Genomic DNA, 55,682 nt, shown 5'->3' with positions numbered 1-55,682 from the left:
ATGCCGAGTCCGATCGCCAGCATGGCTCCGACGGTCACCGCCGTGAGGGTGATCAGTTTCGTCGAGGCGTAGGAGGCATCCGAGTCGGTCTGTGACTGCAGGGCGCCTCCGACGTTGAGCGCGACGAGCTGGTCGACCAGATTGATGAAGGCGAGGCGAAGCTTCTGGCCCTTGTCCTCCATCAGCGCACGTGCTTGCGGTTCCCTGTGTTGCCTGGAGAGGATCAAGACCTGATCCGTAACGTCGAGGTATGCCTTCCAAGACTGGCGGACCTGCGCGTACAGCGTTTTCTCGTGCTCACTGGAGGCCAGCGGTTCGTAGGCGGCGATCAGTTCGTCTGCTTTCGATTTGATCGTATCGATCACCTTATCCTGTTTTTCGCTTTCCGCATCGTCGATCATCAGAATATGTCGATAGACGTTCGTCGCATGGCGCGACCCGTAGATTGCGACCGCCTGAATCGTTCGTACACTGGGCAACCAGTTTGTGTTGACCTCGATCAGGCGGTCGTTGACGGAGGCGATACCCCGAAGACCGACACCGCCCAGGACGAGGATCACCAACAGGAGGGCCGTGAAGGCGGCAACGAGGGCGCTGCGGATTGACAAAGAGCGAAGAGACATAGGCACGTTCCTGCGCGACGGACCATTCCGTGCCCCGCTATGTTTGACAAGGCGGGCTTAATTATCAATTTAGATGAAATCCGTCATCTATGGTTCGGTGTCGTTATTGAAAAACTAAAGTTTAAAAGTTTTTTATAAGATGTTAGATCAAAATAATGGTCGTCCTGCCGGAGCGGATGTAATCCTTCGAAGGACGTATTTATTCGCCGTGTATAAAACGGGTCTCCCTGACGGAAGTCAGGAAATAGAGCTTGAGCTGATGAAAATCGGCCGGCGCCAAGCCCGGTTTCGCCGGGTCGGTTCCCGGAATGTGCCGAAGATTGGCCCTTGCTTACTCCTACCAAACCCGGCCGATCACTTCGGCTCGGCGGATCGGGGCTCCGCTCGGGCACGGCGGCGGCTTGCCGATCCGGGGCCCGCTCGGATCGAGCGGAGCGCGGATCAGAGCCAGCGTTTCCAGCGGAAGAACACGTACGGAAGCACGGCCGCCACGACCATCATGACCACCGCCATCGGGTATCCGAACCCCCAGTCGAGTTCCGGCATCGCCTTGAAGTTCATGCCGTAGATCGACGCGATCAGGGTCGGCGGCATGAAGACCACCGCCATGACCGAGAACAGCTTGATGATGTTGTTCTGCTCGAGGTTCACGAGGCCGAGCGTCGCGTCGAGGAGGAACTGGATCTTCGAGGACAGGAAGGTGGCGTGCTCCTCAAGCGACTGCAGGTCGCGCAGGGTCGAGCGCACGTCCTCGCGCAGCTCGCGGGGCGCCTTGGCGGTGCGGTAGGTCGCCGAGAGCGAGAGCAGGATGCGCTCCATGGAGACGAGGCTCTCGCGCTGCTTCGAGATGAGGTCGCCGTGGCGCCCGAGCGCGCGCAGCGTGTCCTGCAGGGCGGTGTTGCGGGCGCTCGGGTCCTCCTTCTCCTCGAAGATCTTGCCCGAGAGCCGGTCGATGCGCTCGCCCTGGAGCTGGAGCACGTCCGCCGCCCGGTCGATCACTGTCTCGATCAGGCCGGCCAGGATGGTCTCGCCCGAGGGCACGGCGGAGGGGCCGTTGCCCGTGGAGCGGCCGGCCCGCTGGGTGTACATCCGGAAGGCCTGCGGCTCCTCGTAGCGCACCGTGACGAGCCGGTTGCCGCGCAGGATGAAGGTGATGCCGGCCAGCCCCGGCTCCTCGGATTCGCTGACCTTGCTCAGCACCCGGCCGGTCATGTAGCGGGCCCCGTCCTCGACGTAGAGGAGCTCGGAGGGCTCGATGTCCTTCATCTCCTCGCGGGTCGGCACCGAGATGCCCATGAAGACCTCGACCTTGAGGTCCTCCTCCCGGCTCGGCCGCACCATGTCGAGCCAGACGGTGTCGTCGGGGATCGGCTCCTGCAATTCGAGGGAACGGCGCTCGAGCAGGGTCTGCCCGGCGCCGGCGACCGGCTGGTGGATGAAGATCACGCGGGATGTCTCAGGCGAAGGCCCCGGGAGGCGGTGTGCTCGCATCCGGCACGAAGAAGTCCGGCGCAAGAGGGATGCCGGGTGTGACGCGGTATTTTGAAAAGTCCGTGACACCCTGCTCGGCCAGGAAGCTGTCGTCGATGAGGAAGCGGCCGGTGACCTCCCGGGCGGGCAGGCCGAACAGCGCGTGGGCGGCGTCGGCCAGGATCTCAGGGGTGCGGCTCGCCTGCATCAGCGCCTCGCCGCCGAGCAGGTTCTTCACAGCCGCCGTGGCGATGGTGGTGCGCGGCCAGAGGGCGTTGACCGCGATGCCCTGGCGCCGCAGCTCGCCGGCGAGCCCGAGGACGCAGAGCGACATGCCGTACTTGGCGATGGAATAGGCGAGATGTGGGGCGAACCACTTCTCGGACATGTCGAGGGGCGGCGACAGCATCACGATGTGCGGGTTCTGCGCCTTGGCCAGGTGGGGGATCGCGTACTTGCTGACCATGTAGGTGCCGCGCGTGTTGATGCCGTGCATCAAGTCGAAGCGCTTCATCTCGGTCTCGGGCGTCCGGGTCAGCGCGATCGCGCTGGCGTTGTTCACCACGATGTCGATCCCGCCGAAGGTCTCCGCCGTCCGGGCGATCGCCGAGGCCACGCTGTCCTCGTCGCGGACGTCCACCAGGAGCGGCAGCGCCCGGCCGCCCGCCGCCTCGATGGCGGCGGCGGCGGTGTGGATGGTGCCCTCCAGCTTCGGATGCGGCGTGTCGGTCTTGGCCGCGATGGCGATGTTCGCGCCGTCCCGGGCCGCCCGCAGGGCGATGGCGAGGCCGATCCCGCGGGAGGCCCCGGTGATGAACAGGGTCTTGCCCTGTAGCGATCCGCTCATGTCTCAGGTCTCCTCTCTCAGGTTTCTTGTTCACGATTCTTGTGCGTCGATCTGGAACCGGGGTGGCTGCGTACCGTCCGCATCGGTGAACCCGTAGGCGGCGGCGAGATCGCCGACATGGAGGATCTGCCCGGCCCGGCCCGCCACGGCGGGGTCCGCTGCTAGGGCGGCGAGCGCCCGGCCCGCATAGAGCGGGGTCTCCGTCGCCCGGTCGGCATGGCCGATATCGACCGCGCGCTCGGTGCGCACGAAGCCCGGCGAGAGCCCGAGCGCAGTGACGCCGTGCGGCGCCAGTTCCTGGGCGCAGGCATAGGCGAGCCGGTTCGTGGTCGCCTTCGCCAGATCGTAGAAGAGGTCGCCGAGATAGCCCGGCGCGGTGTCGAAGGAGACGAAGGCGAGGAGGCCGGCTCTCGCCGAGACCATCGCGGGGGCGACCGCGCGGGCGAGCAGCAGCGCCGGATACGGGCCGCTGCCGAAGAACTCCGAAAACGGCTCGGCCGAGCGGCGCCAGAACGGCGTGCCCCAGGCGGCGCCGTCCGCGTAGCGCTCGCCGTCATAGCCCTCGTTGCCGCCCCAGACGCTGGAGACGGCGAGATCGATGCGCCCGAACCGGCGCAAGGTCCAGTGGACCAGCCCGTCGACCGCCCGCTCGCTGGTGTGGTCGCAGAGATAGTGGTGGCCCTCGCCCCCGGCGGCATCGACGGCGCGGGCGGCGTCCTCGACGACCTCCGGCCGTCCCTCCGTGCGCGGCCCCGTCTCGCTGGAGCGGGCCGTGACGATGACGGTGGCCCCCGCCTCGCCGAGGCCCCGGGCGAGGCCGCGCCCGACCCCGCGCGAGCCCCCGGCCACGAGGCAGATCTTCCCACGCAGATCGGGTTTCGGAGACGGGACGGCGCCGGCGCTCACGCCGGCTTGGCCCGGCCGAGGAAGCGCGCGAAGGCGGCCTGGGCTTCCGGCGCGCGCAGGCGCTCCTCGAAGGCGACGGCCTCGGCCTCCAGGGCGGCTTCCATCGCGGCCTGATCGCCGCGGATCAGCGCCCGCGTCGCCTGCACCGCCCCACGCGGGAGGCCGGCGAGGCGCGCGGCTTGAGCCTGGGCATGCTCCAACAGCAGGGCGGCCGGCATCACCCCGTTGACGAGCCCGAGGCCGAGCGCCTCGTCGGCGTCGAAGCCCTGGCTCAGGAGCAGCATCTCGGTGGCCTTCAGGAGCCCGACCCGGCGGGGCAGCAGGTAGCTCGACGCCGCCTCCGGCACGAGGCCGAGTTCCACGAAGGGCATGCGGAAGCGGGCGGCCGGGCTGGCATAGACGAGGTCGCAATGCAGGGTCAGGGTCGTGCCGATCCCCACCGCGATCCCGTCCACGGCGGCGATCATCGGCGTGCGGGTGCGGGCGAGCTGGCGGATGAACTGCAGGGCCGGCGCCTCGCGGAACGGCTTGCTCGCGCCCGCCACGAAATCCGCGAGGTCGTTGCCGGCGCTGAACGCGCCCGGCGCCCCGGCGAAGACCACGGCGCCGACCGCCTCCGTCGCGTCGGCCTCCATCAGGGCCGCGCGCATGGCGTCGTACATGTCGCCCGTCAGGGCGTTCTTCTTCTCGGGTCGGTCGATGCGGATGAGGCGGACGCCGTCGTCCGTCTCCGTGATCGCGATGTGCTCGCTCATGGTGCCCTCCTCCGGATGCGTCTCGATTCCCGCGCGACGGGCCCTCAACTCGCCAGGGCGAGGTCCGCATCCTCGGTGAAGTGCCCGCCCGTGACGATGCTCGCCTCGAGCCCCTCCGCCGCGGTGAGCAGGTTGTCGGCGAAGAAGCGCGCGAGCGCGATCCGGCCGGCATGGGCCGGGTCGGTCTCTCCCGCCTTCAGGGCCGCGTTGGCGGCGAGCGCTTGGCGGCCGAGGCAGGCCCCGCCCTGGACGAGTCCGAACAGGCGCAGGTAGGGCGTCGCCCCGGCGAGCGCCGCCTCGGGCCGGTTCGAGACCAGCGCCTTCAACTGGAAGCTCGTTGCCCGGTCCAGGCTCTCGATGCCGGCGCGCAGCCGGGCGCCGATATGGCCGAAGGCCGGGTCGGTATCCTTGAGGAAGCCCTCGGCGGTCCGGCGCAGGCCGGCGATCTGCGCCCGCACCGTGGCGCCGCCGTTGAGCGGCAGCTTGCGGGCGACGAGGTCGATGGCCTGGATGCCGTTGGTGCCCTCGTAGATGCCGAGGATGCGGGCGTCGCGCATGTGCTGGGCGGCGCCGGTCTCCTCGACGAAGCCCATGCCGCCATGGACCTGGACGCCGAGCGAGGTCACCTCGTTGGCGATGTCGGTGGAGAAGGCCTTGGCGACGGGGGTGAGCAGGGAGGCCCGGTCATGGGCCGCCTGGCCCTCCGGGCCCTCCGCCGCGTCGAGGGCGGCGGCGGTGAGGTAGCAGATGCCGCGGGCGGCCTGAGTGAAGGCCTTCATCGTCAGCAGCATGCGCTGTACGTCGGCATGGGCGACGATGGGGCTCGCCTCGGCGGCCCCCGGCGCCTTGCCCTGGCGCCGGTCGTGGGCGTAGCCCAGGGCCTGCTGGTAGGCGCGCTCGGCGATGCCGACGCCCTGCAGGCCGACGTTGAGCCGGGCCGAGTTCATCATCGTGAACATGCAGGCGAGCCCGCGATTCTCCTCGCCGATGAGCCAGCCGACGGCGCCGCCGTCGTCGCCGAAGGCCATCGAGCAGGTCGGCGAGCCGTGGATGCCGAGCTTGTGCTCGATGCCCGAGCAGCGCAGGTCGTTGCGGCTGCCGTCGGGCAGCACCTTCGGCACCAGGAACAGCGAGATGCCGCGGGTGCCGGCGGGCGCGTCCTTCAGGCGGGCCAGCACGAGGTGGACGATGTTGTCGGTGAGGTCGTGCTCGCCGTAGGTGATGTAGATCTTGGCGCCGACGATGCTGTAGCGGCCGTCGCCCAGGGGCTCGGCCCGGCTGCGCAGGAGCGCGAGGTCCGAGCCGGCCTGCGACTCAGTGAGGTTCATGGTCGCGGTCCATTCGCCCGAGACCAGCTTGTCGAGGTAGCCGGTCTTCAGCGCGTCCGAGCCGTGCTGCGCCAGGGCCTCGATGCCGCCCGCCGTGAGGAGCGGGCAGAGGCCGAAGGCGATGCTCGCGGCGTTCCACATCTCGGTGCAGGCGGCGTTGAGGACGAGGGGCAGGCCCTGCCCGCCATGGTCGGGATCGGCGCTGAGCCCGTTCCAGCCGCCGGCGATCCAGGTCCGGTAGGCCTCGCGCCAGCCCGGCGGTGTGGTGATGGCCCCGTCCTTCAGCGGCGTGCCGTGGCGATCGCCCACCCGGTTCAGGGGGGCGATGACCGATTCGGCGACCTTGCCGGCCTCGGCCAGGACCGCTTCCGCATCCTCCACCGCGAGGTCTCCGTGCAGGCCCGCCGCCAGGGCGGCGTCGAGCCCGGCCACGTGGCGCAGGGCGAACAGCATGTCGGCCACCGGTGCGCGATAGGTCATGATGCTTCCTCCCGCGCCTTGGTTGAGTCGACGCGTATCGCCCCGTGTTTGACGCATGGCCCGGCCGGGCGCTAGGCCCAGGCTCTCCCCCCGCGAAGGGGTGCCAGCGCAGATAGTTTAGATATGAACGATCTCGGGTCAATCCCCGACGATGCGAACCCGGACGAGGCCGGTCCGGCCGTGGCGACGCGGCGACTCTTCGGCGATGCCGCGGGAATCGCGGCGGCGGCCTCCCTGCTGCGCGACGGGCAACTCGTGGCCTTCGCCACCGAGACGGTCTACGGCCTCGGCGCCGACGCCACCGATCCGTCCGCCGTGGCCCGGATCTTCGCCGCCAAGGCGCGCCCGCGCTTCAATCCGCTGATCGCGCATCTCGCCGACGCCGACGCGGCCTTCGCCGAGGGCGTATTCGACGCGGCGGCGCGCAGCCTCGCCGAGGCGTTCTGGCCCGGCCCCCTGACCCTGGTGGTGCCGGCCGCGCCGGGCTGCCGGGTCTGCGACCTCGCCCGGGCCGGCCTGCCGAGCGTCGCCCTGCGGGTGCCGGCACCCGAGGCGACCCGGGCGCTGCTGGCGCGCGTCGGCCAGCCCGTCGCCGCCCCGTCGGCCAACCGCTCGGGCCGCGTCAGCCCGACCAGCGCCGAGCACGTGCTCGGCGATCTCGACGGCCGGATCGCCGCCGTCCTCGACGGCGGCGAGACGCCGGTCGGCGTCGAATCCACGGTGGTCGCCTGTCTCGGCGGGCCGCCCCGGCTGCTCCGGCCCGGTGGCCTCACGCGGGAGGCCCTCGAAGCCCGGCTCGGCCGACCCTTCGCGGGCCCGGAGAACGGGGACGCGGCCCAGCCGGTCGGCCCCGGCCTGCTGGCGTCCCACTACGCGCCCCGTGCGCGGGTCCGCCTCGACGCGATATCCGTATCGAGGGAGGAGGCCGTGCTGCTGTTCGGTCCCGATCCCATCCCCGGCGCGGAAGCGGCGCGCGGACACCTGAATCTGAGCCCGAAGGGGGATCTCGGCGAGGCGGCAGCGCGTCTGTTCTCGGCCCTGCGCCGGCTCGATGCCATCGGCGCCCCGGTGATCGCGGTCGCGCCGATCCCGATGCGCGGCCTCGGCGAGGCGATCAACGACCGCCTGCGGCGGGCCGCCGCTCCGCGCTGAAACTTTTTTCGAAAGGCTCGGGAACCAAGCCGGCGGGAGGGTGTTTCCCCTGCACGAAGGCCAGTTCAGCCCCCAATGGCCTTTTCCCTTCCAGGGCTCGGAGCAATCCGAGCCTTTTTTCTTGTCCGCGCGCGATCTAGCGCAGCACCGGGACGTCAGCCGATTGCGGCGATCTCACTCTCATGCCCGTTCACCTCGACCACGTCGCCGACCACCTTCCCGGTCAGGGCACGGGCCATCGGGGAGACGTAGGAAATCGTACCCTGGGCAGGGTCGGCCTCGTCCTCGCCGACGATGCGATAGGTCCGGCGGCTGTCGTCCTCCGCCAGGATCGTCACGGTCGAACCGAACCGGACCACGTCGCTGGGTTCGGCCTCGATTAGTTGCGCGGAGCTGCGCCGGGCGGTCCAATAGGCCAGGTCGCGGTTGACGCGGGCGACGTCCGCCTGCGCGTCCGGCGTCAGGGCCGAGAACTCGTCCTGAAGACGCGCGACCTCGGCCTCGATCCGGGCCAGCCCCTCGGGGGTGACGAAGTTGGGATGGGACGAAATCGGGCGCTCGGGAAGATCCTCGAACACCGCGTCTCCGTCACGCTCACGGACGAATGCTTGGCTCATGACGATGAAAACGCCCGGTTCGCGACGGGCGTTCCATCGCTCAGGCGACCTCGACCACCGTACGGCCGCGGACCTGGCCCTCGAGGATCGCCCGCGCCACCGTGTCGACGCCCGCCAGCGGCACCGTCCGGGTCATCGCCGCGAGCTTGTCGTGGTCGAGTTCCCGGGCGAGGCGACCCCAGGCCGCCCGGCGCTTGGGTTGCGGCGTGGTCACGCTGTTGATGCCGAGCAGCGAGACCCCGCGCAGGATGAAGGGCGCGACCGAGGTCGGCAGGTCCATGCCCTGTGCCAGGCCGCAGGCCGCGACCGCGCCGTCCGCCTTCGTCCCGGCCAGGACGTTGGCGAGGGTGACCGAGCCCACGGCGTCCACCGCCGCCGCCCAGCGCTCCTTGGCCAGCGGCTTGCCGGGCTTGCTCAACTCCGCGCGGTCGAGGATCTCGGCGGCGCCGAGGCCGCGCAGATACTCGGCCTCCGCATCGCGGCCGGTGGACGCGATGACGTGCCAGCCGGCCCGCGCCAGCAGGGCGACCGCCACCGATCCGACGCCGCCGGACGCGCCGGTCACCAGGACCGGACCCTGCGACGGGCCCACCCCGTGGTGGTCGAGGGCCATCAGGCAGAGCATCGCGGTGTATCCGGCGGTGCCGATCGCCATCGCCTGGGCGGGGCTCAGGCCCTCGGGGAGCGGCACCAGCCAATCGCCCTTCACCCGCGCGCGCTGGGCATAGGCCCCGAGATGGGTCTCTCCGACGCCCCAGCCGGTGAGCACCACCGCGTCGCCGGCCTTGTAGTCGGGATGGTCCGAGGTCTCGACGAAACCCGCGAAGTCGATGCCGGGGATCATGGGGAAACGGCGCACCACCGGCGACGTACCGGTCATCGCCAGCCCGTCCTTGTAGTTCACCGTGGAGTGGGTCACCCGGACGGTGACGTCGCCCGCCATCAGGTCGGCATCGTCGAAATCCCTGAAGGCCAGGGATTGTCCCGTCTCCGTCTTCTCGACGACCCAAGCCTTGAACCGACCCATGGCACATCTCCCGCTCACCGGTCTGAGGTGTGGCGCCGGCGGTCCGAATCAAGCGGCCCCGGACGCCAGGAGCGTCCGGGGCCGACGGTCCTGCGGGGCTGCCGGCTCAGTAGCCGTCGTAGATGCTGCCCGAGGAGAAGCCGAGGCCGACGCCGACATCGGCCGAACTGGCGCCGGTGATGCCGAAGGCATCGGGGAGCGAGCCGACGGCGAGGCTGGGGCCGAAGGTGCCCGGGTAGCCGCCCTGGCCGTAATTGGCCGGGACCCAGCCGGAGCGGGCCGGCTGGACGAGGACGCGCCGGCGGACGCTGGCGTATTCCGGCGGGATCGTCTCGGGAATCGTCTGCGCCGGCTGCACGAGAACGCGGCGCCGGCGGACGGCGTATTGCGGCGGCACGTCGACCCAGCAGCCGATCAGCTCGCCGTAGGCGTCGCGGCGGGTCTGCCAGACGCGGCCGCCCGGCGCCACGAGCACCCGCTCCGAGACGGTGTCGTAGACCGGCGGCACCGTGCGGTAGACGGTCTCGGCCGGGCGGACGAGGACCCGCTCGGACACGGCGCCGTAGACCGGGGGCGTGTTGACGTGGCGGTAGCACTCGGCGCCGCCGCAGCCGCCGGCCTGGGCGGAGGAAAGGGTGATGATTGCGCCGGCGATGGCGGCGAGACTGATACGGGCTGCGACCGGCGTGGTCATGACGGGTTCCTCGGCTCGAGACGCTGTACAGGACGGGATGGCGCGCGAAGCCCGCGCGCATCTCGACGTTCCAGAGGCCGCCAAGTTGCCGCTCGATCAAGCTCTATCGAGACTCAAGGTAAAATTAACCCAAGCTTAGGACTACTTAGAAGTTTCAATGCTTACGTAAAAAGCCGCGGAACTGTTCCAAAACTCAGGTTTGTCCGCGCTTGAGCTGGTAGAAGATGTGCCGGCCGATGACGTCCATCTTCTTCAGTCGGCGCGACCAGCCGGGTTTCACGTAGTCCGCATGGTAGTGGGTCGCACCGCCGACCTCGCTCAGATAGGTGCGTCCCTCGATCACCGCGCTCGCGATGCGGGTGGCGTTCTGCCAGGACGGCCCGTCGGTGATGCGCAGCGACTTGCCCTCGCAGGCGAAGGAGAACTGGCAGCCCATGTAGCGGTGCCGGTTCTGGTAGACCACGCCGCAGACATTGCCGGGGTAGAGGCCGCTCTTCACCCGGTTGAGCACGACCTGGGCCACCGCGGCCTGTCCCTCCTCGGATTCACTGCGGGCCTCGAAATACACCGCCTCGGCGAGGCAGCGCTGCTCGCGGTCCATGGCGTCCGGGCCGATCAGGTCGGCGTAGCGGTGTCGCGCCACGTCGGGCGGCGCGGCCGCTCCCGGCGTGGCCCCGTCCGCCTGGGAGCCGCGCGGCGACAGGCCGGGAAAGGCAAGGCTCGCGGCGGCGATCTCGATCGGGGTCGCGTCCGCCGGGGCCGGCGTGGTCGAGGACAGGGCCTCGGCGCGGGGGATCGCGGGCGTCGCCCCGTCCTCCACGACGATCACCGGCCCATCGCCCTCCCCGCCGCGATCCAGGCCGAGCTCGGGGGCCGGCACGAAGCCGGCATCGAGATCGGGATTCCAGGTCGTGGAGCCGGATTCGAGCAGCCCGCTGGTCGGGTCCGCGAGGCTCGTCCTGACGATCAGCGCGTCATCCCGGCCTTCGAGCGCCGGCAGGCCCTCGGCGGTGCCGCGGGTATAGACCCGGTGGGGGGCGTGCGAGCGGGTTTCGGTTCCGGCGAGGCGCGCACCCGGCGAGGCCGTCGCCAGGAGGTGGCCGGTCCCGGCGGCCCGCCCGGCGGCACCGGGCGCCATGTCGGTGCCGGCCGTGGCCGTGAAGGAAACGAGCAGGCCGATGCCGGCCGCCCAGGGGGTCATCGCGGCACTGAGCCAGCGAAGATGCGACGTGCGCCGTAACCGTTTCGTACCCACGCAACAGACCCGCACCAGGATGCCAAACGCTCTGGCCACCAGGCCCGCCGAGGCGCGGGAGCGGCCGTCACGGTCGACTATCGTGCGGTATGGTTGCGGAGCGGTTAAGCGCCGGCGTCAGAGCGCGCCGGGGCGTCCGTGCGTCGCTGCGAGGTTGCCCACGAGGGTCGCGAGGCTCGAGCCCCGGCTCTCCTGCGCGCCGGCGATGCGCTCGGCATCCGCTCCGCTCTGTGTCGCCACGGCGAAGACGAACAGGGCCACCGTGGCCACGCCGCCGATGCCGGCCACCACCCAGAGGTAGGCCTGCTGCATCACCCGCGGCAGCGGGACGGCGACGGGGTTTTCGTTGAGGAACAAAGGAGGTGGGCTGGTGTCGTTCATACCGGCGATCCCACGCGTTGGCTGCCGCCCCTGTGAGCAGGCTCGCCTGCGCGCAACGGTCTGGCACTAGCACTGAACGTGCCCGCGCGTCATCGGTTCGCCGCGTTTTCGACAATTTGTTGAACAGGTCGTTTCACCCCCGTGGGGGGGGGGGCGCGGGGCCGCCCCGGACGGGGGTTCGGTGGGGCGTCCAGGCCTACTTGGCGGCCTTCGCGGCCAGGGCGGCCTGGGCCGCCGCGAGACGGGCGATCGGCACCCGGTAGGGCGAGCACGACACGTAGTCGAGGCCGACCTCCTGGCAGAAGCCGATCGAGGCCGGATCACCGCCGTGCTCGCCGCAGATGCCGAGCTTGATGTCGGGACGGACCGCACGGCCGCGCTCGACGCCGATGCGCACGAGCTCGCCGACGCCTTCCTGATCGATGCTGATGAAGGGATCGGCCGCGAGGATACCCTTCTGGGTGTAGGCGCCGAGGAAGGTCGCGGCATCGTCGCGGGAAATGCCGAGGGCCGTCTGGGTCAGGTCGTTGGTGCCGAAGGAGAAGAACTCCGCGGTCTCGGCGATGTCGCCGGCCCGCAGCGCGGCCCGGGGCAGCTCGATCATCGTGCCTACCTGATAATCAACGATGCTGCCGGTTTCGGCAGCGACTGCCTTCGCCATGGCATCGATGCGCGCCTTGACGATGTCGAACTCCATCTTCGTGAACACGAGCGGCACCATCACCTCCGGGGTGACGGGAGCGCCCGTCTCCTTGGCGGCCTGGACGGCGGCCTCGAAGATGGCCCGGGCCTGCATCTCGGCGATCTCCGGGAAGGCGATGGCGAGGCGGCAGCCGCGGAAGCCGAGCATCGGGTTGAACTCGTGCAGTTCCGTCATGCGGCGGCGCAGCTTGTCCTCCGACACTCCGGTGCTGGTGGCGACGTCGCGCACCTCCTCGTCGGTGTGCGGCAGGAACTCGTGCAGCGGCGGATCGAGCAGGCGGATCGTGACGGGCAGGCCCGACATGATCGTGAACAGCTCGACGAAGTCCTGGCGCTGGTAGGGCAGGATCTTGGCCAGCGCCGCACGGCGGCCCTCCACGTCGTCGGCGAGGATCATCTCGCGCACGGCGACGATGCGGTCGCCCTCGAAGAACATGTGCTCGGTCCGGCACAGGCCGATGCCCTCGGCGCCGAAGTTGCGCGCGGCGCGGGCATCGGTCGGGGTGTCGGCATTGGTGCGGACCTTCATGGTGCGCACCTTGTCGGCCCAGCCCATGAGGGTGGCGAACTCACCCGACAGGGAGGGCTCCAGCATCGCGACCTCGCCGAGGAGGACCTGACCCGTCGAGCCGTCGATGGTGATCTTGTCGCCGGCCTTCAGGGTGGTGCCGGCGACCGAGAGGGTGCCGGCCTTGTAGTCGACGCGGATCGAGCCGACGCCCGACACGCAGGGCTTGCCCATGCCGCGGGCCACCACGGCCGCGTGGCTGGTCATGCCGCCGCGGGTGGTGAGGATGCCCTCGGAGGCGTGCATGCCGTGGATGTCCTCGGGCGAGGTCTCCACGCGCACGAGGATACACTTGCGCTCGGCCTTGCGGGCGGCCTCGGCATCCTCGGAGTTGAAGACGATCTCGCCCGTGGCGGCGCCCGGCGAGGCCGGCAGGCCGGAGGCGATGACCTTGCGCTCGGCCTTCGGGTCGATGGTCGGGTGCAGCAGCTGGTCGAGGGCGGCGGGCTCGACGCGGCCGATCGCCTCCTCCTCGGTGATCAGGCCTTCCGCCGCGAGATCGACGGCGATGCGCAGGGCCGCCTTGGCGGTGCGCTTGCCGTTGCGGGTCTGGAGCATCCAGAGCTTGCCCGACTCGATGGTGAACTCCATGTCCTGCATGTCGCGGTAATGGGTCTCGAGGAGGCCGTAGATCCGCACCAGCTCGGCGTAGGAGTCGGGCATCGCCAGCTCCATCGAGGGGCGGTCGGATTTGGCCTCGATGCGGGCCTTCTCGGTGATGTCCTGCGGGGTGCGGATGCCCGCCACCACGTCTTCCCCTTGCGCGTTGATCAGGAACTCGCCGTAGAGGGCGCGCTCGCCGGTGGACGGGTTGCGGGTGAAGGCGACGCCGGTGGCCGAGGTGTCGCCCATGTTGCCGAACACCATGGCCTGGACGTTGACGGCCGTGCCCCAGCTCTCCGGGATGTTGTTCAACTCACGGTACTTCTTGGCGCGCGGGATCATCCAGGAATCGAACACCGCGCCGATCGCGCCCCAGAGCTGATCCTCCGGCGCCTGCGGGAAGTCCGAGCCGTGCTCGGCCTTCACGATGGCCTTGTACTTGGTGACGAGCTGCTTCCAGTCCTCGGCCCCGAGTTCGGTGTCGAGGCTGACGCCCTTGCCTTCCTTGTAGTGCTCCAGCGCCTCCTCGAAGGCGTGGTGCTCCACGCCGAGGACGACGTTGGAATACATGGTGATGAAGCGGCGGTAGGAATCGTAGGCGAAGCGCGGATCGCCGGCGCCCTGCGCCAGGGCCTCGACGGTAACGTCGTTCAGGCCGAGGTTGAGCACGGTGTCCATCATGCCCGGCATCGAGGCGCGGGCGCCCGAGCGGACCGAGACGAGGAGCGGGTTCTCCGGGTCGCCGAAGCCGCGGCCGGTGAGCGCGCCGACGGCGTCGAGGGCGGCCTTGACCTCGCTCTTCAGCTCCTCCGGATAGCGCTGTCCGTGATCGTAATAGTAGGTGCAGACTTCGGTCGTGATGGTGAAGCCGGGAGGAACCGGAAGGCCGAGATTCGACATTTCCGCGAGGTTCGCGCCCTTCCCGCCCAGGAGGTTGCGCATGGACGACTGGCCCTCGGCCTTGCCGTCACCGAAGGAGTAGACCCACTTGCCCATCTGTATCCGTCCGCTTGCAGGAGTGAACACTGCCCCATGCCTAACACGGCGGGTTGGACCATCTCTTGCTGCAACGCAAGATGAACGGGTCTCCCAAGCGAGGACAGCGTGACGGTTCGGCCCCGCTGTAACGGAGCCGCCGGCGGTCAGCCGAGCGAGCGGAAGACCCCGAGACCGATCAGCCCGACGAGGATCAGGTAGATCGCCACGATGAAGTTCAGCAACCGCGGCACGATGAGGATCAGCACGCCGGCGGCCAGGGCGATGACGGGCTGAAGGCTGGAGATCGTGATGGTCATAGGGCGCGCTCCGGTACGGCTTCAGGACTTGAGTAAGCGGCGAGGCGGCTCAGACGCGGTACTTTCCGTTGCGCTTCACCAGGACCTGCGTGCCGACGGGGACGCGCTCGTAGAGATCGACGATGTCCTCGTTGAGCATGCGCACGCAGCCCGACGACATCTGCTCGCCGATGCTCCAGGGCTCGTTGGTGCCGTGGATGCGGAACAGGATGTCGCGGTTGCCCTGGTAGAGATAGAGGGCGCGGGCGCCGAGGGGATTGTCGACGCCGCCCTTGCGGGTGCGCGGTAGGTCCGGGTTGAGGGAGACCATGGTGGTGGTCGGGCTCCAGTCCGGCCAGACGCCCTTGCGTCCGACCCGAGCCTGGCCCTTCCACGAGAAGCCGAGCTTGCCGACGCCGACGCCGTACTGCACGGCCGTGCCGTCCTCCTGCACCAGGGCGAGCTGGCGGTTGTCGATGTCGACCACGATCGTGCCGGGCTTCTCCGGCCCGGTGTAGCGCACCACCTGCCGGCGATACTTCGGGTCGAGCCGGGTCTTGTCGACCAGCGGCACGTCGTAGGGCTTGTCCGGCATCGTGCCGGTATACCAGGCCGCCTCGTCGTCCTGCGCCAGGTTCACGGGGCCGCGCGACTGGCACGCCGCGAGGGGTGCGATCAGGATCAGGCCGAGGGCTAGGCGGCGGGAAGGCATGGACAGCTCCACGTTTCGACGCGTCGGGGGACGGCTCTGCCCCCTGACTACCGCTCCCGGGCCGCCGACGTTGTGTCATTCCCGCCGCAGTGAGGCTGTCGCGTATCGGCGCAGCGCGCCGGCGCTGCACGATCGGGCCGGCGCAGCGGCGACCGCCGAACCCGTCTTCCCCGCGCGCATTGCATCGGTCGAGCCGGGGTTCCATGATCGGCCCGGGCCGCCATGGGCCTCAGGGTGCGAGCCAAGATGGTCGACACGCAGGTGCTTTCCGAGATCGATGCCGGCGCGGCCCTGGCGGGTCTCGCTCCGGCGGTGCACCTCGACCATTGCGTCATCCACGTCACCGATTGGGAGCGCTCGAACGCCTTCTACCGCGACGTGATGGGGGCCGAGATCATCCCGCGGGGTTCGGCCTTCGCCTACCGATTCGGCGGCGTGCAGCTGAACGTGCATGGACCGGGCGTGAGCGCGACCCCGCTGGCCAAGCATCCCGTGATGCCAGGCAACAGCGACCTCTGCTTCCGCTGGTCCGGCACCATCGAGCAGGCCGCCGACCATCTCGCGTCGCTCGGCGTCCCCGTGGAGCTCGGCCCCGTCGAGCGCAACGGCGCGGCCGGTGCCGGAATCAGCCTCTACTTCCGCGACCCGGACGGCTCGCTGATGGAATTCATCACCTATCCGGAACCCTGAGGGGCGGTCGCCTCCGGGCGCGTCAGCCCTGGCTCTGGGCGAGCTGCTGGTTGGTCTGTTCGAGCCGAAGCGCCAGTTCGCGCATCACCGCGATCGCGATGGGCGGGAACTGCGCCAGCAGTTCGAGGAAGACGGTGCGGTCGATCCGCAGGGCCATGGCCGGGTCCACGGCGGCGACGGTGGCCGAGCGCGGCTGATCGGCGAGGATGCCCATCTCGCCCACGAGGGCGTTCGCGCCAAGGAGGGCCAGCCGGAACGGGCCCTGAGGTCCCTCGATGGAGACTTCCGCCGAGCCTTCGAGGAGCAGGTAGGCGGCGTCGGCCGCATCGCCCCGGGCGAAGAGCTGCTGGCCCGCCTCGAAATGTACCCGCTCGCTGGTGAAGGCCAGGAGCTTGAGGCGCGACGGCTCGACGCCGCGAAACAGCGGCACCTGGCGCAGGGACGAAACCTCGGTCTCGAGGGTCATGGGACGGGCTCCAGCGGCGCGACGTCCCTCCGGGCACGGCACGATCCTCGCGCATCCAATGCGGGTCGCGACGCCTTTGTCCAGACCTCGGGTGTTCGGCGTCCGTCGCCCGGCGCCTCCGATCCGCCCGGCCGAGCGAAGTGAGCCGCCAGATCTAACGGTTAAGCTTAAATTAATCGCCAATCTTGAGGGCAGCGACTGCTCGCTCAGCCATCAGATGAGGAACCATCGATATTGGCAAAGGTTGTCTTGGCAGTGAACGCAAAGCTGAGGAGGCGCTGATGGCATCAGGAAATTCCACCTCGAAGCGAGGTTTCGCATCGATGGACCTCGAACGGCAGCGGGAAATCGCGAGCAAGGGCGGTCGCAGCGTACCGGCGGAGAAGCGCTCCTTCTCCCAGGATCGCGAGCTCGCCTCGAATGCCGGCCGCAAGGGCGGCCAGTCGAGCGGTTCCGGCCGTCCCGGCGAAGAGTAGCATTGTCCAAGGCGCGCGACCCGAGCGGTCGCGCGCCTTTCCCTTTCTGTCGACGCAAACGAAAACGCCCCGTCCAGCTGGATCGGGGCGTTTTCGTCTGTATCGGCCGAAGGCCGTCGGTTCAGGTCATGCACCGGCCCGGAACCATGCGGCGCGCTTCCGGCCCGGCGAGGGAGCTGATGGAGCGCTCGCACCCCTCCTGCAGGGGCTTGCGCATGCGGGGCATCTCCTTGTCGCTCGCGGTCCGCCCTAGCGCCGGCGTGGCCGGCGCCGGCCGGGACGATGCGCTCGGCACGGAGGCCAGATGGACATGTCCGGCCGTGGCCGGAACGACACGACCCCCGGATGGATCCCGTGAGGATATCGCGACGGTGGGCTTCGCCGGGGGCGCCCACTGATCGGCGGCTTCACGTACGGTCGGCTGTATCAGCATCGTCAAGATGGCGGCCGGTCCACTCACGCTGAGAAAGAAGCCAGACCGGGACATTGTCGTAATCTCCGCGCAGAGCTTGACAGGTTGTCACGTCAACGCGGATCGAAAACAACGGTTCCTTAACCCTTCTGAACTGGATATCCAGTCCTTACGGAATTGAATCGCATTCTCTTGATCGATCCTCCCTGAAGGCAGCGCAGGCTCATGGCGTGGCGAAAATGCATCGCCGAAGGGAAAAATTCGGAGAGATGGGTCGTCGGCCGGAACCGTACCGGCTGCCTGCCGTTGATCAAGCACCCGGCCGCCTGGTCCTCCCCCGCATTCCCCTTGTGCATTGGCCGGAACCTTTCGACGGGTCGGATGATTTCCGACCCGTTTTTTTGTGTCCGCGATTCAGCCGGTCGTTCCAGCCGGTTCGGCCACGAAAAAACCCCGGCCTCTCGACCGGGGTTCATCGGCGTCCGGTGATGCGGAGATCCGGCCCCGAGGACGCGCCGGATAGGGTGCGGATCAGGCGGACTTCGCCTCGCGGCGACGGGCGCTCTGCTGGAAGAACAGAGCCTGACTGATCACCGCCGAGACGTTCGCCGGCTGGAACGGCTTGGCGATGAGGAAGGCGGGCTCCGGCCGCTCACCGGTGAGGAAGCGCTCCGGATACGCGGTGATGAAGATCACCGGCACTTCGAAGGTCTTCAGGAGGTCGTTGACCGCATCGAGGCCGGAGCTGCCGTCCGCGAGCTGAATGTCGGCCAGGATCAGGCCCGGGCGAGTGCCGCCGGAAGCGATCTTGATCGCCTCGGTGCGGGTGCGCGCGACGCCGATAACGTTGTGGCCGAGGCCTTCCACCAGCGCCTCGAGGTCCATCGCGATCAGAGGCTCGTCCTCGATGATCAGGATGTCGGTCGCCATGTCGGCCGCGAGTTCGCGTCCGGCTTCGTCCACGAGATCGCGGACCTGACTGACGTCGACGTCGAGAATGATCGCGGCATCCTCTTCCGAGAAGCCTTCGAGACAGGAAAGCAGGAAGGCTTGGCGCGGCAGCGGCGTGATCTGGCCGAGGCGGACCTCCGCCGGAAGATCGTGCTGAACCTGCTCGCTCTGGCCGTTCACCGAGAGCGAATTCCAGATGCGGGTGAAGACGCGGAAGAGATCGGCCTTCACATTCGAGCTGCGACCGAGCGTTTCAGGCTCGTTCACCAGGGTCTCGAGCGTGGCCGCCACGTAGGCGTCGCCAGCAACCTGGCTGCCGGTCAGCGCCCGCGCATAACGGCGCAGGTACGGCAGATGCTGAACGACGAGTTGAGCTGTCGACATTATATCCCCTTGGCTTTGCCGTTCTCTCGGGCGCCTCCGCCACAACGCGGAATGCAGGGCTCCGTTCCGCCGGCCGGGAACCGATTGTTCATAGCAGCGTTGCAGGTGCAGCCATGGCCTATGTGAAGCCGCAAAACAATCGCGGCGATGTCGCTTGTCGACATCCAAGGGGACCGACGTATGGACGATAACGGATCGGGTCCCGGCTCCTCACCCGAGGAGCCCGACCCGAAGGCAGAGAGCTTTGTGTCCGGGCAAGGCCTAAGCGATCATACCCAGAAGCGGATCGGGCACCATCTCCGGGCCATGTACGACACCATCGTGCAGCAGCCGGTGCCGGACCGCTTTCGCGACCTGATCGCGAAGCTCGACGCCTCGACGCCGGGTTCCGACCCCCAAGCCTGAGCATTCCTCGCAGCGATCCGCACACGCTCGAGGCGACGCTGCGGTCTCGCGGGACGACAAGGAAAAAGGGCCGCTCATCGCGAGCGGCCCTTTTCATATCTCAGGTGGTCGGCAGGTGCCGGCCCGTGTCAGAGCGTCGGCGAACGACCACGCATCAGGCCGATGACGGCCGAGATGGCGAACAGAACGATGGCGACGAAGAACACGAGCTTCGCGGCTTCCATCGCCGTGCCGGCGATACCACCGAAGCCAAGCAGCGCCGCGACGAGGGCGACGACCAGGAACGTTACGGCCCATCCGAGCATGTGACTCAACCCTTCATCAAGTACGGTGCAGCATCGGCTGCGACCTCATGACAGCATAACGCCAAGTTAGGACGAGGGTTCCTGTGCCGGCCACAGGATTGCCACGTTTTCCGCAGGCCCCGAAGCCGGGGTTCGACTCTGTTTTTTCGGTGGATTGGGCGCGGGCCGCGATCAGACGGTCTTGCGCCGCGTGGCCCGCCGCCAGGCGAGACCGGCAACGGCCAGCGCGAGGCCGTATTGCGCGAACCCGTTCTCCGACAGGTCGCCAACGGACCCGTAGAGCTGAAGCAGGAGGCGCGTCAGCCCATTCAGCGTGATCAGCGCAGCGCAGAACAGCGCGGAGGCGGCGAGCAGGGCGATGAAATCGGGCATGGCGGAGCGTCCGGTGAACCCGGATTGGACGACGCAAGGCTTGCGCCAGCCTTCTCGAGCGGGCGTTTGGGAAAGCGAGCTCGGGCAGCGGGCCCCCGCTTTCCCCGGCGCGACTCAGGTCGACCCATCGGCCAAAGCCGACACCCGCCCCGATCAGGGGCGGCGCGACGAGGCGGGCTTCGGGTGCGGCGTGCCGGCGGCCGGAGCTGCCGCCGGGGTGGCCGGATGCGCCGCGGGCGCGCGTACCGACTCGACGACAAGCCGCTTGACCGGCCAGCCGTCGGCCCAGCGCTCCATGTCGCTGAAGCGTGGATTGCCCTTCAGCGCGGTGGCATCGACCCCGGCGAAAGCGGCGCTCGCGGCGAGATCGAAGGTCTTCCAGTAGGCCAGGTAATCCAGGCTGTCGGCGCGGGCATTGTTGATCTGGGAGACCAAGGTGGTCTGCTCGCCCGTGAGCGCCATGTCGGGCGACCACTTGAAGGGCGGCGCTGGCTGCTTCGGATCGCGCGGCGGCTCTGGCGGCAGCTTGATCGCCGCGCCGTCATAAGCCGCGTCCACGGCGGCGGGCGAGGTCAGCGTGGCGGCCAGGGCGGGAAAGCCGTGATCGTCCGAGAGGGCGCGCACGAAGAGCTTGCGCTCGCTCGGTACGGCGCTGGCCTCCCGCAGGAGGCGGCGACCCGCGAGGTCGGCGGCACGCGCATCGCGATCGCCGATGACGGTGATGACCAGGGTCTCGGGCGCGATCCGGGCAAGGTCATGCAGGACGATGCCGCGGGCGCGGGCATCGCTGGCGATACCGCCCGGCATGAGGGCGAAGATCAGCCGCGGCGTGGGCAGGCCCTGCTCGGCGGCGTCGGCCGCGATGTTGGCGGCGATGGGAGCGCCCGCCAGATGGCCGATGACCGCGACCCGCTTCAGGTCGGGCTTGGCGTCGGCGTCGCTCGCCAAGTCGGACAGCGTCGACTTGAGAATGCGCTCGGCGATGGCGCTCGCTTCCGACGGGCGCGTCCGATTGAGATCCTGGAAGCGCGGGAAGACGACGAGCGATCCGGACCGGGCGAGATGATCGATCCAGCCGCCATAGGCCTGCGGATTGGAGGCGCCCCAGGCATGTAGGAAGACGACCACCGGGCGACCCTCTGCCGGTGCCGCGCCCGCCTTGTAGAACACGAAGCTGCCGGCCCCGACCTTGCCGAGGCCGCGCTTCACGATGGTCGCCGCGCGGTCGCCGACGCCGCCGGGACCCTCGGCGGGCTGGTTCGGTGGGGCGGCCGCGGCGCCCGGCGGGACCAACGCCAGCAACGCGACGAGGCCCAATGCAGCGGCGCCGAGACTCGAATGGAAACGCATGGACAGTCCGATGGCGCGGCCCGTGAGCTTCGGAGGCCAGTCCTCGCGAAGCACGGATCAGAGATGATCCGGACCATACGGTAATCCGGCGTGCCTGAGTGCGGTATTCCCGCCGCACTGGGGAGCCGGAATGCGGCTCTCAGTGGTTGGATTGATTGCGACGAGCGTCGATCATCGCCGCGAGGCGCATCAGATCACCGGGCTGGTCCGCATCGGTCACCGAAACGTAGATGTCGCGAAGACTGTTTCCGAGGGTCTGCAGCATCCTCTCGTCCGAAAGGCCGGTGAGGGATGACCAGGCTTCATCCGGGCGCTCAGCGCGGACCGTTTGGGCAAAGTTCATCGTCGGCTTTCGGGCCATCGCTTGGCCTCTCGATCATGGGACACCGGTCAACGGGCTCGCGACCCGAAGTTTCCATTGATCTATGATAATTTAATTGCCCCGAACCGGCGAGCCGATGACGTCCGGTCCGGAGGCTCCCCCATCCGCGCGGCCGGCCGCCTCCTCGACCCAGGCCAGGATGTCGGCGGCGCGCCAGGGCTTCGGGATGAAGGTCGCCGAGACGCGCAGGTCGCTCGGCTGGTCGCCGGCATCGCCCGAGGTCAGCAGGACCCGGACGCGCGGCCAGGTCACCCCGATGATGCGGGCCAGCTCGAACCCGCCGATCGGGCCGGGCGTGCGGACGTCGGAGAAGACGACGCTGACTTCGTCGCCCCGGTCGTTCAGGATCGCGAGGGCGCGCTCGGCCGTCTCGGCCTCGATCACCCGGAATCCGGTTTCTTCCAGAAGCTCGGCCGCGAGGAAGCGCTCGTCTGGCTCGTCCTCGACGACGAGGATCACGGGTCGAGAGTCAGACGGGATCACAGCACTCATGGGTCCGGTACGCTCTTCGGGCCAGAACGGCGGGCCAAGTGCAATCTTGCGCCACGGAGGCGCGAAGCTGTCAATGTGGCCGAACCGACCAATAACCCCGAACCGGCGCCGCACCGCCCCGTTGTGCTTTCGGTGTCACGCTTTCACGAGCTTCTTAGCCAACACCGTGGGACTTCAGAAAGGCTAGGGCGCGAGACCAACCATCCTTGGCATCGGCTTCACGGTAGCTCGGCCGATAATCCGCGTGAAATCCATGCGGTGCGTCGGGATAGATGACGAGTTCCACGGACTTGCCGGCGGCCTTCGCCTTGTCGCGCGCCGCTTCCACGTCCCGGACCGGAATGCCCGTATCGGCCCCGCCGTAGAGGCACAGGAGCGGGGCGTTGATCTCTGCCGCCACGTCCAGGCCCGTTCGCGGCTGGATCTCCGTGCGTTCGCCGCCGACCGGTCCGTACCAGGCGACGCCCGCCTTCAGGTCCTTGCGGTGGGCGGCATAGAGCCAGACGCCGCGCCCGCCCCGGCACCAGCCCATCGTGCCGATCCGCGCCGGGTCGCCGGACGCGGACGAGACGGCCCAGCTCGCCGCGGCATCGAGATCGGCGATGCACTGGACGTCCGGCGTCTTCGAGATGATGTCGCGGATGATGACCTTGGCATCGGTCATGGTCGAGAGATCGCCCTGTCGGGCGTAGAGCTCCGGGGCGACGGCGCAGTAGCCGGCCTTGGCGAGGCGGCGGCAGATGTCCTTGATGTAGTCGTGGACGCCGAAGATCTCCTCGATGACGAGGATGACGGGGAACGGCCCCTCCCCCTTCGGCATCGCCCGGTATCCCGGCATCGGCCCGTCCGCGGCCGGAATCTTCACCTCGCCGGCCTCGATGCCCTCGGCATCGGTCCGGATCACCTGCGCCTCGACGGCGCTCGTCGCGAGGGTCAGGCCGGTCATCAGGCTCGTCATCACGAAGCCGCGTCGCGAGAAGGGAGGCGTCAGGAGCCCGTCGAGACCGTCGAGCGGTGCGTCGTCAGGGCGGTGATCCGACGTGTTCGGCATGGCGTTCCCGGGGCGATCCGAAGGGGGCGATCGAGGATCGCACCCCGGAAGCTAGGGCATCGGCCCGCGCCGAACAGCCTCAGAGGGCGACCCGTTGGCGCGCGGACTCGCCTGCCCGCAAGTCGGCCGCCGAGCCGATGCGCCGCGCCGCGAGCCGAGACTCGGCCGCCGGATTGCGCTTCCGGGCCACTCCGGAACCCACCGGCTTCGGCCGGACGAGATCGCCGAGAGCCACGAAGCCCGCATCGCTCCGGCGCGCGCCCGCTCCGGCCACCAGCCCGAAGGCGACCGCGAAGGATTGGGAGAGGCCGGCATCCGGTGCGACGCCGAAGGCCGCCAATGCGGCGAGGAACGCCTCGCGGAAGCTGCGCGGCGTGCACCAGCTCTTCTCCGCCAGGTGCATCGGCCATTCCCAGAGGTCACCCCGCCGCATGGCGATCGCGTTCCGGGCGATGAAGTAGCCGGTCTCGCGATGCTCCAGGCCGTCGAGAGCCACGCGCCAATCCGCGTTCTCGAACAGGACCTGAGCGGTCGGGCACGCGTCGTCCAGAGGCAGGTCGAACATGATGTCCCCTCGTCGCCAGCTCCGAGCGGCCGATTGGCCGTCCCGAAATGGATCAGAACATTGAGGGAACAGTGGTGGCAAACCGAACCAGCGTCAAGCCTTTGTTCTCGGTGTGTTCGAGAAAGCCGCAGCGCTGCTCATGAGGTGCCGCTCAACGGGGCTTCCGCTCGAACAGCGCGTGCTCGACCCGGTCCCCGGCATGGATGCGAAGCCGCGCCGCCGTTCCGGCATTGAGTTCCAGAACGGAGAGAACCGGCTCGTTCGAGGGAATGACCTTGGTCGAGAGCGGCTCGGTGTCGGCGGCGATCTTGGCGATGGTTCCGTCGGCGCGGATGAACAGCATGTCGAGGGGCAGGTAGGTGTTCTTCATCCACATGGCCACGGGAGCCGAGGCCTGGAAGTCGAACAGCATGCCATGGTCGGGCGCCATGCCGCGGCGATACATCAGGCCCCGCGAGCGCTCCGCATCGGTCCGCATCACCTCGACGGCGAAGACGTGGCGCCCCTCGCGTCCGACGATGCTCAGGGGCTCGGTGGGCCCGGAGGCCGCGTCCTGCGCGGCCGCCTGCCGAGAGAGGATCAGGCCCATCAGGGCAAAGGCGAGGAGCGCGCGAAATCCCGCGCGCCAGTCGATCAAACGTCGCGTAACCACCGGACCATCCGTCAATGTGAGGCGGGCAGCGCACCGTCGAGCAGCCGGACTTCGGCGGCCATCTTGCCCTTGGAACCATCGCCGTAGCGGACCAGAACGGTCTCGCCCGGCTTGAGTTCGGCGATCCCGTAGCGGCGAAGCGTCTCCATGTGAACGAAGATGTCCGGCGTCCCGTCGCCGCGGCTCAGGAAGCCGAAGCCGCGCAGGCGGTTGAACCACTTCACCACCGCGGTCTCGAGGCCGCTGGTCGGCGTCACGGTGACGTGGGTGCGCGGCAGCGGCAGTTCGGAGGGGTGGAGCGCGGTGGACTGGTCGAGGGAGATGACCCGGAAGGCCTGCCAGCCGCGGGGCCGCTCCGTCGCCTCCACGACGACGCGCGCGCCCTCGCTGGCGCTCTGATGACCGTCCCGGCGCAGGCAGGTGATGTGCAGGAGGACGTCGGCCGAGCCGTCGTCGGGCACGATGAAGCCGAAGCCCTTGGCCACGTCGAACCACTTGATCCGGCCCGAAACCTCCATGAGGTCGAGTGGCCGTTGCGCCTCGGCGCCCTGGCCTTCGACGGCGCGGTTGTCGTCCTGCTCTCCCGACGAACGACGCCCGAGCGGGCCTGAACCGAAATCGTCAGACATGTAAGCAACCCACACCGAATCACGTCACGCGACCCGCACGAGAGATTAACAAAGTCATGACTCGGCGGAAGCCCGTTTGGCGGTCGGTGCCGGACTTCGATGCCGCATTGTTCGGCAGGGCGGTTCGCGGGCAACAGCCCGGAGCACGCGAGCGTGGTGCAACCTCCCGCGGGCTTGATGAATTTTTATGCCGCAGCAGGTATCGTTCAAAAATTGTTAGGCATTGCAGCGGGAAGCGTCGGCGGCCGGCCGAGAAATGTGCGGCGTCGCGACGACGGGCGAACGATGCTAGGGGCTGCGCGATGATGCGCCCGTCTCCCCCATCCGTCGCGCCCCGGTCCCGATACGCGATCCTCGACGCGGCGCGCGGCGTCGCCCTCGCGGCCATGGCGCTCTACCATGCGACCTGGGATCTCGGTGCCCTGCGGCTTACGCCCGAGAATTATGCGCTGATCCCGCCGGGCCGGCTCGCCGCGCACGGCATCGCGGGCAGCTTCCTGATCCTCGTCGGCATCGGCCTCGTCCTGATGAACGGCGAGGGTTTCGCGGCCCGGCCGTTCCTCCTGCGGCTGGCCCGGATCGCCGGCGCGGCGGGTCTCGTCACCGTCGCCACCCTGATCACCGATCCGTCGAGCTACATCTTCTTCGGAATCCTGCACTGCATCGCCGTCTCGAGCGTGCTGGCCCTGCCCTTCGTGCGGTTCCTGCCGGGCTGGGCCGCCATCCTCGGTGCGGCGCTCGTGGTGGCCGGCCCGCACCTGATCTCGGGCGGCATCCTCGACGCCCCCGCCCTGTCCTTCGTCGGCCTCGGACGCGGTACGCCGCAGACCAACGACTACGTCCCGCTGTTTCCCTGGTTCGGGCTGGTCCTCATCGGCGTCGCGGCGGCTCTCTACGGCCTACCCGCCTTTCACCGCTCGCGCCTCGCGGGCTGGTCGCCCGCCGGGGCGACGCCGCGGGGGCTCGCCTGGGCCGGGCGTCACAGCCTGGCGATCTACCTCATTCACCAGCCGGTCCTGATGGCGTTGCTCACGGGGGTCGTCAACCTCACGGGGCCGCACCCGCAGGCGGGGGTGGCCGAGTTCCGGGCCCTCTACGTGCGCAACTGCGTCGCCACCGGCGGAGAGGCCGAGGCCTGCGGCCGGGCGGCGGCCTGCGTCTCGGATGCCTTCCGCCGGGAGAATCTCTGGGCGGACAAGCCGCGCAGCTTCACCGCCGAGGAGCGCCTGCGGGCCCAGGGGCTGTCGCAGGGCTGCTACGAGGCGGCGGAGGGAACGGCGCCGGCGCCGTGAGCCGGCCTCCGCTCCCGAGCGTCCCTCAGTCCTTGGCGCGCTCCACGTAGGAGCCGTCCTCGGTCATGATCACCACGCGGGTGCCGACGGCGATGTGCGGCGGTACCGCGGTGCGCACGCCGTTGGAGAGGATCGCGGGCTTGTAGGACGAGGAGGCCGTCTGGCCCTTCATCGCCGGCTCGGTCTCGGTGACTTCGAGCACGACGCGCTGCGGGAGCTCGAGGGTCAGCGCCACGCCGTTATGGGTCGAGACCATCACCGCCATGCCTTCCTGCAGGTACGGCGCGGCACTGCCGACGACGTCCTTGGGGATCGCGACCTGATCGTAGTTCTCGGGGTTCATGAAGTGGAAGCCCTCGCCGTCCTCGTAGAGGAAGGTGTGCTCCCGATCCTCGACGAAGGCCCGCTCGACCGATTCGGTGGTGCGGTAGCGCTCAGACACCTTCACGCCATCGGTGATGCGGCGCATGTCGAGCTGAGTCACCGGGGTGCCCTTGCCGGGGTGGATGTTCTCGACCGTCAGGATGACGTAGAGCTTGCCATCCTTGTCGACGACGTTGCCCTTGCGGAGCGTAGAGGCGATCACCTTCACGGGGTCTGGTCCTGCTGTGTTCGTAGGGAAAAACGGACTTGGCGCCCCGACGCGGATCTCTCCGCGGGAGCGACATCTTGGTCCCGCCACTAACCTATCCGCGCCACCGTTGCCAGTCGCACCGCGAGACGGCACTCCCGAGTCGTCGATTTCCGGTCTGAAGCAGGTCGCAAAGCTCGCCGCATGAACACCCCCTCCCCCTGGTGGGCGCCCCATCGCCACGCCGACCGCCGGCCGGCCCTGATGGCGCGCAACCGCATCGTCGCGGCATTCCGCGCGCATTTCGCGGCGGCCGGCTTCGTCGAGGTCGAGGCCGCCGCGCTGCAGGTGTCGCCGGGCAACGAGGCGCATCTCTCCGCCTTCGCCACCGAGGCTCTGGGACCGGACGGATCGCGGCTCCCGCTCTACCTGCACACGTCGCCGGAATTCGCCTGCAAGAAGCTCCTCGCCGCCGGTGAGCCGCGCCTCGTCAGCTTCGCCCGCGTCTACCGCAACCGCGAGCGCGGACCCCTGCATCACCCGGAATTCACCATGCTGGAATGGTACCGGGCCGGGGCCGACTACACCGCGCTGATGCGCGACGGCGCCGATCTCCTGGCGCTCGCCGCCGAGACGGCCGGCGTTTCGGCCCTGCGCTATCGCGGCCGCACGGCCGATCCGTTCGCGGCCTTCGAGCGCGTGACCCTGGCCGAGGCCTTCGCCGAGCGGGCCGGGATCGACCTTCTCGCCACCGTCGACCGCGACGGCGCGACCGATCGCGACGGGCTCGCGGCGGCCGTGGCCGGGGCGGGGCTCAGGGTCGCGGACGACGACACCTGGGCCGACCTGTTCAGCCGGGTGCTGGTGGCGCGGATCGAGCCGCATCTCGGGCTCGGACGCCCCACCATCCTGTACGAGTATCCCGTCAGCGAAGCGGCGCTGGCCCGGCCGAGCCCGCGCGATCCGCGCGTGGCCGAGCGCTTCGAGCTCTATGCCTGCGGCGTCGAGCTCGCGAACGCCTTCGGCGAACTGACCGATGCCGAGGAGCAGCGGCGGCGCTTCACCCTGGAGATGGCCGAGAAGGCGCGCGTCTACGGCGAGAGCTATCCGATCGACGAGGATTTTCTCGACGCCCTGGCGGTGATGCCGGAAGCGAGCGGCATCGCCCTCGGCCTCGATCGCCTCATGATGCTCGCAACCGATGCGCGCCACATCGAGGATGTGCTCTGGACGCCGGTGGCGGGGGCCGTGCCATGAGCGCGCCCCTGCGCCGGCCGGCCGACCTCGTCCGCGCCGGGCTCGCGGCCCCCGGCGATCTCGCCGCGCTGGAGGCGGTGGCGGCGCGCTACGCCGTCTCGGTCACGCCCGACATGGCCGACCTGATCGACCCGCACGATCCCGCGGACCCGATCGCCCGGCAGTTCCTGCCCCGGGCCGAGGAACTGGTGACCCGGGCGGGGGAGGAGGCCGACCCGATCGGGGATGCGGCCCACAGCCCCCTGCCCGGTCTCGTCCACCGCTACCCGGACCGGGTGCTCCTGAAGCCGCTGCATGTCTGCCCGGTCTATTGCCGGTTCTGCTTCCGGCGCGAGATGGTCGGGCCGGAAGGACTCGGGACCCTGAGCGAGGCCGAGCTCGCCCGGGCCTTCGCCTATATCGCCGAGCGGCCGGAGATCTGGGAGGTGGTGGTCACGGGCGGCGACCCCTTCGCGCTGGCGGCGCGCCGGCTCGGCCGGATCGCTGCGGCGCTCGCGGCGATCCCGCACGTGCGGGTTCTGCGCCTCCACACCCGGGTTCCGGTGGTGGCCCCGGACACGGTCGACGCGGATCTCATCGCCGCCCTGAAGCGCTTCGCCGGCGCGGTGTTCGTGGCGCTGCACGCCAACCATCCGCGGGAATTCACGCCGGCGGCCTGCGCGGCGGTGGCGCGCCTCGTCGATGCCGGCATCCCGATGGTGAGCCAGACCGTGCTGCTCGCCGGGATCAACGACGATCCGGAGACCTTGTCCCTGCTGATGCGGCGCTTCGTCGAGAACCGGATCAAGCCGTATTATCTGCATCACGGCGACCTCGCCCCCGGGACCGGCCACCTGCGCACCGAGCTCGCCGCCGGCCGCGACCTCGTCCGGTCCCTGCGCGGACGGCTTTCGGGCCTGGCCCAGCCGCTCTACGTCCTCGACATCCCCGGCGGACACGGCAAGGTCCCGGCCGGACCCGACTACCTGGAGGAGTCCGGGACCGGGTGGCGCGTGACCGATCCGCAGGGCGCCGTCCACGATTATCCGCCCGGGCCGCGCCGCCCTTGAGGCGCCGCCCCGTGCGTTGACACGCCTTCGGCGGCAAGCTTTTGATGCCAAAACCGTATGGCGGGGCGGTCCGGCGGGACCCGAGCCCCCTTTGGCGAGATCTTCGGGGATCGGGATGGGTGTGTTTCAGGAGTTCGTCGGGCGCTTCTCCCAGACCATGGGCGCCTACCTCGGCGACAGGCCGCTGATGGAGGCGGCGGTCTCGGCCTCGGCCAACGTCATCCTGGCGGATTACGAGATCGACGAGGAGGAGATCGAGGCGGCGCTGGCCGGCATGCGCGCCAACCCGATCCTCGAGCGCGGCTACGACACCCTGAAGCTGGAGGCCGAGCTGTTCGAGGGGATCGCCCGCGCCCGCACCCGCGCCGGCCGCGCCGAGAACCTGAACTTCGTCGCCGCCATCGCGGAGCGCGAGATCGGACAGCGCACCAGTGTGTTCCTCATCGCCGCGGATGTCGCCGATCAGGCCGGGATCAGCGAACCGGAGCACGCCGCCCTGGCCGAGATCGCCGCGGCGCTCGGGGTCGACAAGGACGCGCTCCTCGGCACGGCGCACAAGGCCTGAGGCTCAGTCGGCGACGCGGCCGGTCACGAGGGCGGCGTCCTTCTCCACCTGGCGCTCGAAGCGGCGCGGCAGCAGGTTGGAGCGGTCCATCCGGCGCAGGCCCAGCACCATCAGGACGAGGGCGATCGCGGCGAAGGGCGCCCCGACGATCAGCGCCGCCAGGATCTCCGATCCGATCAGGGCGGCGATCCCCTTCACCAGCGCCACGAACAGCATCACCAGGGCGGCGACCACCAGGGTGAGCGCGGTCCCGAACCGGGCGACGAGGCCGAGGATCGCCCGGATGTTCCCGTCGGTCTCCCGGCGCATCAGCTCGAGTTCCTGTCCGACGAGGTCGCCGCCATGGCGCAGGCCCTCGCTGATCAGGCGGGCAAGGCTCGGCGTCGGTCGTGCCATCGGGTCGGGTCCTCTTCGTCATCGGGGTGGGCTCCGCGAGCACGGGACCCCGAGGCCACAACCGTGGCGGTACGATCCCGTTCCAGGCGGGCGCGATTCGCCTAGGCCGCCTCGCCGGCCTGCACCTCGGCGATGGCCCGGGCGATCGCGTCGATGAGCGTGGTGTCCTCGCCCGCCATCGCGTCCATCGAGGCCATGCGGCCGACGACGGTGGCCGCGATGCTCTCCTCCACCGTACCCTCCGCGAGGGCGTAGTAGATCGTCGCCTGCTGGCCGTCCCGGTGGCAGCGGCCCTCGATCTGCGCGAGCTGGATCGCGCTGTGGCGCAGGTCGTGGACGATGAGTGCGCGTGGTTTGTCGCCCCCCGGCAGTTCGTGGGCGTGCAGGGAGATCGATTCCGTCACCGTGAACACCACGGTATCCAGCCCGCCTGTCTGAAAAGCGAGACGCACCGCTTCGTTGGCCTCGCCCGATTGCGTGCCGGTGATCGCGTCGGCGCGCCATCCCGCGGCCCGCAGGGCCTCGACCAGGGCCGCGGCCGTCTCTAGGAAAGCGACCGAGATCGCGACCGCGTGGCCGTCCTCCATCAGGAGGTCGGCGAAGGCCGTGGTGCCGGAGACCCGGAGCAGGCTCGCCTTCTGGCGGAAGCGCAAATCCGCCGCCCAGCCCACCGGTCTGCGGGTGCTGCCGCCGAGGAGGCCCCATTCCCGGCGGAACTCCCGCCAGGTCGCGTCGTAGAGCCGGCGCTCCGGTGGGCTGAGCGCGACCGCGCTCAAGGCGCGCTGCACCTCGGGCCAGCCGGCGATGTCGCCCGGGCGCCGGCGCAGGCCGATCGCGCCCTGCCCCTTGAACAGCAGGTCGGCCATCACCGTGCAGTCGCGCGGGTTCGCCTCCCAGGACCAGTTGGTCCAGCGGCCCTTGGCCCGTCCGATCCCGAGGCCCTGCATCAGGCCGCGAAACTCCGCCAGGGTCGCGGTCGGCTCGCCCGCCGCCTCGCCCAAGAGGCGGCCGAGATAGGAGAGTTCGTGCGGGGCCTGGCCGGCGGTGGCGCTGAGATAGATCGTGAAGGCCGCCGCTTCCGCGATCTGACGGCAGACGAGGCTCTGCTGCGCATAGGGGTTCCGGAGCCGGTGGCTCTCGTCGAAGACCACCACAGGCCAGGTCCGCTTCGGCGTGCCGTGGCGGGCGAGCGCATTGTTCTTCGCCCGCATCGAGCGCCGGTTGCTCGCGGGGGGCGGTGCCATCAGCGCCTTGGTGCGCTCGTAGTTGGTCAGCGTCACGGCCTTCTCGCCGAGACCCGACAGGGCGATCGTGCGCCGCCATTGCGGCATCGCGCCCTTGGGGCAGACGATGAGCACCTCGCGCTCGGGCATGGCCGCGACGGCGGCCCACACCGACAGGGTCTTGCCGAGGCCGGTCGTGTCGCCGAGCAGGAATCCCGTCCGGCCGGCGCGACGCGCGGCCAGGATCGCGTCGCGGGCCGAACGCTGATGCGGACGTGGAACGAGGGTCTCGGCGCTGACCATCAGGCAGCGGAGCCGACGACGCGCCGGGCGACGGATTTTATTCTCTTCGCGGCTCTGCGCGCATGCTCACGAAGTCTTGGAATGGCCCTCACCATCTTTTGAAAACCTTGGAACTGTTGAGGTTGTGCTTTTGTTAAGGGGTCATCTCGGCGCGCAGTCGGGCGCCTCACTCGGAGACATCAATGCCGACGATCCCGCTCTCCGCAGCCTCGCGCGCTGTGATCGCCCCCGCTTTCGGACTGATGATGCTCACGCTGCCGGCGAGCGCCCAGAGCGCCGAGGGCAGCCTGTTCGACCTGCTCTTTGCGCCCGCACGGCCGGTGCAGCAAGTGGCGCCCGCGCCCATGCAGGACCCCGGCTTCGACTACCAGCAGGCTCGTCGGTCGATCCGGAAGGCCGCGCGCCAGCGTCCCAAGATCCGCTACGCCGCGCTTCCGAAATCCGAGCCCCTCCAGATCAAGGTCACGGACCGGCAGACGCCTCTCAATCTGAAGGCCGGTCCGGCGGCGGCCTTCCTGAAGGACGAGACGCTTCGCCCCGGCGACATCGTGGTGTTGAAGGAGGGCGCGAAGGTCTTCGTCGGCCGGCCCGACGACCGGCACACCGCCCGCGACTTCGAGAGCATCGGCCGTTCCGACTTCGTCGACCGCCGCACGCGGAGCCAGCTCGCCGCAATGATGCTGCCGGTCGGCGCCGTGCCGGCCGATCAAGCCCGCAAGATGATGGCGCAGGCCCGCAAGGTGATGCCGGCTGGCGTCGATCCGACGGTGAAGCCGGAGCTGACGGCGATGCGCGTCATCAACCCCTGGACGACCAACCCGTAATCGGGATCAGGCGGCCCGGACCGTGACCAGGAAGCCGTCGACTTCCTGGCGCAGGGCCGCGGCCTGGCGGGCGAGGTCGCTCGCCGCGCTGAGCACCTGGGCCGAACCGTTGCGGGCGGCGTCCGCCGCCTCGCGGACCCCGACGATGTGCCCGGACACCGCCCGTGTTCCATCCGAGGTGAGGACGGTGTTGCGGGCGATCTCCTGGGTGGCCGCCTCCTGCTGATCCACGGCGGCCGAGATGTCGCCCGAGATCCGGCCGAGCCGTCGGATGACCTCCATGATCCCGCCGATCGCCGTCACGGAGGCGTCCGTGGACTGCGAAATCTCCGCGACCTTCGCGCCGATCTCCTCGGTGGCCTTGGCGGTCTGGGTCGCGAGACTCTTCACCTCCGCCGCGACGACCGCGAATCCGCGCCCCGCCTCGCCGGCGCGCGCCGCCTCGATCGTGGCGTTGAGGGCGAGCAGGTTGGTCTGTGCCGCGATGCTGGTGATCAGTCCGACGATCTCGCCGATGCTGCTCGCCGCCTGCGCCAGACGGTTCACATCCTCGGCCATCCGGCCCGCATCGCGTTCGGCCTCGCTCGCCACGGCCGTCGAAGCTTCGACCCGATCGCCGATCTCGCGCACCGAGGCGCTGAGTTCCTCGGTGGCCGCCGCCACGGTATCGGCCGTGGCCGCGGTCTCGGCGGAGGCGGCCGCCACCGATCCGCTCAGGGACGCGGTGTCGCTCGCGGCCTGGGTCAGGGCGTAGGCCGCCGTCTCGAGCTGGCTCGACGCGGCCGAGACCGCCTCGACGATGCCGCTGGCCCGGGCCTCGAAGCGGTCGGCCAGAGCCACCATCTCGGCGCGCCGGGCGGCCGCGGCATGCGCGTCGAGGTGATCGGCCTCGGCGGCGATGCGCCGGCGCTCGGTCACGCTGGCCTGGAAATCCACGGCCGCTGCCGCGATGGCGCGAACCTCGCGGGCGCCGTTCTGCGGGATCGTGCCGGCGTCCTCGCCGCGGCCGATGGCGGTGAGCGCCGCGGCGATCCGGGTGAGCGGACGGGCGATGGCCGTGCCGAAGGCGAAGGCCAACCCGCAGGAGAGGAGCAGGGTCGCCAAACCGACGGCCATCCAGACCATCACGCTCCGTTCGGCCTCGGCCCGGGCGGAACCGGCGGCCGCGCCGAGATCGGCGGTGAGCCGGTCCTCGATGGATTTCAACTGGTCGATGCGCTGGGTCGCGAGGGCGAACCAGGCCGGCGCGTCGGTGAAGGCGAGCGCGGTGCCGGGGGGCGTGTCGAGAACCAGGCGGCGCAGGCGATCGACCTCCCGGGCCGCCGGCGCGGCCTTGCCGGCGTCGAGCAGGGCGGCCTGCGCAGGCTCGGCGCCGAGGCGGAACAGTGATTCGTAGGTGGCTTGGCCGGCACTGAGACCCGCGAGGCGTTCGTGGCCCGCGAGATCGATCCGGCCGGCCCCGAAGATCGCCGAGGCGGCGGCCCGCTCCTGGCCCGCCAGCTCCTTCAGGGCGAGGAAGGACGAGTAGGAGGCGATGCGGCCGGCGAGGTCGGCGCTGGCAGCCACCTGAGAGACCTCTCGCACGAGGTCGAGGGCATTGGCGATGATGCCCGAATAGAGCGCCATGTTCTGGGCCGGCGTCAGGCCGAGGCTATCCACCGCGATGCGATGCGGGCCGATTCCGGCGAGCTGCTCCGTCAGGACATCTTTGCGGCGGGCGACGCCGGCGCCGTAGGCGACGAAGTCCAGGCCGGCGCTGCTCTCGTCTAGGGCCTTGCGGGCGGCATCGGTGCGCAGGCGCTGGGCGTCGAGTTCGGAGCGGAACTGGGTTCCCTTGGCACCGAGATAGAGGCTTGAGGCCCCGCGCTCGCGCTGCGCTTCGTGGACGACGGCGCTGATGCGGCCTGCCATGCCCACCAGATCCTGCACGTGCACCATCCGGGTGCGAGCATTCAACCGCTCCGTGACGGCAAGTCCGACGACCATCGCGAAGGCGAGGCATGGCGCGAGGGCAACCAGAAGAATGCGGACGCGAAGCGAAGCGAACAAACCGACGAACATGGAGTGAAACCTGATGAGAAATTCTGCGCCACTGTCCAGAAGGCCGGTAAAAGTTGTGTTGCACGATGATCTTTTGCTCTAAAATTTCATCACCCGTCACATTTTTTAGGCAGAACCGAAGCGAAGACTTGGCTCAAGCGAGGTGTCGTTTGCGCCGATTCGCGTTCTGGGGGAGAGGCCTAGGTCTCCGCCCGGCGTCCGGAGCAGGCGGGCCTGATGGCCGGCTCCGGTCGCCATGGTCGATCGGAGCCGCCACGGCCGGTGCGAAGTCCGCAGGGGATCGGCTCTCGTCCCGAATAGGCGGGTCGGTTCCGCTGCTCGAAAGTCCCGCGATATTGTCCGCGTACGCTTTTTGTTCTAGCTGAGGGGCCGATATGCATGGCGCGCGCCTTGCCCGACGCGATGTTGCGCCCGACATGCCGCGAGGGCTCCGGTCGAGTCCTGCCGAGTTCCGCGCCGCAGACGTTCCCGAAGAGACCTCATGGCCAAAGCCAAAGCCGCCGCCAAGAAATCGCAAGCCGAGGCCGAGCGGGTCGAAGCGAAGATCGAGGCCCTGTTCGAGGGCGCGCGCGACCAGCGGGTGATCTCGGTCCGCGGTGCCCGGGAGCACAATCTCAAGAACATCGACCTGACGATCCCGCGCGATCGCCTCGTGGTCTTCACCGGGTTGTCCGGCTCCGGCAAGTCGTCGCTCGCCTTCGACACGATCTACGCGGAGGGTCAGCGCCGCTATGTCGAGTCGCTCTCGGCCTATGCGCGCCAGTTCCTGGAGATGATGTCGAAGCCCGATGTCGATCAGATCGACGGGCTCTCGCCGGCGATCTCCATCGAGCAGAAGACCACCTCCAAGAACCCGCGCTCGACGGTCGGCACCGTCACGGAGATCTACGACTACATGCGCCTGCTCTGGGCGCGGGTCGGCATCCCCTACTCGCCCGCCACCGGCTTGCCCATCGAGAGCCAGACGGTCAGCCAGATGGTGGACCGGGTCCTCGCCCTTCCGGAGAAGAGCCGCCTCTACCTCCTGGCCCCGGTCATCCGCGGCCGCAAGGGCGAGTACCGCAAGGAGATCGCCGAGTTCCAGAAGAAGGGCTTCCAGCGCCTGCGTATCGACGGCGAATACTATGCCATCGACGACGTCCCGAAGCTCGACAAGAAGCTGAAGCACGACATCGACGTGGTGGTGGATCGAATCGTGGTCCGGGCCGACATCGCCGCCCGGCTGGCCGATTCCTTCGAGACCGCCCTCGAACTCGCCGACGGCATCGCGCTGATCGAGTTCGCCGATACGCCGGAGGGCGAGGCGCCGCGTGAGGCCATCACCTTCTCGTCCCGCTTCGCCTGCCCCGTCTCCGGCTTCACCATCGCGGAGATCGAGCCCCGGCTGTTCTCGTTCAACAACCCCTTCGGCGCCTGCCCGACCTGCGGCGGCATCGGGCACGAGATGCGGATCGACCCCGAACTCGTGATCTCGGACGCCAAGCTCAGCCTGAAGCGCGGCGCGGTTGGCCCCTGGGCCAAGTCGACCTCGCCCTATTACGGCCAGACCCTCGATGCGCTGGCCCGGCATTATGGCTTCAAGACCACTGTCGCCTGGAAGGATCTGCCGGCCAAGGCGCGCGACGTGGTCCTGTACGGCACCGGCTCTGAGTCGGTACGCTTCGCCTACGACGACGGGATGCGGGCCTACGAGGTCAACAAGCCCTTCGAGGGCGTCGTCCCGAACCTGGAGCGGCGCTACAAGGAGACCGAGAGCGACACCTCGCGCGAGGAGATCGCGCGCTTCATGAGCGAGACGCCCTGCGCCACCTGCGGCGGCAAGCGCCTGAAGCTCGAGGCCCTTTCGGTCAAGGTCGCCATGCAGGATGTGGGCGAGATTACCGCCCTCCCGGTGCGGGACGCCCATGCCTGGTTCTCGGACCTGCCGGGCAGGCTCACGGAGAAGCAGAACGAGATCGCCTACCGGATCCTCAAGGAGATCCGTGACCGACTCACCTTCCTGATCGATGTCGGGCTCGAATACCTGACGCTGGCGCGGGGCTCCGGCTCGCTCTCGGGCGGTGAGAGCCAGCGCATCCGCCTCGCCTCGCAGATCGGCTCCGGCCTCACCGGCGTGCTCTACGTCCTCGACGAGCCGTCCATCGGGCTGCATCAGCGCGACAACGAGCGCCTGCTCGGCACGCTGAAGCGCCTGCGCGACCTCGGCAACTCCGTGATCGTCGTCGAGCACGACGAGGACGCGATCCTGCAGGCCGACTACGTCGTCGATGTCGGTCCCGGTGCCGGCATCCATGGCGGGCAGATCATCGCGCAGGGGACGCCGGAGGAGGTCCTGAAGAATCCGGCCTCGCTCACCGCCAAGTACCTCACCGGCGAGATGAGCGTCCGCGTCCCGACGGCACGCCGCAAGGGGCGCAAGGGCAAGCTGAGCCTGATCGGTGCCCGCGGCAACAACCTCAAGAACGTCTCCGTCGAGATTCCGCTCGGCACCTTCACCTGCATCTCGGGCGTGTCCGGCGGCGGCAAGTCCACCCTGATCATCGATACGCTCTACAAGGCGGTGGCCAAATCCCTGAACGGGGCCCTGGAGCACCCTGCCCCCTTCGAGCGCCTCGATGGGCTTGAGCATCTCGACAAGGTCATCGACATCGACCAGTCGCCGATCGGCCGCACGCCGCGCTCCAACCCCGCCACCTATACGGGCGCCTTCACGCCGATCCGCGACTGGTTCGCCGGGCTGCCGGAGGCCAAGGCGCGCGGCTACCAGGCTGGGCGGTTCTCCTTCAACGTGAAGGGCGGGCGCTGCGAGGCCTGTTCGGGCGACGGCGTCATCAAGATCGAGATGCACTTCCTGCCGGACGTCTACGTCACCTGCGACGTCTGCAAGGGTCGCCGCTACGACCGCGAGACCCTCGAGGTGAAGTATCGCGACCATTCCATCGCCGACGTCCTCGACATGACCGTCGAGGAGGCCGCCGACCTGTTCAAGGCGGTGCCGACGATCCGTGAGAAGATGGAGACCCTGGCCCGGGTGGGCCTCGGCTACGTCAAGGTCGGGCAGCAGGCGACCACCCTGTCCGGCGGTGAGGCCCAGCGGGTGAAGCTCTCCAAGGAACTGTCGAAGCGCGCCACCGGTCGCACGCTCTACATCCTCGACGAGCCGACGACGGGCCTGCACTTCCACGACGTGGCCAAGCTGATGGAGGTGCTTCACGAACTCGTGGATCAGGGCAACACCGTGGTCGTGATCGAGCACAACCTCGAAGTCATCAAGACCGCCGACTGGGTCATCGACATGGGCCCCGAAGGCGGCGACGGCGGCGGCGTGGTCGTCGCCGAGGGAACGCCCGAACAGATCGCCAAGTCGCGGGCGAGTCACACCGGGCGATTCCTGCGCGACGTCCTGGCTCGGCGGCCCGCCGCGGCGGCGGTGAAGGGCCGGGCCGCCGCCGAATAGGCGTCCGCTCGCCAAAACCGGCGCCGATTCGTCGGTGCGGAGCGATCGGCGGGCGTTCGGCGGCGCATCAACCCTCCAGAAGCGCCATTTCCAGCGGCCCGGCCTGCGCAATGGCCAGGGTCGGTTTGCCGGATCGTCCTGAGGACGAACCGTAACCATAACGGCTTGAGAGTTCAGCGGTATTTTGCAGTTCTGGGTGCCGGAGTGCCGGTGGAGAGCCCGACCAACCTGCTCAAAAGGTTAACAAATTCTTCCGCCGCACTGCACCGAAAATGCGGCTTTTGCGCAACGGTCGGGTTCGAACTGCCCCGTTTCCAAGCATTCCGCTGTCCTTCCGCGGCGTCCTGTAGAATAGTTCTCGACGTTGAGACTTGAGAACGGGCCGCAAGGGGGGCCGCCGAACCGACTGCAAACAAGCCGCGAACAAGCGGCGCATCGGCAGAATGGTTCGAACGGCTGCGTGGCGGACGCCTGAAATCCTTGGGAAGGAAGAGTAAAAATGTCGAAGAACTGGCTCGTCGCCGGAGCGCTCGCGCTCACGGCCAGCATGACCGCCACCGCGTCCTACGCGCAGTCCACCACGGTTCCGGGTGAGCAGGTCGGCTTGGCCACCGGCGCCCCGCTGCCCGAGGGCATCTATGCGCTGAACACCTTCGTCTATCAGATGCGCGACAACCCGTCGGCTCTCGACGTCGGTGTGAACATCCCGGTGCTGGTCTGGTCGACCCCGCTGGTTCCGCTCGGCGGCCGCATCGAGCTGCTCGTGGCTCCCCCGACCGTGTTCGCCTTCGGCAAGAGCGGCTCGAACCTGCGTGACCTGTCCATCAACGTCGGCACCTTCGTCGGCGGCATCTGGGCCTTCGATCTGGGCAACAACTTCGGCGTCAGCTTGCTCGGCGGTGTCTACCTCAACGAGCTGAACGGTGACCGCGGCGTCCTCGTGACCAACAACGGTACGATCGCTGCCTCGGCCGTGCTGCCCCAGCTCTCCTCGAACACCTACCGCTTCGGCGTTGCCGGCAGCTACACCGGCGACGGCTGGAACCTCACCGCCAACCTGACCGCCAACATCTACGACTCGCCCTCCAACTTCGGTGGCGTTCGCAACATCGGCCTCGGCGGCTTCACGCAGTCCTACTCTCTGTCTGACTCGCTGAACCTCGATCTGACCGCGACCAAGAAGTTCGGCAAGTTCGAGATCGGTGCCATCGCGTACGGCACCTACAACTTCGACATCAGCGCCAAAGGTGGCAACCTCATCAATGCCGCTCAGGGCGATCGCGGTCGGTTCCTGATGGGCGGTCTCGTCGGCTACGACTTCGGCTTCGCCACCGGGCAGGTCTATGTCGCTCGCACCGTCGCCAGAAGCGCTGCCAGCTTCGACAGCACCGAGATCTCCGGCCGCCTGATCGTGCCGCTGTACTCGCCGACCCCGGTCGCCGCTGCTCCCGCGCCGATCATCCGCAAGTACTGAGATCGACGCCGGCGGCGAGGTGCGTCCTCGCCGCTGCAGGGATCACGTGAAAGCCCGTCCGACCTCTGGTCGGGCGGGTTTTTGCGTTTTCGGGGCGCGGGCATCCCGTGACCCGGGTCGATGCGAGGCGGATATCCCCGGTCGAGGTCTGCCGAACCCGTGGGTCTCCCTGAAACTTTTCCCGATCGCGCTCCGTAACGGACGACGACCCCCCTGATGGGGCCGCTTGTTCTCAAAGGATGCGCTTCATGATTCATCGTCACGTCCGCCGCCCGATGGCCTCCACCATCGCCGCCGTCGCTCTCGCCCTCTCCGTCGGCGCCGCCTTCCCGGTCGCGGCCTTCGCCAAGAACCCGATGGTCGGCGGTGCGCCGATGTACGCCTCCAAGACCATCGTCGAGAACGCGGTGAACTCGAAGGATCACACCACCCTCGTCGCCGCCGTGAAGGCCGCCGGCCTGGTCGACACCCTGTCGAGCCCCGGTCCGTTCACGGTCTTCGCGCCCACCAACGCCGCCTTTGCCAAGCTCCCGGCCGGCACCGTCGAGACCCTGGTGAAGCCCGAGAACAAGGCGACGCTCACCAAGATCCTGACCTACCACGTGGTCCCCGGAACCTACACGGCCAAGGATCTGATGAAGCTCGCCAAGGATGGCGGCGGCGAAGCGCAGCTGAAGACGGTCGAAGGCGAGCCGCTCGTCGTCCAGACCAAGGGCAAGAAGGTCTACGTGACCGACGCCAAGGGCAGCACCGCCACCGTGACCGTCGCCAACGTGATGCAGTCGAACGGCGTCATCCACGTCATCAACGGCGTGCTCCAGCCCTAAAGCCTGCAAGCCCGCCAAGGCTCAGACGCGAACGCCCGCGACCCGAGAGGATCGCGGGCGTTTCCCGTTCGTCCCTCGCGGGCGGGCGCTCGCTCAGCCCACGCGATTCAGGCGGCGCGCGCCCTCGAACCGGTTGAGGAAGCGCGGCTCCTTCTCGGGTGCGATGCGGATGGCGAGGTGCATGGTGCCCCCCTCCTCCTCGCGCCGGTCCAGCACCTCGGCATTCTCGTAGAGCCAGTGCAGCGCGGCCCCGTCCTCCGGCGGAAGGATCACCGCGAAGGTCGAGCGCTGGCGCGCGATCCGCGCCTCGATGCGCGCCGTCAGGACGCCCAGCCCCTCCCCGGTCAGGGCCGAGACCAGGACCGGCGCGTCGCTATCGCGGTCGCTGCGCCCGTGTCCGCTGAGGTTCAGGAGCCGGGTGCGCTCGTCGGCGTCGAGGAGGTCGGCCTTGTTCCAGACCTCGATGATGCGCGATGCCGAGGTCTCGATTCCCAGTTCACGCAGCACGGAGCCGACATCCTCGGCCTGCGCGGCGCTGTCGACGTGGGACACGTCGCGGACGTGGAGCAGGATATCGGCGTGGATCACGTCTTCCAGGGTGGCCCGGAAGGCGGCGATGAGGGAGGTCGGCAGCTCGGAGATGAACCCGACCGTATCGGACAGGATCACGGTCTCGCCGTGCGGCAGCTTCGTCGCCCGGGCCGTCGGGTCGAGGGTGGCGAACAGCATGTCCTGCGCCATCACCTGGGCTTTGGTCAGGGTGTTGAACAGCGTCGACTTGCCGGCATTGGTGTATCCGACCAGGGCGACGATCGGGTACGGCACCCGTGCCCGGCTCTGCCGGTGCAGGCCGCGGGTGCGGGTGACGCTGTCGAGTTCCCGCTCGATCTTGGTCATCCGCTCCTGGATCATGCGCCTGTCGGCCTCGATCTGGGTTTCGCCGGGGCCGCCGAGGAAGCCGAAGCCGCCGCGCTGGCGTTCCAGGTGGGTCCAGGACCGGACGAGGCGGCTCTTCTGGTAGGCCAGATGCGCGTGCTCGACCTGCAGCGTGCCTTCCCGGGTAGAGGCGCGGCGCCCGAAGATTTCCAGGATCAAGCCGGTGCGGTCGATGACCTTGCAGCCGAAGGCCTTCTCGAGGTTGCGCTGCTGAACCGGCGAGAGGGCGCAGTCCATCACCACGAGGCCGATCTCGCGGGCCCGGATCACACCGGCCAATTCCTCGACGCGGCCCTTGCCGAGATAGGTGGAGGGACGGATGCGCTGCACCGGCGCCACGATGGCCTCGACCACGTCGAGCTCGATCGCGGCCGCGAGGCCGGCGGCCTCGTCGAGGCGGGCTTCCGTGGAACGCAAGGCTTCCGGGCTGCCGCTGGCGTTGCCTCGCACCGCTGCGGCCGCGGCCCGCCCGAGATAGGGTCCGACGACGAGGGTGTGGGTTGCCGCCGCGATGTCGCCTTCGGGAGCGGCCATCGCCTGGAGCCGGGCTTCCCCGGGCGTCATCGGTTCAGTCATGAAGGTGTTCGTTCAACCCTGTCCTGCGTGTCTTCAGGACAATGGGCGCTCGCCGGCCCCAGACAAGGGCACGGCAAACCTTTCCCGTCGAACCAATGCGGTTTGGTTCGGGCTCATGCCTTCTCGGGCGCGGTCTCGTCGGGTTCGAAGAGCTGGACCGGGTGGCCCGGCATGATCGTCGAGATCGCGTGCTTGTAGACGAGCTGTGAATGACCGTCCCGGCGCAGAAGCACGCAGAAGTTGTCGAACCACGTCACGACACCCTGAAGCTTGACTCCGTTGACGAGGAAGATCGTGAGCGGAATCTTGTTCTTGCGAACATGGTTCAGGAACGTGTCCTGGAGGTTCTGAGCGCGCTCGCCCGCCATTTTTTCTTATCCTTGATTCGCAATCGCCGCCCGCCGTAGTGACGGGTTCTCGTCCGCTGGTCTCGCGTAAGCCGGCGCACACGATAACATGGCGCCGGTTCCGGAACATTACACGTGTATCGGGGCCGCGATGCAAGTGCATCGCCGCCGCGTTCTCAGGGGCCGATGCCCAGCGACTTGAGTTTCCGGTGGAGCGCGGAACGCTCCATGCCGATGAATTCCGCCGTGCGGGAGATGTTGCCCGAGAAGCGCGCGATCTGCGCCACGAGGTATTCGCGCTCGAAGATCTCGCGGGCTTCGCGCAGCGCGAGGCTCATCAGCTTCTCGCCGCCCGAGCCGTTCGGCGTCGTGGGGACCAGGGCACCGATCTCGGTGGGTAGCATCTCGGAGGTCACCTCCTGATCCGGGTCCGTATGGGTCAGGATCATCAGGCGCTCGACGTTGTTGCGCAGCTGGCGGACGTTGCCCGGCCAGTCATGCGACTGCAGGACCGCCATGGCGTCCTCGGCGATGCGCCGGCGCGGCAGGCCGGTGGCGCCCGAGATCTGCTCCATGAAGAACGAGATCAGTTCGGGCACGTCCTCGCGCCGCTCCGACAGGGACGGCACGCGGATCGGCACCACCGAGAGGCGGTGGAACAGGTCCTCGCGGAAACGGCCGGCGGTGATCTCCTCGCCGAGGTCGCGCGACGAGGAGGAGATGATGCGCACGTCGACGTGCACCCGGGTGGTGCCGCCGACGCGCTGAAAGTTCTGGTCGACCAGCACCCGGAGGATGCGGTTCTGGGTCTCGCGCGGCATGTCCGCGACTTCGTCGATGTAGAGCGAGCCGCCATGGGCCTCCTCGAGGGCGCCGACCCGGCGGGCCCGGCCCTCCCCGGCCTCGACGCCGAACAGCTCGGCCTCCATCGTGTCGGGGGTGATCGTCGCCGCGTTGATGACCACGAAGGGCCCGTTCGCCCGCGCCGACATGGCGTGGAGGGTGCGCGCCGAGAGCTCCTTGCCCGAGCCCGGAGCCCCGAGGATCATCACGCGGGCATTGGTGGGCGCGACGCGCTCGACGGTCTGGCGCAGCTGGTTGACCACCACCGAGGCCCCGACGAGCCGGCTCGCCTGGCCCGACCGGGCCTTGAGGTCGCGGACCTCGCGCTTCAGGCGGGAGGCTTCGAGGGCCCGCTCGGCCACGAGGATCAGGCGATCGGCCTTGAACGGCTTCTCGATGAAGTCGTAGGCCCCCGCCTTGATCGCCGCGACCGCGGTCTCGATGTTGCCGTGGCCCGAGATCATCACCACCGGCAGGTCGGGATGGCCGGCCTTGATCTGGTCGAGCACCTGCAGGCCGTCGAGCCGCGAGCCCTGCAGCCAGATGTCGAGGAAGACGAGGTGGGGCCGGCGCGACTCGATGGCGGCGAGGGCCTCGTCGGAGCCGCCGGCGGTGCGGGTGCGGTGACCCTCGTCGTCGAGGATGCCGGCCACGAGGTCGCGGATGTCGGCTTCGTCGTCGACGATCAGGATATCGGCGCTCATGACTGGATCTCCGCGATTGGGGGGCCCGTGCGCGCGGCGCCCTTCTCATCCTGCGCGGAGGCCTTGACCTCCGGCGGCGTGTGGTTGGCTGAGTCTCGGGCGGTGGCGACGCTGGTGTCGCGCGGAACGCGCAGGCGCACGCGCCCGCCCCGACCTTCCGGATTGTCGTTCAAGTCGATCCCGCCGCCATGCTCTTCGAGGACTTTGCTGACGATGGCCAGCCCCAGGCCGGTGCCACCCTCGCGGGTGGTCATATAGGGCTCCAGCAGCCGCTGGCGCCCCTCGGCCGGAAATCCCTTGCCGTTGTCGGTGACCTCGATGACCACGAAACCATCCTCGCGGACGAGGCGCACATCGACCCGGCCTTGGCCGAGCTCGGCCTCGGGCACGGCCTGGACCGCCTCGACGGCGTTCTTCAGGATATTGGTGATCGCCTGGGACAGGAGCCGGATGTCGAAGGCCGCCAGGATCGGCTGGTCGCCGTCCTCGCCGAACGAGAACTCCATGTCCGGATGCGCCACCCGCATCATGAACAGGTTCTGGCGCGTGATCTCGCTGAGATCGTTCTGCGCGATGGCGGGCTTCGGCATCCGCGCGAAGGACGAGAACTCGTCGACCATGCGCTTGATCTCGTCGACTTGGCGCACGATCGTGGCGGTGCACTGGTCGAACACCTCCTTGTCGGTGGTGATGACCTTGCCGTACTTGCGCCGGATGCGCTCGGCCGAGAGCTGGATCGGGGTCAGCGGGTTCTTGATCTCGTGGGCGATGCGGCGGGCCACGTCCGCCCAGGCCGAGGTGCGCTGAGCCGAGACGAGGTCGGTGATGTCGTCGAGGGTCACCACGAAGCCACGGGCGCCGCCCTGGGCCTGCTCGCTGGTCACCCGCACGGTCACGGTGCGCTCGCGGCCGTCGCGGGTGAGCTGGATCTGCTGCTGCATCGCGCGCAGGCGGGCTTCGCCGCCCTCGGGGAACAGCGCCTGCAGTTCCGGCACGGCCTGGGTCAGGGGCTTGCCGACGATCTCGTCCGCCGAGAGGCCCAGGGTGCGCTCCACCGAGGGGTTCGCGATGGTGACGTGGCCCGCAGCGTCGACGCCGAGCACGCCGGGCGAGACGCCGGACAGCACCGCCTCGGTGAAGCGCCGGCGCCGATCGATGAGCTCGCTCGCCGCCGTCAGCCCGTCATGCTGCCGCCGCAGCTCCTGCGTCATCTTGTTGAAGCTCTCGGACAGATGCGCGAGGTCGCCGTCGCTCTTCCGGGCCGGCACCTGCGCGTAGAAGTTTCCGGAGGCGACCTGATCGGCGGCGTTGATCAGGCGCCGGATCGGTGCAACGAACCGGTTGGCGAAGTTGAGCCCGAACCACACCGCCGAGAGCAGCGCGATCAGGGCGATCAGCGCGAAGACCGAGGCGAAGCTGATCTGGATCGAGCGCTTCAGCGAGTCGTAGGTGAGATACTCGGCCGCCGCGGCCCGCGACACGCCCGGGAACTCGATGGCGAGCTGGCTCACCTCGCGCTGGACCAGAAGGACGGCGCCGTCATAGGCCGGCATGCGCAGGAGGGCGGCGAAGACGCGGCCCTCGCTCGGCACGAGGCAGATCGGATCGACCGACTTCGCCGCATCCTCGAAGGCGGCCGCGGAGGGCAGGCGGCGTTCCTTCAGGGCATCGATCTTGGCGCGCGCCACCACCTCGGTCGGGCCGCGCATGATCTCGGCCACCGGCAGGCCCAGGGCGGCGGCGCGGGTGGTCAGGAAGCTCTCGAACCAGCCTCGGTTCACGTCGAAATTCGGTCGCGCCCGGGTGAGGTCGTCGGCGAGGATGCGGATCTCGCGGGCCAGGCTCTGGCACTGGTTCTCCTGGTAGGCATCGGCCACCTCGACGGATTTCAGCACCACGTCGCGGACCCGGTCGGTGAAGCCCAGGGACAGGCCGCGATCGATGGTCACCGCCGCCACCACCGCGAGGAGGACGGTGGGCAGGATGGCGATGAGGCTGAACAGGCCGACGATGCGCGTGTGCAGGCGCGCCACCGCGGCGTTCGTCCGGCGCGCATGGAGGAAGACCCTTGCCTCCCAGGCGATGATCACCACGAGGCCGAGGACGAGGAAGACGTTGATGCCGAGGAGCGTCAGCCCCACCGTCGGGGTCGGCGTGACCCGGATCACTCCGGCCAGGATGAGGAAGGTGGTGATGGCCGAAACCAGGGCGGTCATGACCACCAGGGCCCCGACGATGCCGGGTCCCCGCGGCGGCGGACGCACCTGGGCGGGCAGTCGATCGGCACCCTCGGCCTCCGCCGGATCGGCGGAGCCTGAACCCTCCCGGGAGGGGTTCGAAACGGGGGACGGACGAAGCCACGGCATGGCTGATGCGTCGCCACAACAGTGTGGCGAAATTAATACGAATGGGACCCGGCCTTGCGTAGGAACTACGCAGATTCGCGATCCGGATCTGGACGCTTACGTCCCGGCTCGCCCCTGTCGCGCCCTCCGCACTCCGTTCGATCGACGAAGCGCGAAAATACATTATCCTCTCGCACTCCCGCACCCAGAGATCAGAATGTCCAATACGCCCGTCTTCGCCTCGGCCGCCGTCGCGGCACCCCATCGCCTTGCGGCCCAGGCCGGACAGCACGTCCTGGCGCAGGGCGGCAACGCGATCGAGGCGATGACCGCGATGGCGGCGGCTATCGCGGTGGTCTACCCGCACATGAACGGCATCGGTGGCGACGGCTTCTGGCTGGTGCGTGAGCGCGGCGGCCGCGTACGCGGCATCGAGGCCTGCGGCCCGGCCGGGCGGAACGCCACGATCCAGCGCTATCGCGAACAGGGCTACGAGGTCCTGCCGTCGCGCGGACCCGACGCGGCGCTCACCGTGGCGGGTGCGATCGGCGGCTGGCGCCTCGCCCTCGATCTCTCGAAGGCACTGGGCGGTCGACTGCCGCTGTCCACCCTGCTCGCCGATGCGATCCGGCACGCCCGCGACGGTGTCGCCGTCTCACCTTCGGAGGCGCGCTACGTCCCGAAGGAACTCGACACGCTCCACGCCCAGCCCCACTTCGCCGAGACCTTCCTCGACGGCGGCCGGCCCTTCGAGGCCGGTGCCATCCGCAAGCTGCCGGCGCTGGCCGCCACCCTGGAGCAGCTGGCCCATGCGGGGCTCGACGACTTCTACAAGGGCGACCTCGGGCGCGAGATCGCCGCCGACCTCGACCGGCTCGGGACGCCGGTGACACGGGCCGACCTCGAAGCCTATGCGCCCCGCGAGCGGGCGCCGCTGTCGATCCGGCGGCGGGATGCCACGCTCTACAACTTTCCGCCGCCCACCCAGGGCATCGCCGCGCTGCTGATCCTCGGCATCTTCGACCGCCTGCGGATCGCCCGGCCCGAGACCACCGCGCATTACCATGGGCTGATCGAGGCGACGAAGCGCGCCTTCGCGATCCGCGACCGGATCGTCACCGATTACGACCGCCTGGCCGTCGACCCCGCGAGCTTCCTGACGCCGGAGCGCCTGGACCGCGAGGCGGCACAGATCGACATGCGCCGAGCCGCGAGCGTTCCCCTGCGCAATCCCGGCGAGGGCGATACGGTGTGGATGGGCGCCATCGACCGCGACGGCCTCGCGGTATCCTACATCCAGTCGATCTACTGGGAGTACGGCTCCGGCATCGTGCTGCCGAAGACCGGCATCCACTGGCAGAACCGCGGCACCTCGTTCTCCCTCGACGCCAAGGCGGTGAACCCGCTGGAGCCGGGACGCCGGCCGTTCCACACCCTGATCCCGGCGCTGGCCAGCTTCGACGACGGCCGCGTGATGGCCTACGGCAGCATGGGCGGCGACGGGCAGCCGCAGTTCCAGTCGCAGATCTTCGCCCGCTACGCCGATTACGGGATGGACCCGGCCGCGGCGGTCGACGCGCCGCGCCTCCTCTACGGCCGCACCTGGGGGGCGGAGTCCCTCACCGTGAAGGTCGAGGACCGGTTCGATCCGGCCTGCATCGCCGAACTGCGCAAGCTCGGCCACGAGATCGAGGAACTCGGGGGGGCCTATATCGACTCCCTCGGCCATGCCGGCATGCTCGTGCGCCATCCAAGCAACGGTTCGATCGCGGCGGTGCACGATCCAAGATCCGACGGCGGATCGGAGGGGCTGTAACGTCGGCTGATCTTCACGGGCGGGTTGCACCGGAAAGCCAAGCGGAACAATGACTTGGCATTATCCTTGCGAAGGCTCGTCCATCGCAAGGAGCGAATAATGGATACGACTCTCTCACGCCAGCGATGGCTGCAGCTCGGGCTCGGACTGATCGCCATGATGGCGATCTCCAGTCCGCAATACGTCTGGACCCTCTTCACCAAACCGCTCATCGCCACGACCGGCGCGACCCTGCCGCAGATCCAGTGGACCTTCACGATCCTGATCGTGCTGCAGACCTTCTTCTCGCCCGTGCAGGGCTACCTGATCGACCGGTTCAGCCCTAAGCTGATGATCGCGCTGGGCGCCGCCCTCTCGGGACTCGGATGGGTGCTGGCCGCCCGGGTCGACACCCTGCTGGGCGTCTACGCCACCTACGGCCTGTTCTGCGGCCTCGGCACCGGCATCGTCTATGTCGGCATCGTCGGCCTGATGGTGAAATGGTTCCCCGACCGTCGCGGCTTCGCCGTCGGCGTGGTCGCCGCCGGCTACGGCATGGGCGCCATGCTGAGCACCTTCCCCATCAGCGACATGCTCGCAGCCTCCGGTTATCGCCACACGCTGACGGTGTTCGGCATCGTGCTCGGGGCCATCGGCGCCCTGGCGGCGCTGGGCCTGCGCGCGCCCCGGGCCGGCGAGGTGCTGCCCGCGCCCGCCGTCAACCTCTCGACCTGCGTGCACGATACGGCCCCGAAGGTGATGCTGCGGACGCCGCTGTTCTGGCTGATGTTCGCCATGATGACGATGATGTCGACGGGCGGCCTCATGGTTGTGGCCAACTTCGCCTCGTTCGCCCGTGATTTCGGCGTGGCCGACGCGATCATCTTCGGATTCGTCGCCCTGCCCTTCGCCCTCACCTTCGACCGCATCACCAACGGCCTGACCCGGCCCTTCTTCGGCTGGGTCTCCGACAAGATCGGACGCGAGAACACCATGGGCATCGCCTTCGCGGCCGAGGCGGCGGCCATCGCCCTGCTGCTCGTCTTCCGCGAGAACGCCTATGCCTTCGCGCTCCTCTCCGGCGTCGTGTTCTTCGCCTGGGGCGAGATCTTCTCCCTGTTCCCCTCGATCCTCACCGACACGTTCGGCACCAAGCACGCCACGACGAATTACGGCTTCCTCTACATGGCTCAAGGGATCGGCTCGCTGTTCGGCGGCCCGATCGCGGCCTGGATCTACGCCGCGCAGGGCTCGTGGCTGCCGGTCTTCGCGATCATCATCACCCTCGACGTGCTGACCGCGATCCTCGCCTATTTCGTGCTGAAGCCGATGCGCCGCCGGTGGCTCGACGGGAGCGCCGCTCCGGTCCTCGTGGGCAAGCCCGCCCTCGCCTGAGGCGCGGATTCCAACTGGACGATCGGAACGCGGACGGGGAAACCCGTCCGCGTTCCGATTTTAACGCCCGGTCAGGGCTGTCGGGTGATGGGCCGCGGCGGTCCGCCCGCCGGCGTCACCCAGTCCCGCGCATTCCGGAGGCGTAGTCCGCTCGCGTGCAGGCTCGATCGCCAGATCGGTGCGAGAGGCGTGAGACGCGGCAGGATGCGAAGCGTCACGCCCTCCGCCGCCATCGCGGCGGGCAGGTCGCCGAGGGTCTCGCGACCCTCCGGGACGACCGTACTGCGCGAGACCCAGGTGCCGGGATCGCCGGCCGGCTCGAACGATTCGAAGGGCATCCGGTAGCGCTGGATCGTGCCGGAGGCGATCCGCTCGGCCCAGGCTTCCTCGACATAGGCGACGGCCCGGCCGGCGACGTCGCCGAACCACGCCCGTCGGTCCTCCGGGGTCGTTGTGGCAGTCGGCCAGATTACGATCCGGGGGCAGTCGCGCGGGAACAGGTAGAGCAGGCTGTGAGCCGCATCAATCGCCCAGACCAGCGGGCCGTTCAGCCAGGCCCGCTCCGGGCCGCGCTCGATGCCGACCCGCACGGCGCGGGGAACGAAGACCCGGATCTCCGGGTCCTCGCTGAAGTGGAACAGCTGCGGGCGCGCCGCCTCCGGCCCGGCCCGGTCGCGCGGACTCACCGGGCGTTGCGGAACACCTGCAGGTCGAGGTCGCGGACCTTCTTGCGCAGGGTATTGCGGTTCACGCCCAGGAGCTCGGCCGCGCGGATCTGGTTGCCCCGGGTGGCGGCCAGCGCCGCACCGATCAGCGGTCCCTCGATCTCGCGCAGGATGCGGTGATAGAGGCCGGGCGGGGGCAGCGTGTCGCGATAGCCGCCGAAATATTCCGCCAGGTGGCGCTCCACCGCCCCCGACAGGGTCTCAGCCTCGCCGCTCGGCTTGCGGGCGCCCGTCGCGCCGTTCTGCTGGCTCTGGGCCAGGGGCAGGGTGTCGAGCTCGGCCTCGATGACGGGGCCGGTGATGGTCTCCTGCGGATAGAGCGCCGCGAGGCGCCGCACGAGGTTCTCGAGCTCCCGGACGTTGCCCGGCCAGCGGTAGCGCTTCAGCCGCTCCATCGCCTCGCCGTCGAGCTGCTTGCGGCTCAGCCCCTCGCGCTCGACCAGGATGAAGAAATGGCGGATCAGGTCGGGCACGTCCTCGGAGCGTTCCCGAAGCGCGGGAAGCCGGAGCGGCACCACGTTGAGCCGGAAGAAGAGGTCCTCGCGGAAGATGCCCTGCTGGATCGAGACCCGCAGGTCCTTGTTCGTGGCCGCGATGATGCGGACATTGGTCTTGATCGGCACCCGGCCGCCGACGGTGGTGTACTCGCCCTGCTGCAGCACGCGCAGGAGGCGGGTCTGCGCCTCCATCGGCATGTCGCCGATCTCGTCGAGGAACAGCGTCCCGCCCTCGGCCTGCTCGAAGCGGCCGGCGGAGCGCGACAGGGCGCCCGTGAAGGCCCCCTTCTCGTGGCCGAACAGCTCGGATTCGATGAGGTCGCGCGGGATGGCGGCCATGTTCACGGGCACGAACGGGCCGGTGCGGCGGCGGCCGTAATCGTGCAATGCACGGGCGACCAGTTCCTTGCCGGTGCCGGACTCGCCGGTGATCATCACGGTGAGATCGGTGGGCATCAGCCGGGCGAGCGCCCGATAGATCTCCTGCATCGCCGGCGAGCGCCCGACCAGCGGGATGTCCTCGTTGCCCGGATCGGTGCCGGCGGGCGCGGTGCCGCGCGGGCGGGACAGGGCGCGCCCCACGATGGCGATGAGCTCCTTCAGGTCGAAGGGCTTGGGCAGGTATTCGTAGGCGCCCCGCTCGGAGGCGCGGATCGCCGTCATGAAGGTGTTCTGCGCGCTCATGACGATGATCGGCAGCTCCGGCCGCACGCGCTTGATGCGCGGCAGCAGGTCGAAGACGTTCTCGTCCGGCATCACCACGTCGGTGATGACGAGGTCGCCGGCGCCTTCGGCGACCCAGCGCCAGAGGGTGGCGCAGTTGCCGGTGGAGCGGACCTCGTACCCGGCCCGCGACAGCGCCTGGTTGAGGACGGTGCGGATGGCGGCGTCGTCGTCCGCGACGATGATGTGTCCGTTGGGCATGACGCGACTCTACAGCTCCGCGGACGATTCGCGCCCGTCGCGGGCGCTCGACATGGGGAGAAGAAGACGAAAGGTGGTCCGACGCGGGACTGGATCGCACTCGACGATCCCACCGTGATCGCCGATGATCTTGGCGACCAATGCAAGTCCGAGGCCGGAACCCTGCGCCTTCGTGGTGACGAAGGGGTCGAACAGGTCCGGCAGCAGGTCCGCCGAGACGCCGGGCCCGTTGTCGCGCACGGCGACCTCGATGGGCAGGCTGACGCGCTCCCGCGAGCCCGGCACCTGGAGGCGCAGGCCGGTACGAAAGGCCGTCGACAGGGTGATCTCGCCGTCCACCGCGTCGGCCCCGATCGCCTCCGAGGCGTTCTTCACGAGGTTGAGGATCACCTGAACGAGCTGGTCGCGATTGCCCAGTACCGGCGGCAGCGAGGGGTCGTAGGTCTCGACGAAGCGGATGTGGCGGGCAAAGCCCGACTGCGCCGAGCGCTTCACCTGGTCGAGCACGCCGTGCACGTTGACCGAGCCGCGCTCGACGGGCCGCTCGTCGCCGAACAGTTCCATGCGCTCGACGATGCGTACGATCCGGTCGGACTCGTCGCAGATCAGCCGGGTCAGGAGGCGGTCGTCCTCGTTGCCCGATTGCTCGAGGAGCTGGGCCGCCCCCCGGATGCCGGCGAGCGGGTTCTTGATCTCGTGGGCCAGCATCGCGCCGAGGGCGATCATGGAGCGGGCGGCGCTGCGGTGGGTGAGCTGGCGGTTCATCTTGTCGGCGATGGTGCGTTCCTGGAGCATCAGCACCACCGCGTCCTCGTCGTCGCCCAGCGGCGTCGCGAACACGTCGACGCTGCGCTCCAGACCGGAGCGCGGCTGAACCAGCTCGACCCCGTACTCGCTGACGCTGGCCCGGCGCCGGCGCACCTCCGCCACCAGCGCGATGATCGGCGAGGCGAAGGGGATGATGTCGGAGAGGCGCCGCCGCTGCATCAGCCGGGCGGAGTGGTCGAAGAACGTCTCGCCCGCATGGTTGACGTGGAGAATATGGTCGTTGGCCCCCACCGTCAGCACCGGCAGCGGCAGGGCATTGATCACCGCCTCGTTGGTGGGGGCGGCGTCGGACCGCGCGCCGCCGTTCCGGCCCGGTGTCGGCTTGCCCGAGCTCATGCGGCCTCCCCCATGCTGTGCGGCATCGTCCCGTCGCGCCCGCCCGCGAAGGCGCGGACCAGGAGCGCGGAGGCGATCTCCGGATCGGTGGTCGTCAGGAGCTGCATCCGCGCCTCGGGATCGAGGCCGCCCCCGGCCTCGGCATAGGCCGCGAGATGTTTGCGGGCATGGCGCACGCCCATGCGCAAGCCGTAGAGGGCGAGCAGGCCCTGATAATGCTCGACCGCCAGGGCCGCCATCTCGGTGCCCGACAGGACTGGCACGGGCCGTCCGGCGAGGCAGGCTGCGAGCGCACCGACGAGCCAGGGCCGGCCCACTGCGGCCCGCCCGACCATCAGGCCGGCGGCCCCCGACCGCGCGAGGCAGGTTTGCGCCTCGGCCAGGGTGGTGATGTCGCCGTTGGCGATGACAGGGATCGCCACCGCCTCGACCACGGCGCGGATTGCGACCCAGTCCGCCCGGTCCTTGTAGAATTGCTGACGGGTCCGGCCATGCACCGTCACGGCGTTCAGCCCGAGCCCCTCGGCCCGGCGCGCCAGGTCCGGCGCATTGAGATTCGCGTGGTCCCAGCCGAGGCGCATCTTCACGGTGACGGGGATGCGGACCGCGCCGCGGACCGCCGCGAGGATCCGGGTCGCGCCCGCGATGTCGCGCATCAGGGCCGAGCCCGAGGCGACGCCGGTGACGACCTTGGCCGGGCAGCCCATATTGATGTCGATGACGTCGGCGCCGTTCGCCTCGGCGATGCGCGCCGCCTCGGCCATCGGCGCCGGCGCGCAGCCGGCCAACTGGACGATGTGGGGATCGACGCCGCTGCCCTCGGCGCGCAGCTGCGCCTCCTGGTCGCCGCGCGCCAGTTCGGCGGCCGCCACCATCTCGGACACCACCGCGCTGGCCCCGAGGCGGCGCGCGATGCGCCGGACGTGAAGGTCGGTGACTCCGGAAAGCGGTGCCAGCAGGACCGGCACCGGCCGCTCGCCGGCGCTCGCCGGCATGTCTCGCGAGGCCTTCGACCCGGCGAGAAAGCTCAAATAATCATCAGCGCACATTGTGCTCAACAAATAGACAAATCGGCTCGCCGCGCAAGCGATTCCGTGGATTTGATTTCAGCTTCTCCCGCGCTTAAACGACAGACCGCCCCGACGGCGGGTTGCCCAAGCCTTCGCATCGCGGACGCGCGGTGACGTGCCGGTGCGGGGCTTCACACACCCGAAGCGCGGGAGCATACGCATGTCCGGCACCGCGTGGAATGCGGCAGCGGTGGTTGTCGCGGCCGGCCGCGGCATCCGCATCGGGGGGGACACCCCGAAGCAGTACCGGCGGGTCGGCGGGCAGGCCGTGCTGACCCGGACGCTGGCGGCGCTGGCTGCCCATCCGGGCATCGTCCGCATCCAGCCCGTGATCGCGCCGGACGCCGTCGACTTCTACCGCGCCTGCCTCGACGACCTCGACGCCGCCACCCGGGGCAAGCTCGCCGAGCCGGTCCCCGGCGGGGCCACCCGGCAGCAATCCGTCCGCGCCGGGCTCGAAGCCCTCGACGGCACCGATGCGCCGGACCTCGTCCTCGTCCACGACGCGGCCCGTCCGCACGTGGACGTGGACCTGATCGAGCGCGCCCTGATGGCCGGACGCGACCACCGCGCCGCCGTGCCGGGCATTGCCGTCACCGACACCATCAAGGTGGTGGAAGACCTTGGCGACGGCACCGGCCGGGTGCGGGAGACCCCGCCGCGCGAGGGGCTGCGCGCCGTGCAGACGCCCCAGTCCTTCGCCTACGGACCCTTGCGCGATGCCCATCGCCGGGCGGCGGAGGCCGACCTCCACGCCTTCACCGATGATGGAGCGCTCGCCGAATGGGCCGGTCTGGCCGTCGTCGTGTTCGAGGGCGACCCGCGCAACCGCAAGATCACCCAGCCGGCCGACCTGATCGAGGCCGATCGCGGCTTCTCCGGCCGAAACCCCACCGCCCTGAGCGAGGCCCATCCCATGACCACCTACGTCACCCGCCTCGGCACAGGCTTCGACGTCCACGCCTTCACGGAGGGCGACCATGTCTGGCTCGGCGGCGTGAAGATCCCCGCCGACCGCGGCGTGCTGGCCCATTCGGATGGCGACGTCGCCCTCCACGCCCTCACGGACGCCCTCCTCGGCGCCATCGCGGACGGCGACATTGGAACCCACTTCCCGCCGAGCGACGAGCAGTGGCGCGGCGCCGCCTCCGACCGCTTTCTGGCGCACGCGGTGGAACTGGTACGCGCGCGCGGCGGCAAGATCGACCACCTCGACATCACGGTCCTGGCCGAGGCCCCGCGCATCGGCGCCCATCGCGAGGCGATCCGTGCCCGCATCGCTGAGATCGCGGGCGTGCCGCTGAGTTCGGTCTCGATCAAGGCGACCACCACCGAGAAGCTCGGCTTCGTCGGCCGCGCCGAGGGCCTCGCCGCCCAGGCCGCCGCCACGGTGCGGCTGCCCGAAGTCACGGTCGAGTTGAACGCCGCCGACGAGACGGCCGAGCGTCGCTCGTGATCGACGATCCCGCCCTGCTCGCCCGGGCGGAGGCGCTGGTCGCCGCCTATGCGGCGGCGGGGCTGACGGTCGCCACGGCCGAATCCTGCACCGGCGGCCTCGTCGCCGCGTTGCTCACCGCGATTCCCGGCTCCTCGGCGGTGGTCGAACGCGGCTTCGTCACCTATTCGAACGTGGCGAAGTCCGAGAGCATCGGCGTCCCCGCCGAGCTCGTCGCCACGCACGGCGCGGTGAGCATGGACGTGGCCCGGGCCATGGCCGAGGGCGCCCTGGCGCATGCGCACGCCAGTGTCGCGGTGGCGATCACCGGAATCGCCGGCCCCGGCGGCGGCAGCGCCGACAAGCCGGTCGGCCTCGTGCATTTCGGGCTCGCCGTGAACGGGGCGAGCGTCCGCCACCTCGAACGGCGCTACGGCGACCTCGGCCGCACCGAGATCCGGCGCCACGCCGTCGGCGATGCGCTGGGCCTGCTCGAATCGGTCCTCGCCCCGACGTCTTGAAACCGACACGCTCGGTCGTCAGGTTGGGAATCACGGCGCGTCGTTGCGCGCCGGGTTCGCCCGCGATCCATTGGGGAGGCTGCATGACATCGGTATCGTTCGCCTCTCCCGCCCGCCCGCGCTCCCCGCG

At 69.3% G+C, this 55,682-nt stretch carries 54 protein-coding genes (1 of these 54 running past the window's edge); 17 read left to right on the top strand and 37 right to left on the bottom strand.

Annotated elements, in window-relative coordinates:
• The 6 genes from AC3WLN_RS10910 to AC3WLN_RS10885 all read right to left on the bottom strand — a co-directional run.
• Positions 1–623 carry the start of a methyl-accepting chemotaxis protein gene (locus tag AC3WLN_RS10910; RefSeq protein ID WP_492481143.1) on the bottom strand. The gene continues 1,066 nt to the left of window position 1, outside the view, so 623 of the gene's 1,689 nt are visible here — the first part of the coding sequence; the start codon lies at positions 621–623; its stop codon lies beyond the left edge, outside the window.
• 441 nt (positions 624–1,064) lie between these two features.
• The gene (locus AC3WLN_RS10905) at positions 1,065–2,069 is read right to left on the bottom strand and encodes a magnesium transporter CorA family protein (protein WP_055953169.1); all 1,005 of its coding nucleotides are present in this window, start codon (positions 2,067–2,069) and stop codon (positions 1,065–1,067) included.
• Positions 2,070–2,079: 10 nt separating this feature from the next.
• Positions 2,080–2,940, bottom strand: a complete 861-nt coding sequence (locus AC3WLN_RS10900) for an SDR family oxidoreductase (RefSeq protein ID WP_492481141.1) — start codon at positions 2,938–2,940, stop codon at positions 2,080–2,082.
• Between the two features lie 30 nt (positions 2,941–2,970).
• Positions 2,971–3,789, bottom strand: a complete 819-nt coding sequence (locus AC3WLN_RS10895) for an SDR family NAD(P)-dependent oxidoreductase (protein WP_492481140.1) — start codon at positions 3,787–3,789, stop codon at positions 2,971–2,973.
• A 53-nt stretch (positions 3,790–3,842) separates the two neighbouring features.
• Entirely contained in the window at positions 3,843–4,601 is a 759-nt protein-coding gene (locus tag AC3WLN_RS10890) for an enoyl-CoA hydratase-related protein (protein WP_492481138.1), read from the bottom strand.
• Positions 4,602–4,645: 44 nt separating this feature from the next.
• Entirely contained in the window at positions 4,646–6,409 is a 1,764-nt protein-coding gene (locus AC3WLN_RS10885; RefSeq protein WP_492481136.1) for an acyl-CoA dehydrogenase family protein, read from the bottom strand.
• A 123-nt stretch (positions 6,410–6,532) separates the two neighbouring features.
• Between AC3WLN_RS10885 and AC3WLN_RS10880 the strand changes: the two genes are divergently transcribed.
• A complete protein-coding gene (locus AC3WLN_RS10880; RefSeq protein ID WP_492481134.1) occupies positions 6,533–7,561 on the top strand; it encodes an L-threonylcarbamoyladenylate synthase in 1,029 nt (342 codons plus the stop codon).
• 155 nt (positions 7,562–7,716) lie between these two features.
• Here AC3WLN_RS10880 and greA read toward each other — a convergent pair whose 3' ends face one another.
• The 8 genes from greA to AC3WLN_RS10840 form a co-directional block, all read right to left on the bottom strand.
• On the bottom strand, positions 7,717–8,178 hold the full coding sequence (gene greA, locus AC3WLN_RS10875; protein WP_492481132.1) for a transcription elongation factor GreA: 462 nt from the start codon (positions 8,176–8,178) through the stop codon (positions 7,717–7,719).
• Between the two features lie 40 nt (positions 8,179–8,218).
• A complete protein-coding gene (gene acuI / locus AC3WLN_RS10870; protein WP_492481130.1) occupies positions 8,219–9,205 on the bottom strand; it encodes an acrylyl-CoA reductase (NADPH) in 987 nt (328 codons plus the stop codon).
• A gap of 106 nt (positions 9,206–9,311) precedes the next feature.
• Positions 9,312–9,899 (bottom strand): hypothetical protein, encoded by a 588-nt coding sequence (locus AC3WLN_RS10865; RefSeq protein WP_492481128.1) that lies wholly within the window; start codon positions 9,897–9,899, stop codon positions 9,312–9,314.
• 193 nt (positions 9,900–10,092) lie between these two features.
• Positions 10,093–11,100 (bottom strand): cell wall hydrolase, encoded by a 1,008-nt coding sequence (locus AC3WLN_RS10860; protein ID WP_492481126.1) that lies wholly within the window; start codon positions 11,098–11,100, stop codon positions 10,093–10,095.
• Between the two features lie 171 nt (positions 11,101–11,271).
• Positions 11,272–11,535, bottom strand: coding sequence for a hypothetical protein (locus AC3WLN_RS10855; protein ID WP_492481124.1), 264 nt, complete (start codon positions 11,533–11,535; stop codon positions 11,272–11,274).
• A gap of 196 nt (positions 11,536–11,731) precedes the next feature.
• A complete protein-coding gene (gene ppdK, locus AC3WLN_RS10850; protein ID WP_492481122.1) occupies positions 11,732–14,404 on the bottom strand; it encodes a pyruvate, phosphate dikinase in 2,673 nt (890 codons plus the stop codon).
• 146 nt (positions 14,405–14,550) lie between these two features.
• Positions 14,551–14,703, bottom strand: a complete 153-nt coding sequence (locus tag AC3WLN_RS10845; RefSeq protein WP_463769065.1) for a DUF3096 domain-containing protein — start codon at positions 14,701–14,703, stop codon at positions 14,551–14,553.
• 49 nt (positions 14,704–14,752) lie between these two features.
• Positions 14,753–15,394 (bottom strand): L,D-transpeptidase, encoded by a 642-nt coding sequence (locus tag AC3WLN_RS10840; protein ID WP_463769067.1) that lies wholly within the window; start codon positions 15,392–15,394, stop codon positions 14,753–14,755.
• A gap of 246 nt (positions 15,395–15,640) precedes the next feature.
• On the opposite strand from AC3WLN_RS10840, the gene AC3WLN_RS10835 reads away from it, so the two are divergent.
• The gene (locus AC3WLN_RS10835) at positions 15,641–16,084 is read left to right on the top strand and encodes a VOC family protein (RefSeq protein ID WP_492481119.1); all 444 of its coding nucleotides are present in this window, start codon (positions 15,641–15,643) and stop codon (positions 16,082–16,084) included.
• A 22-nt stretch (positions 16,085–16,106) separates the two neighbouring features.
• On the opposite strand, the gene AC3WLN_RS10830 is transcribed toward AC3WLN_RS10835, so the two are convergent.
• Positions 16,107–16,550 carry a cyclic nucleotide-binding domain-containing protein gene (locus AC3WLN_RS10830; RefSeq protein ID WP_492481117.1) on the bottom strand — a complete coding sequence of 148 codons (444 nt, stop codon included), beginning with the start codon at positions 16,548–16,550 and terminating at the stop codon, positions 16,107–16,109.
• A 281-nt stretch (positions 16,551–16,831) separates the two neighbouring features.
• Here AC3WLN_RS10830 and AC3WLN_RS10825 point away from each other — a divergent pair, with 281 nt between their 5' ends.
• Positions 16,832–17,026 (top strand): con-10 family general stress protein, encoded by a 195-nt coding sequence (locus AC3WLN_RS10825; protein ID WP_103709258.1) that lies wholly within the window; start codon positions 16,832–16,834, stop codon positions 17,024–17,026.
• Between the two features lie 943 nt (positions 17,027–17,969).
• Here the strand turns inward: AC3WLN_RS10825 and AC3WLN_RS10820 are convergent.
• On the bottom strand, positions 17,970–18,773 hold the full coding sequence (locus AC3WLN_RS10820) for a response regulator (RefSeq protein ID WP_492481158.1): 804 nt from the start codon (positions 18,771–18,773) through the stop codon (positions 17,970–17,972).
• Between the two features lie 147 nt (positions 18,774–18,920).
• On the opposite strand from AC3WLN_RS10820, the gene AC3WLN_RS10815 reads away from it, so the two are divergent.
• Positions 18,921–19,178 carry a NepR family anti-sigma factor gene (locus AC3WLN_RS10815; protein ID WP_492481115.1) on the top strand — a complete coding sequence of 86 codons (258 nt, stop codon included), beginning with the start codon at positions 18,921–18,923 and terminating at the stop codon, positions 19,176–19,178.
• Positions 19,179–19,306: 128 nt separating this feature from the next.
• Here AC3WLN_RS10815 and AC3WLN_RS10810 read toward each other — a convergent pair whose 3' ends face one another.
• The 9 genes from AC3WLN_RS10810 to AC3WLN_RS10770 all read right to left on the bottom strand — a co-directional run bounded on the left by AC3WLN_RS10810 (position 19,307) and on the right by AC3WLN_RS10770 (position 24,865).
• Positions 19,307–19,483 carry a DUF1328 domain-containing protein gene (locus AC3WLN_RS10810; RefSeq protein ID WP_003599466.1) on the bottom strand — a complete coding sequence of 59 codons (177 nt, stop codon included), beginning with the start codon at positions 19,481–19,483 and terminating at the stop codon, positions 19,307–19,309.
• 171 nt (positions 19,484–19,654) lie between these two features.
• A complete protein-coding gene (locus AC3WLN_RS10805; protein WP_492481111.1) occupies positions 19,655–19,855 on the bottom strand; it encodes a hypothetical protein in 201 nt (66 codons plus the stop codon).
• A gap of 153 nt (positions 19,856–20,008) precedes the next feature.
• Positions 20,009–21,205: an alpha/beta hydrolase gene (locus AC3WLN_RS10800; RefSeq protein ID WP_492481109.1), complete on the bottom strand. Its 1,197-nt coding sequence runs from the start codon at positions 21,203–21,205 to the stop codon at positions 20,009–20,011.
• A 139-nt stretch (positions 21,206–21,344) separates the two neighbouring features.
• Positions 21,345–21,566, bottom strand: coding sequence for a hypothetical protein (locus AC3WLN_RS10795; protein ID WP_492481107.1), 222 nt, complete (start codon positions 21,564–21,566; stop codon positions 21,345–21,347).
• A 72-nt stretch (positions 21,567–21,638) separates the two neighbouring features.
• A complete protein-coding gene (locus tag AC3WLN_RS10790; protein WP_492481105.1) occupies positions 21,639–22,079 on the bottom strand; it encodes a response regulator in 441 nt (146 codons plus the stop codon).
• A gap of 154 nt (positions 22,080–22,233) precedes the next feature.
• Positions 22,234–23,130 carry a dienelactone hydrolase family protein gene (locus AC3WLN_RS10785; RefSeq protein ID WP_492481103.1) on the bottom strand — a complete coding sequence of 299 codons (897 nt, stop codon included), beginning with the start codon at positions 23,128–23,130 and terminating at the stop codon, positions 22,234–22,236.
• Positions 23,131–23,209: 79 nt separating this feature from the next.
• The gene (locus tag AC3WLN_RS10780) at positions 23,210–23,695 is read right to left on the bottom strand and encodes a hypothetical protein (RefSeq protein WP_492481101.1); all 486 of its coding nucleotides are present in this window, start codon (positions 23,693–23,695) and stop codon (positions 23,210–23,212) included.
• 151 nt (positions 23,696–23,846) lie between these two features.
• Positions 23,847–24,284: a DUF192 domain-containing protein gene (locus AC3WLN_RS10775; protein ID WP_492481156.1), complete on the bottom strand. Its 438-nt coding sequence runs from the start codon at positions 24,282–24,284 to the stop codon at positions 23,847–23,849.
• A gap of 74 nt (positions 24,285–24,358) precedes the next feature.
• Entirely contained in the window at positions 24,359–24,865 is a 507-nt protein-coding gene (locus AC3WLN_RS10770; protein ID WP_463780562.1) for a cold-shock protein, read from the bottom strand.
• Positions 24,866–25,281: 416 nt separating this feature from the next.
• Here AC3WLN_RS10770 and AC3WLN_RS10765 point away from each other — a divergent pair, with 416 nt between their 5' ends.
• Positions 25,282–26,268, top strand: coding sequence for an acetyltransferase domain-containing protein (locus tag AC3WLN_RS10765; RefSeq protein ID WP_492481153.1), 987 nt, complete (start codon positions 25,282–25,284; stop codon positions 26,266–26,268).
• Positions 26,269–26,293: 25 nt separating this feature from the next.
• Here AC3WLN_RS10765 and efp read toward each other — a convergent pair whose 3' ends face one another.
• Entirely contained in the window at positions 26,294–26,860 is a 567-nt protein-coding gene (gene efp / locus AC3WLN_RS10760) for an elongation factor P (protein WP_056474694.1), read from the bottom strand.
• Between the two features lie 183 nt (positions 26,861–27,043).
• On the opposite strand from efp, the gene epmA reads away from it, so the two are divergent.
• The 3 genes from epmA (at position 27,044) to AC3WLN_RS10745 (ending at position 29,710) form a co-directional block, all read left to right on the top strand.
• A complete protein-coding gene (epmA, locus tag AC3WLN_RS10755) occupies positions 27,044–28,096 on the top strand; it encodes an EF-P lysine aminoacylase EpmA (RefSeq protein ID WP_492481099.1) in 1,053 nt (350 codons plus the stop codon).
• Positions 28,093–29,145 carry a lysine-2,3-aminomutase-like protein gene (locus AC3WLN_RS10750; RefSeq protein ID WP_492481097.1) on the top strand — a complete coding sequence of 351 codons (1,053 nt, stop codon included), beginning with the start codon at positions 28,093–28,095 and terminating at the stop codon, positions 29,143–29,145. The genes epmA and AC3WLN_RS10750 overlap by 4 nt, the downstream gene beginning before the upstream one ends.
• A 115-nt stretch (positions 29,146–29,260) precedes the next feature.
• Positions 29,261–29,710, top strand: a complete 450-nt coding sequence (locus AC3WLN_RS10745) for a Tellurite resistance protein TerB (protein ID WP_463769095.1) — start codon at positions 29,261–29,263, stop codon at positions 29,708–29,710.
• Positions 29,711–29,713: 3 nt separating this feature from the next.
• Here AC3WLN_RS10745 and AC3WLN_RS10740 read toward each other — a convergent pair whose 3' ends face one another.
• On the bottom strand, positions 29,714–30,106 hold the full coding sequence (locus AC3WLN_RS10740) for a phage holin family protein (RefSeq protein ID WP_463769097.1): 393 nt from the start codon (positions 30,104–30,106) through the stop codon (positions 29,714–29,716).
• A 101-nt stretch (positions 30,107–30,207) separates the two neighbouring features.
• The gene (locus AC3WLN_RS10735; RefSeq protein ID WP_492481094.1) at positions 30,208–31,632 is read right to left on the bottom strand and encodes a DEAD/DEAH box helicase family protein; all 1,425 of its coding nucleotides are present in this window, start codon (positions 31,630–31,632) and stop codon (positions 30,208–30,210) included.
• A 182-nt stretch (positions 31,633–31,814) separates the two neighbouring features.
• On the opposite strand from AC3WLN_RS10735, the gene AC3WLN_RS10730 reads away from it, so the two are divergent.
• Positions 31,815–32,456 carry a hypothetical protein gene (locus AC3WLN_RS10730; protein WP_492481092.1) on the top strand — a complete coding sequence of 214 codons (642 nt, stop codon included), beginning with the start codon at positions 31,815–31,817 and terminating at the stop codon, positions 32,454–32,456.
• 6 nt (positions 32,457–32,462) lie between these two features.
• On the opposite strand, the gene AC3WLN_RS10725 is transcribed toward AC3WLN_RS10730, so the two are convergent.
• Complete coding sequence (locus tag AC3WLN_RS10725) at positions 32,463–34,442, bottom strand: methyl-accepting chemotaxis protein (RefSeq protein WP_492481152.1); 1,980 nt, start codon at positions 34,440–34,442, stop codon at positions 32,463–32,465.
• On the opposite strand from AC3WLN_RS10725, the gene AC3WLN_RS10720 reads away from it, so the two are divergent.
• From AC3WLN_RS10720 to AC3WLN_RS10705, 4 genes are all read left to right on the top strand, one after another.
• Positions 34,338–34,586, top strand: coding sequence for a hypothetical protein (locus tag AC3WLN_RS10720; protein ID WP_492481162.1), 249 nt, complete (start codon positions 34,338–34,340; stop codon positions 34,584–34,586). The two genes, AC3WLN_RS10725 and AC3WLN_RS10720, sit on opposite strands and share 105 nt — an antisense overlap.
• A gap of 412 nt (positions 34,587–34,998) precedes the next feature.
• Positions 34,999–37,974, top strand: coding sequence for an excinuclease ABC subunit UvrA (uvrA, locus tag AC3WLN_RS10715; RefSeq protein ID WP_492481090.1), 2,976 nt, complete (start codon positions 34,999–35,001; stop codon positions 37,972–37,974).
• Positions 37,975–38,473: 499 nt separating this feature from the next.
• Positions 38,474–39,448, top strand: a complete 975-nt coding sequence (locus AC3WLN_RS10710) for a transporter family protein (protein ID WP_463769107.1) — start codon at positions 38,474–38,476, stop codon at positions 39,446–39,448.
• Positions 39,449–39,696: 248 nt separating this feature from the next.
• The gene (locus tag AC3WLN_RS10705) at positions 39,697–40,275 is read left to right on the top strand and encodes a fasciclin domain-containing protein (protein WP_492481087.1); all 579 of its coding nucleotides are present in this window, start codon (positions 39,697–39,699) and stop codon (positions 40,273–40,275) included.
• 93 nt (positions 40,276–40,368) lie between these two features.
• Here the strand turns inward: AC3WLN_RS10705 and hflX are convergent, their stop codons facing one another.
• From hflX to AC3WLN_RS10685, 4 genes are all read right to left on the bottom strand, one after another.
• Complete coding sequence (gene hflX, locus AC3WLN_RS10700) at positions 40,369–41,787, bottom strand: GTPase HflX (RefSeq protein ID WP_492481085.1); 1,419 nt, start codon at positions 41,785–41,787, stop codon at positions 40,369–40,371.
• Between the two features lie 113 nt (positions 41,788–41,900).
• Positions 41,901–42,155, bottom strand: a complete 255-nt coding sequence (gene hfq, locus AC3WLN_RS10695) for an RNA chaperone Hfq (protein WP_003600267.1) — start codon at positions 42,153–42,155, stop codon at positions 41,901–41,903.
• A 155-nt stretch (positions 42,156–42,310) separates the two neighbouring features.
• Positions 42,311–43,681, bottom strand: coding sequence for a nitrogen assimilation response regulator NtrX (gene ntrX, locus AC3WLN_RS10690; protein ID WP_492481080.1), 1,371 nt, complete (start codon positions 43,679–43,681; stop codon positions 42,311–42,313).
• Positions 43,678–46,047 (bottom strand): sensor histidine kinase NtrY-like, encoded by a 2,370-nt coding sequence (locus tag AC3WLN_RS10685; protein WP_492481079.1) that lies wholly within the window; start codon positions 46,045–46,047, stop codon positions 43,678–43,680. Before AC3WLN_RS10685 ends, ntrX begins: the two co-directional genes overlap by 4 nt.
• A 196-nt stretch (positions 46,048–46,243) precedes the next feature.
• Here AC3WLN_RS10685 and AC3WLN_RS10680 point away from each other — a divergent pair, with 196 nt between their 5' ends.
• Positions 46,244–47,842: a gamma-glutamyltransferase family protein gene (locus AC3WLN_RS10680; RefSeq protein ID WP_492481077.1), complete on the top strand. Its 1,599-nt coding sequence runs from the start codon at positions 46,244–46,246 to the stop codon at positions 47,840–47,842.
• Between the two features lie 99 nt (positions 47,843–47,941).
• Positions 47,942–49,216 carry an oxalate/formate MFS antiporter gene (gene oxlT / locus AC3WLN_RS10675; RefSeq protein WP_492481075.1) on the top strand — a complete coding sequence of 425 codons (1,275 nt, stop codon included), beginning with the start codon at positions 47,942–47,944 and terminating at the stop codon, positions 49,214–49,216.
• A 71-nt stretch (positions 49,217–49,287) separates the two neighbouring features.
• Here oxlT and AC3WLN_RS10670 read toward each other — a convergent pair whose 3' ends face one another.
• The 4 genes from AC3WLN_RS10670 to dusB are packed head-to-tail and all read right to left on the bottom strand — an operon-like array spanning position 49,288 to position 53,575.
• Entirely contained in the window at positions 49,288–49,902 is a 615-nt protein-coding gene (locus AC3WLN_RS10670) for a DUF6886 family protein (RefSeq protein WP_492481073.1), read from the bottom strand.
• A complete protein-coding gene (gene ntrC / locus AC3WLN_RS10665; RefSeq protein WP_463769123.1) occupies positions 49,899–51,362 on the bottom strand; it encodes a nitrogen regulation protein NR(I) in 1,464 nt (487 codons plus the stop codon). Before ntrC ends, AC3WLN_RS10670 begins: the two co-directional genes overlap by 4 nt.
• A 9-nt stretch (positions 51,363–51,371) precedes the next feature.
• Positions 51,372–52,526 carry a two-component system sensor histidine kinase NtrB gene (locus AC3WLN_RS10660; RefSeq protein ID WP_492481071.1) on the bottom strand — a complete coding sequence of 385 codons (1,155 nt, stop codon included), beginning with the start codon at positions 52,524–52,526 and terminating at the stop codon, positions 51,372–51,374.
• The gene (gene dusB / locus AC3WLN_RS10655; RefSeq protein WP_492481069.1) at positions 52,523–53,575 is read right to left on the bottom strand and encodes a tRNA dihydrouridine synthase DusB; all 1,053 of its coding nucleotides are present in this window, start codon (positions 53,573–53,575) and stop codon (positions 52,523–52,525) included. The genes AC3WLN_RS10660 and dusB overlap by 4 nt, the downstream gene beginning before the upstream one ends.
• Before the next feature lie 181 nt (positions 53,576–53,756).
• Between dusB and AC3WLN_RS10650 the strand changes: the two genes are divergently transcribed.
• Entirely contained in the window at positions 53,757–55,052 is a 1,296-nt protein-coding gene (locus tag AC3WLN_RS10650; protein WP_492481067.1) for a bifunctional 2-C-methyl-D-erythritol 4-phosphate cytidylyltransferase/2-C-methyl-D-erythritol 2,4-cyclodiphosphate synthase, read from the top strand.
• Positions 55,049–55,552 (top strand): CinA family protein, encoded by a 504-nt coding sequence (locus tag AC3WLN_RS10645; protein ID WP_492481065.1) that lies wholly within the window; start codon positions 55,049–55,051, stop codon positions 55,550–55,552. Before AC3WLN_RS10650 ends, AC3WLN_RS10645 begins: the two co-directional genes overlap by 4 nt.
• Positions 55,553–55,682 lie beyond the last annotated feature (130 nt).

Source organism: Methylobacterium sp. FW306-05-D, assembly GCF_058782155.1.
This window is presented reverse-complemented; position numbering and strand designations above follow the sequence as displayed.

Coding starts and splice junctions, on each gene's coding strand:
- AC3WLN_RS10900 (WP_492481141.1), bottom strand. CDS start 2,940: ATGAGCGGATCGCTACAGGGCAAGACCCTGTTCATCACCGGGGCCTCC.
- AC3WLN_RS10890 (WP_492481138.1), bottom strand. CDS start 4,601: ATGAGCGAGCACATCGCGATCACGGAGACGGACGACGGCGTCCGCCTC.
- AC3WLN_RS10885 (WP_492481136.1), bottom strand. CDS start 6,409: ATGACCTATCGCGCACCGGTGGCCGACATGCTGTTCGCCCTGCGCCAC.
- AC3WLN_RS10880 (WP_492481134.1), top strand. CDS start 6,533: ATGAACGATCTCGGGTCAATCCCCGACGATGCGAACCCGGACGAGGCC.
- greA (WP_492481132.1), bottom strand. CDS start 8,178: ATGAGCCAAGCATTCGTCCGTGAGCGTGACGGAGACGCGGTGTTCGAG.
- acuI (WP_492481130.1), bottom strand. CDS start 9,205: ATGGGTCGGTTCAAGGCTTGGGTCGTCGAGAAGACGGAGACGGGACAA.
- AC3WLN_RS10865 (WP_492481128.1), bottom strand. CDS start 9,899: ATGACCACGCCGGTCGCAGCCCGTATCAGTCTCGCCGCCATCGCCGGC.
- AC3WLN_RS10860 (WP_492481126.1), bottom strand. CDS start 11,100: ATGACCCCCTGGGCGGCCGGCATCGGCCTGCTCGTTTCCTTCACGGCC.
- AC3WLN_RS10855 (WP_492481124.1), bottom strand. CDS start 11,535: ATGAACGACACCAGCCCACCTCCTTTGTTCCTCAACGAAAACCCCGTC.
- ppdK (WP_492481122.1), bottom strand. CDS start 14,404: ATGGGCAAGTGGGTCTACTCCTTCGGTGACGGCAAGGCCGAGGGCCAG.
- AC3WLN_RS10845 (WP_463769065.1), bottom strand. CDS start 14,703: ATGACCATCACGATCTCCAGCCTTCAGCCCGTCATCGCCCTGGCCGCC.
- AC3WLN_RS10840 (WP_463769067.1), bottom strand. CDS start 15,394: ATGCCTTCCCGCCGCCTAGCCCTCGGCCTGATCCTGATCGCACCCCTC.
- AC3WLN_RS10835 (WP_492481119.1), top strand. CDS start 15,641: ATGGTCGACACGCAGGTGCTTTCCGAGATCGATGCCGGCGCGGCCCTG.
- AC3WLN_RS10830 (WP_492481117.1), bottom strand. CDS start 16,550: ATGACCCTCGAGACCGAGGTTTCGTCCCTGCGCCAGGTGCCGCTGTTT.
- AC3WLN_RS10825 (WP_103709258.1), top strand. CDS start 16,832: ATGGCATCAGGAAATTCCACCTCGAAGCGAGGTTTCGCATCGATGGAC.
- AC3WLN_RS10820 (WP_492481158.1), bottom strand. CDS start 18,773: ATGTCGACAGCTCAACTCGTCGTTCAGCATCTGCCGTACCTGCGCCGT.
- AC3WLN_RS10815 (WP_492481115.1), top strand. CDS start 18,921: ATGTCGCTTGTCGACATCCAAGGGGACCGACGTATGGACGATAACGGA.
- AC3WLN_RS10810 (WP_003599466.1), bottom strand. CDS start 19,483: ATGCTCGGATGGGCCGTAACGTTCCTGGTCGTCGCCCTCGTCGCGGCG.
- AC3WLN_RS10805 (WP_492481111.1), bottom strand. CDS start 19,855: ATGCCCGATTTCATCGCCCTGCTCGCCGCCTCCGCGCTGTTCTGCGCT.
- AC3WLN_RS10800 (WP_492481109.1), bottom strand. CDS start 21,205: ATGCGTTTCCATTCGAGTCTCGGCGCCGCTGCATTGGGCCTCGTCGCG.
- AC3WLN_RS10795 (WP_492481107.1), bottom strand. CDS start 21,566: ATGGCCCGAAAGCCGACGATGAACTTTGCCCAAACGGTCCGCGCTGAG.
- AC3WLN_RS10790 (WP_492481105.1), bottom strand. CDS start 22,079: ATGAGTGCTGTGATCCCGTCTGACTCTCGACCCGTGATCCTCGTCGTC.
- AC3WLN_RS10785 (WP_492481103.1), bottom strand. CDS start 23,130: ATGCCGAACACGTCGGATCACCGCCCTGACGACGCACCGCTCGACGGT.
- AC3WLN_RS10780 (WP_492481101.1), bottom strand. CDS start 23,695: ATGTTCGACCTGCCTCTGGACGACGCGTGCCCGACCGCTCAGGTCCTG.
- AC3WLN_RS10775 (WP_492481156.1), bottom strand. CDS start 24,284: ATGGGCCTGATCCTCTCTCGGCAGGCGGCCGCGCAGGACGCGGCCTCC.
- AC3WLN_RS10770 (WP_463780562.1), bottom strand. CDS start 24,865: ATGGAGGTTTCGGGCCGGATCAAGTGGTTCGACGTGGCCAAGGGCTTC.
- AC3WLN_RS10765 (WP_492481153.1), top strand. CDS start 25,282: ATGCGCCCGTCTCCCCCATCCGTCGCGCCCCGGTCCCGATACGCGATC.
- epmA (WP_492481099.1), top strand. CDS start 27,044: ATGAACACCCCCTCCCCCTGGTGGGCGCCCCATCGCCACGCCGACCGC.
- AC3WLN_RS10750 (WP_492481097.1), top strand. CDS start 28,093: ATGAGCGCGCCCCTGCGCCGGCCGGCCGACCTCGTCCGCGCCGGGCTC.
- AC3WLN_RS10745 (WP_463769095.1), top strand. CDS start 29,261: ATGGGTGTGTTTCAGGAGTTCGTCGGGCGCTTCTCCCAGACCATGGGC.
- AC3WLN_RS10740 (WP_463769097.1), bottom strand. CDS start 30,106: ATGGCACGACCGACGCCGAGCCTTGCCCGCCTGATCAGCGAGGGCCTG.
- AC3WLN_RS10735 (WP_492481094.1), bottom strand. CDS start 31,632: ATGGTCAGCGCCGAGACCCTCGTTCCACGTCCGCATCAGCGTTCGGCC.
- AC3WLN_RS10730 (WP_492481092.1), top strand. CDS start 31,815: ATGCCGACGATCCCGCTCTCCGCAGCCTCGCGCGCTGTGATCGCCCCC.
- AC3WLN_RS10725 (WP_492481152.1), bottom strand. CDS start 34,442: ATGGTCGTCGGACTTGCCGTCACGGAGCGGTTGAATGCTCGCACCCGG.
- uvrA (WP_492481090.1), top strand. CDS start 34,999: ATGGCCAAAGCCAAAGCCGCCGCCAAGAAATCGCAAGCCGAGGCCGAG.
- AC3WLN_RS10710 (WP_463769107.1), top strand. CDS start 38,474: ATGTCGAAGAACTGGCTCGTCGCCGGAGCGCTCGCGCTCACGGCCAGC.
- AC3WLN_RS10705 (WP_492481087.1), top strand. CDS start 39,697: ATGATTCATCGTCACGTCCGCCGCCCGATGGCCTCCACCATCGCCGCC.
- hflX (WP_492481085.1), bottom strand. CDS start 41,787: ATGACTGAACCGATGACGCCCGGGGAAGCCCGGCTCCAGGCGATGGCC.
- hfq (WP_003600267.1), bottom strand. CDS start 42,155: ATGGCGGGCGAGCGCGCTCAGAACCTCCAGGACACGTTCCTGAACCAT.
- ntrX (WP_492481080.1), bottom strand. CDS start 43,681: ATGAGCGCCGATATCCTGATCGTCGACGACGAAGCCGACATCCGCGAC.
- AC3WLN_RS10685 (WP_492481079.1), bottom strand. CDS start 46,047: ATGCCGTGGCTTCGTCCGTCCCCCGTTTCGAACCCCTCCCGGGAGGGT.
- AC3WLN_RS10680 (WP_492481077.1), top strand. CDS start 46,244: ATGTCCAATACGCCCGTCTTCGCCTCGGCCGCCGTCGCGGCACCCCAT.
- oxlT (WP_492481075.1), top strand. CDS start 47,942: ATGGATACGACTCTCTCACGCCAGCGATGGCTGCAGCTCGGGCTCGGA.
- ntrC (WP_463769123.1), bottom strand. CDS start 51,362: ATGCCCAACGGACACATCATCGTCGCGGACGACGACGCCGCCATCCGC.
- AC3WLN_RS10660 (WP_492481071.1), bottom strand. CDS start 52,526: ATGAGCTCGGGCAAGCCGACACCGGGCCGGAACGGCGGCGCGCGGTCC.
- dusB (WP_492481069.1), bottom strand. CDS start 53,575: ATGTGCGCTGATGATTATTTGAGCTTTCTCGCCGGGTCGAAGGCCTCG.
- AC3WLN_RS10650 (WP_492481067.1), top strand. CDS start 53,757: ATGTCCGGCACCGCGTGGAATGCGGCAGCGGTGGTTGTCGCGGCCGGC.